At 41.6% G+C, this 57,671-nt stretch carries 55 protein-coding genes and 1 other annotated feature (2 of these 56 cut by a window edge); of the genes, 15 read left to right on the top strand and 40 right to left on the bottom strand.

What is annotated here, in order from left to right; all coding sequences use genetic code 11:
- The 6 genes from KUL10_RS16035 to KUL10_RS16010 all read left to right on the top strand — a co-directional run.
- Positions 1-424, top strand: partial view of a hypothetical protein gene (locus KUL10_RS16035; RefSeq protein WP_110429960.1) — the 3' portion only. 20 nt of this gene lie to the left of the window's left edge; the window shows 424 of its 444 coding nt (coding positions 21-444); its start codon lies beyond the left edge, outside the window; it ends in the stop codon at positions 422-424.
- 166 nt (positions 425-590) lie between these two features.
- Positions 591-1,265, top strand: coding sequence for a hypothetical protein (locus tag KUL10_RS16030; RefSeq protein WP_110429959.1), 675 nt, complete (start codon positions 591-593; stop codon positions 1,263-1,265).
- A gap of 116 nt (positions 1,266-1,381) precedes the next feature.
- The gene (gene recR / locus KUL10_RS16025) at positions 1,382-1,981 is read left to right on the top strand and encodes a recombination mediator RecR (RefSeq protein ID WP_110429958.1); all 600 of its coding nucleotides are present in this window, start codon (positions 1,382-1,384) and stop codon (positions 1,979-1,981) included.
- A gap of 130 nt (positions 1,982-2,111) precedes the next feature.
- Positions 2,112-4,034 carry a molecular chaperone HtpG gene (gene htpG / locus KUL10_RS16020; RefSeq protein ID WP_110429957.1) on the top strand — a complete coding sequence of 641 codons (1,923 nt, stop codon included), beginning with the start codon at positions 2,112-2,114 and terminating at the stop codon, positions 4,032-4,034.
- A 208-nt stretch (positions 4,035-4,242) separates the two neighbouring features.
- Positions 4,243-4,887 (top strand): adenylate kinase, encoded by a 645-nt coding sequence (gene adk / locus KUL10_RS16015; RefSeq protein WP_110429956.1) that lies wholly within the window; start codon positions 4,243-4,245, stop codon positions 4,885-4,887.
- Between the two features lie 227 nt (positions 4,888-5,114).
- The gene (locus KUL10_RS16010) at positions 5,115-5,606 is read left to right on the top strand and encodes a GAF domain-containing protein (RefSeq protein WP_110429955.1); all 492 of its coding nucleotides are present in this window, start codon (positions 5,115-5,117) and stop codon (positions 5,604-5,606) included.
- A 286-nt stretch (positions 5,607-5,892) separates the two neighbouring features.
- On the opposite strand, the gene KUL10_RS16005 is transcribed toward KUL10_RS16010, so the two are convergent.
- Positions 5,893-6,390 (bottom strand): DUF2244 domain-containing protein, encoded by a 498-nt coding sequence (locus KUL10_RS16005; protein ID WP_110429954.1) that lies wholly within the window; start codon positions 6,388-6,390, stop codon positions 5,893-5,895.
- A 116-nt stretch (positions 6,391-6,506) separates the two neighbouring features.
- Here KUL10_RS16005 and KUL10_RS16000 point away from each other — a divergent pair, with 116 nt between their 5' ends.
- Genes KUL10_RS16000 through KUL10_RS15990 form a run of 3 tightly spaced genes read left to right on the top strand, consistent with a single transcriptional unit; the run spans position 6,507 to position 9,944 of the window.
- Positions 6,507-7,403: a sulfite exporter TauE/SafE family protein gene (locus KUL10_RS16000; protein ID WP_110429953.1), complete on the top strand. Its 897-nt coding sequence runs from the start codon at positions 6,507-6,509 to the stop codon at positions 7,401-7,403.
- 50 nt (positions 7,404-7,453) lie between these two features.
- Complete coding sequence (locus KUL10_RS15995; RefSeq protein WP_110429952.1) at positions 7,454-8,764, top strand: alpha-amylase family glycosyl hydrolase; 1,311 nt, start codon at positions 7,454-7,456, stop codon at positions 8,762-8,764.
- A gap of 31 nt (positions 8,765-8,795) precedes the next feature.
- A complete protein-coding gene (locus tag KUL10_RS15990) occupies positions 8,796-9,944 on the top strand; it encodes a DNA alkylation repair protein (RefSeq protein WP_110429951.1) in 1,149 nt (382 codons plus the stop codon).
- A 7-nt stretch (positions 9,945-9,951) separates the two neighbouring features.
- Here KUL10_RS15990 and KUL10_RS15985 read toward each other — a convergent pair whose 3' ends face one another.
- The 11 genes from KUL10_RS15985 to KUL10_RS15935 form a co-directional block, all read right to left on the bottom strand.
- Positions 9,952-13,911, bottom strand: a complete 3,960-nt coding sequence (locus tag KUL10_RS15985; RefSeq protein WP_158525412.1) for an EAL domain-containing protein — start codon at positions 13,909-13,911, stop codon at positions 9,952-9,954.
- Between the two features lie 230 nt (positions 13,912-14,141).
- On the bottom strand, positions 14,142-15,818 hold the full coding sequence (locus KUL10_RS15980; protein WP_110429949.1) for a Na(+)/H(+) antiporter subunit D: 1,677 nt from the start codon (positions 15,816-15,818) through the stop codon (positions 14,142-14,144).
- Positions 15,815-16,123 (bottom strand): hypothetical protein, encoded by a 309-nt coding sequence (locus KUL10_RS15975; protein WP_110429972.1) that lies wholly within the window; start codon positions 16,121-16,123, stop codon positions 15,815-15,817. The genes KUL10_RS15980 and KUL10_RS15975 overlap by 4 nt, the downstream gene beginning before the upstream one ends.
- Positions 16,124-16,128: 5 nt before the next feature.
- Complete coding sequence (locus KUL10_RS15970) at positions 16,129-17,622, bottom strand: proton-conducting transporter membrane subunit (protein WP_110429948.1); 1,494 nt, start codon at positions 17,620-17,622, stop codon at positions 16,129-16,131.
- An 11-nt stretch (positions 17,623-17,633) separates the two neighbouring features.
- Positions 17,634-19,127, bottom strand: coding sequence for a monovalent cation/H+ antiporter subunit D family protein (locus KUL10_RS15965; RefSeq protein WP_110429947.1), 1,494 nt, complete (start codon positions 19,125-19,127; stop codon positions 17,634-17,636).
- Positions 19,124-19,483: a cation:proton antiporter subunit C gene (locus tag KUL10_RS15960; protein WP_110429946.1), complete on the bottom strand. Its 360-nt coding sequence runs from the start codon at positions 19,481-19,483 to the stop codon at positions 19,124-19,126. Before KUL10_RS15960 ends, KUL10_RS15965 begins: the two co-directional genes overlap by 4 nt.
- Positions 19,480-19,902, bottom strand: coding sequence for a Na(+)/H(+) antiporter subunit B (locus KUL10_RS15955; protein ID WP_110429945.1), 423 nt, complete (start codon positions 19,900-19,902; stop codon positions 19,480-19,482). The genes KUL10_RS15960 and KUL10_RS15955 overlap by 4 nt, the downstream gene beginning before the upstream one ends.
- Positions 19,895-20,452, bottom strand: coding sequence for a DUF4040 domain-containing protein (locus KUL10_RS15950; RefSeq protein WP_110429944.1), 558 nt, complete (start codon positions 20,450-20,452; stop codon positions 19,895-19,897). The genes KUL10_RS15955 and KUL10_RS15950 overlap by 8 nt, the downstream gene beginning before the upstream one ends.
- Positions 20,449-20,775 carry a monovalent cation/H(+) antiporter subunit G gene (gene mnhG / locus KUL10_RS15945; RefSeq protein WP_110429943.1) on the bottom strand — a complete coding sequence of 109 codons (327 nt, stop codon included), beginning with the start codon at positions 20,773-20,775 and terminating at the stop codon, positions 20,449-20,451. Before mnhG ends, KUL10_RS15950 begins: the two co-directional genes overlap by 4 nt.
- The gene (locus KUL10_RS15940) at positions 20,768-21,109 is read right to left on the bottom strand and encodes a monovalent cation/H+ antiporter complex subunit F (RefSeq protein WP_233499859.1); all 342 of its coding nucleotides are present in this window, start codon (positions 21,107-21,109) and stop codon (positions 20,768-20,770) included. Before KUL10_RS15940 ends, mnhG begins: the two co-directional genes overlap by 8 nt.
- Positions 21,106-21,600 carry a Na+/H+ antiporter subunit E gene (locus KUL10_RS15935; protein ID WP_146216794.1) on the bottom strand — a complete coding sequence of 165 codons (495 nt, stop codon included), beginning with the start codon at positions 21,598-21,600 and terminating at the stop codon, positions 21,106-21,108. Before KUL10_RS15935 ends, KUL10_RS15940 begins: the two co-directional genes overlap by 4 nt.
- A 259-nt stretch (positions 21,601-21,859) precedes the next feature.
- Between KUL10_RS15935 and KUL10_RS15930 the strand changes: the two genes are divergently transcribed.
- Entirely contained in the window at positions 21,860-22,264 is a 405-nt protein-coding gene (locus KUL10_RS15930; protein WP_110429941.1) for an MAPEG family protein, read from the top strand.
- Between the two features lie 127 nt (positions 22,265-22,391).
- On the opposite strand, the gene KUL10_RS15925 is transcribed toward KUL10_RS15930, so the two are convergent.
- Positions 22,392-22,835, bottom strand: coding sequence for an Hsp20 family protein (locus KUL10_RS15925; protein WP_110429940.1), 444 nt, complete (start codon positions 22,833-22,835; stop codon positions 22,392-22,394).
- An 85-nt stretch (positions 22,836-22,920) separates the two neighbouring features.
- The gene (gene hisIE, locus KUL10_RS15920) at positions 22,921-23,604 is read right to left on the bottom strand and encodes a bifunctional phosphoribosyl-AMP cyclohydrolase/phosphoribosyl-ATP diphosphatase HisIE (RefSeq protein ID WP_110429939.1); all 684 of its coding nucleotides are present in this window, start codon (positions 23,602-23,604) and stop codon (positions 22,921-22,923) included.
- 427 nt (positions 23,605-24,031) lie between these two features.
- Here hisIE and KUL10_RS18685 point away from each other — a divergent pair, with 427 nt between their 5' ends.
- Positions 24,032-24,175 carry a hypothetical protein gene (locus KUL10_RS18685; RefSeq protein ID WP_158525411.1) on the top strand — a complete coding sequence of 48 codons (144 nt, stop codon included), beginning with the start codon at positions 24,032-24,034 and terminating at the stop codon, positions 24,173-24,175.
- Here KUL10_RS18685 and hisF read toward each other — a convergent pair.
- The 11 genes from hisF to KUL10_RS15860 all read right to left on the bottom strand — a co-directional run bounded on the left by hisF (position 24,156) and on the right by KUL10_RS15860 (position 34,815).
- Positions 24,156-24,935: an imidazole glycerol phosphate synthase subunit HisF gene (hisF, locus tag KUL10_RS15910; protein ID WP_110429937.1), complete on the bottom strand. Its 780-nt coding sequence runs from the start codon at positions 24,933-24,935 to the stop codon at positions 24,156-24,158. The genes KUL10_RS18685 and hisF overlap by 20 nt on opposite strands.
- Positions 24,936-24,963: 28 nt before the next feature.
- On the bottom strand, positions 24,964-25,962 hold the full coding sequence (locus tag KUL10_RS15905; RefSeq protein WP_110429936.1) for a branched-chain amino acid aminotransferase: 999 nt from the start codon (positions 25,960-25,962) through the stop codon (positions 24,964-24,966).
- A 287-nt stretch (positions 25,963-26,249) separates the two neighbouring features.
- The gene (gene hisA / locus KUL10_RS15900) at positions 26,250-26,984 is read right to left on the bottom strand and encodes a 1-(5-phosphoribosyl)-5-[(5-phosphoribosylamino)methylideneamino]imidazole-4-carboxamide isomerase (protein WP_110429935.1); all 735 of its coding nucleotides are present in this window, start codon (positions 26,982-26,984) and stop codon (positions 26,250-26,252) included.
- A gap of 12 nt (positions 26,985-26,996) precedes the next feature.
- Entirely contained in the window at positions 26,997-27,608 is a 612-nt protein-coding gene (gene hisH / locus KUL10_RS15895) for an imidazole glycerol phosphate synthase subunit HisH (RefSeq protein WP_110429934.1), read from the bottom strand.
- Positions 27,609-28,679, bottom strand: a complete 1,071-nt coding sequence (gene hisB, locus KUL10_RS15890) for a bifunctional histidinol-phosphatase/imidazoleglycerol-phosphate dehydratase HisB (RefSeq protein WP_110429933.1) — start codon at positions 28,677-28,679, stop codon at positions 27,609-27,611.
- Positions 28,680-28,706: 27 nt separating this feature from the next.
- The gene (gene hisC / locus KUL10_RS15885; RefSeq protein ID WP_110429932.1) at positions 28,707-29,795 is read right to left on the bottom strand and encodes a histidinol-phosphate transaminase; all 1,089 of its coding nucleotides are present in this window, start codon (positions 29,793-29,795) and stop codon (positions 28,707-28,709) included.
- Positions 29,795-31,093: a histidinol dehydrogenase gene (hisD, locus tag KUL10_RS15880; protein ID WP_146216795.1), complete on the bottom strand. Its 1,299-nt coding sequence runs from the start codon at positions 31,091-31,093 to the stop codon at positions 29,795-29,797. Before hisD ends, hisC begins: the two co-directional genes overlap by 1 nt.
- Before the next feature lie 20 nt (positions 31,094-31,113).
- Positions 31,114-32,013 (bottom strand): ATP phosphoribosyltransferase, encoded by a 900-nt coding sequence (gene hisG / locus KUL10_RS15875; RefSeq protein ID WP_110429930.1) that lies wholly within the window; start codon positions 32,011-32,013, stop codon positions 31,114-31,116.
- Positions 32,014-32,144: 131 nt separating this feature from the next.
- Positions 32,145-32,264: a sequence feature (His leader region), on the bottom strand.
- Between the two features lie 189 nt (positions 32,265-32,453).
- Positions 32,454-33,284 carry a thioredoxin family protein gene (locus tag KUL10_RS15870; RefSeq protein ID WP_110429929.1) on the bottom strand — a complete coding sequence of 277 codons (831 nt, stop codon included), beginning with the start codon at positions 33,282-33,284 and terminating at the stop codon, positions 32,454-32,456.
- Positions 33,285-33,370: 86 nt separating this feature from the next.
- Positions 33,371-33,961, bottom strand: coding sequence for a CIA30 family protein (locus tag KUL10_RS15865; protein WP_110429928.1), 591 nt, complete (start codon positions 33,959-33,961; stop codon positions 33,371-33,373).
- 86 nt (positions 33,962-34,047) lie between these two features.
- Positions 34,048-34,815, bottom strand: a complete 768-nt coding sequence (locus KUL10_RS15860; protein ID WP_233499858.1) for a hypothetical protein — start codon at positions 34,813-34,815, stop codon at positions 34,048-34,050.
- 241 nt (positions 34,816-35,056) lie between these two features.
- Here KUL10_RS15860 and KUL10_RS15855 point away from each other — a divergent pair, with 241 nt between their 5' ends.
- Together KUL10_RS15855 and KUL10_RS15850 are read left to right on the top strand one after the other, a co-directional pair.
- A complete protein-coding gene (locus tag KUL10_RS15855) occupies positions 35,057-35,284 on the top strand; it encodes a hypothetical protein (RefSeq protein ID WP_110429926.1) in 228 nt (75 codons plus the stop codon).
- Positions 35,285-35,740, top strand: coding sequence for a hypothetical protein (locus tag KUL10_RS15850; protein WP_110429925.1), 456 nt, complete (start codon positions 35,285-35,287; stop codon positions 35,738-35,740).
- Between the two features lie 6 nt (positions 35,741-35,746).
- Here KUL10_RS15850 and hrpB read toward each other — a convergent pair whose 3' ends face one another.
- The 11 genes from hrpB to KUL10_RS15795 all read right to left on the bottom strand — a co-directional run bounded on the left by hrpB (position 35,747) and on the right by KUL10_RS15795 (position 48,986).
- The gene (hrpB, locus tag KUL10_RS15845; RefSeq protein WP_110429924.1) at positions 35,747-38,173 is read right to left on the bottom strand and encodes an ATP-dependent helicase HrpB; all 2,427 of its coding nucleotides are present in this window, start codon (positions 38,171-38,173) and stop codon (positions 35,747-35,749) included.
- Positions 38,174-38,242: 69 nt separating this feature from the next.
- Positions 38,243-38,725, bottom strand: a complete 483-nt coding sequence (locus tag KUL10_RS15840; RefSeq protein ID WP_110429923.1) for a hypothetical protein — start codon at positions 38,723-38,725, stop codon at positions 38,243-38,245.
- A gap of 219 nt (positions 38,726-38,944) precedes the next feature.
- Positions 38,945-40,669: an SLC13 family permease gene (locus tag KUL10_RS15835; protein WP_110429922.1), complete on the bottom strand. Its 1,725-nt coding sequence runs from the start codon at positions 40,667-40,669 to the stop codon at positions 38,945-38,947.
- A gap of 202 nt (positions 40,670-40,871) precedes the next feature.
- On the bottom strand, positions 40,872-42,284 hold the full coding sequence (gene cysN / locus KUL10_RS15830) for a sulfate adenylyltransferase subunit CysN (protein WP_110429921.1): 1,413 nt from the start codon (positions 42,282-42,284) through the stop codon (positions 40,872-40,874).
- A 1-nt stretch (position 42,285) separates the two neighbouring features.
- On the bottom strand, positions 42,286-43,083 hold the full coding sequence (gene cysQ, locus KUL10_RS15825) for a 3'(2'),5'-bisphosphate nucleotidase CysQ (protein WP_110429920.1): 798 nt from the start codon (positions 43,081-43,083) through the stop codon (positions 42,286-42,288).
- A complete protein-coding gene (gene cysC / locus KUL10_RS15820) occupies positions 43,083-43,676 on the bottom strand; it encodes an adenylyl-sulfate kinase (RefSeq protein WP_110429919.1) in 594 nt (197 codons plus the stop codon). The genes cysQ and cysC overlap by 1 nt, the downstream gene beginning before the upstream one ends.
- Before the next feature lies 1 nt (position 43,677).
- Positions 43,678-44,589: a sulfate adenylyltransferase subunit CysD gene (gene cysD, locus KUL10_RS15815; RefSeq protein ID WP_110429918.1), complete on the bottom strand. Its 912-nt coding sequence runs from the start codon at positions 44,587-44,589 to the stop codon at positions 43,678-43,680.
- Positions 44,590-44,777: 188 nt separating this feature from the next.
- The gene (locus KUL10_RS15810) at positions 44,778-45,998 is read right to left on the bottom strand and encodes an EAL and HDOD domain-containing protein (protein WP_110429917.1); all 1,221 of its coding nucleotides are present in this window, start codon (positions 45,996-45,998) and stop codon (positions 44,778-44,780) included.
- Positions 45,999-46,018: 20 nt separating this feature from the next.
- On the bottom strand, positions 46,019-47,536 hold the full coding sequence (putP, locus tag KUL10_RS15805) for a sodium/proline symporter PutP (RefSeq protein WP_110429916.1): 1,518 nt from the start codon (positions 47,534-47,536) through the stop codon (positions 46,019-46,021).
- Between the two features lie 186 nt (positions 47,537-47,722).
- Positions 47,723-48,436 (bottom strand): DUF3379 family protein, encoded by a 714-nt coding sequence (locus KUL10_RS15800; protein WP_110429915.1) that lies wholly within the window; start codon positions 48,434-48,436, stop codon positions 47,723-47,725.
- Positions 48,429-48,986, bottom strand: a complete 558-nt coding sequence (locus tag KUL10_RS15795) for a sigma-70 family RNA polymerase sigma factor (protein WP_110429914.1) — start codon at positions 48,984-48,986, stop codon at positions 48,429-48,431. Before KUL10_RS15795 ends, KUL10_RS15800 begins: the two co-directional genes overlap by 8 nt.
- 81 nt (positions 48,987-49,067) lie before the next feature.
- On the opposite strand from KUL10_RS15795, the gene KUL10_RS15790 reads away from it, so the two are divergent.
- A complete protein-coding gene (locus KUL10_RS15790; protein ID WP_233499857.1) occupies positions 49,068-49,592 on the top strand; it encodes a thioesterase family protein in 525 nt (174 codons plus the stop codon).
- A gap of 244 nt (positions 49,593-49,836) precedes the next feature.
- Positions 49,837-51,168: a diguanylate cyclase gene (locus tag KUL10_RS15785; protein WP_110429913.1), complete on the top strand. Its 1,332-nt coding sequence runs from the start codon at positions 49,837-49,839 to the stop codon at positions 51,166-51,168.
- Positions 51,169-51,240: 72 nt separating this feature from the next.
- Here KUL10_RS15785 and KUL10_RS15780 read toward each other — a convergent pair whose 3' ends face one another.
- The 4 genes in view from KUL10_RS15780 to KUL10_RS15765 are tightly spaced (at most 42 nt apart) and all read right to left on the bottom strand, a layout consistent with a single transcriptional unit that may run on beyond the window.
- Positions 51,241-53,127 carry a DUF885 family protein gene (locus KUL10_RS15780; protein ID WP_110429912.1) on the bottom strand — a complete coding sequence of 629 codons (1,887 nt, stop codon included), beginning with the start codon at positions 53,125-53,127 and terminating at the stop codon, positions 51,241-51,243.
- A 42-nt stretch (positions 53,128-53,169) separates the two neighbouring features.
- Positions 53,170-54,897, bottom strand: coding sequence for a BatD family protein (locus KUL10_RS15775; protein WP_110429911.1), 1,728 nt, complete (start codon positions 54,895-54,897; stop codon positions 53,170-53,172).
- Positions 54,897-56,873 carry a VWA domain-containing protein gene (locus KUL10_RS15770; protein WP_110429910.1) on the bottom strand — a complete coding sequence of 659 codons (1,977 nt, stop codon included), beginning with the start codon at positions 56,871-56,873 and terminating at the stop codon, positions 54,897-54,899. The genes KUL10_RS15775 and KUL10_RS15770 overlap by 1 nt, the downstream gene beginning before the upstream one ends.
- Positions 56,873-57,671: the 3' portion of a VWA domain-containing protein gene (locus KUL10_RS15765; RefSeq protein ID WP_110429909.1), read on the bottom strand. Its footprint extends 239 nt past the window's final position; only the last 799 of its 1,038 coding nucleotides appear in the window; its start codon lies beyond the right edge, outside the window; its stop codon occupies positions 56,873-56,875. The genes KUL10_RS15770 and KUL10_RS15765 overlap by 1 nt, the downstream gene beginning before the upstream one ends.

The raw sequence follows: 57,671 nt of genomic DNA, 5'->3' as shown, positions 1-57,671 counted from the left end.
TGCCGCGTCAATGCGTCCGCCACCTCCACCAAAAATGAATGAAAATGCTGAGATCACTGACGATCAAAAAGCACTCATTGAGCAAACCCTAGCTGAATATGAGGCTGACAATTTAAGTCAAAGCGATGCAAAGGATATTGCCAATACCTTTAAAGAGGCTGGAATTGAGCCCAATAAGGCGTTTAGTGAAGCCTTATCAGAAGTGGGTTTCGATGCGAAAGAAATTCGTGATCTCGCTAGAGGGGAAAGAGGACAACGTCCACCCAAGCAAGAGGGAAGTTCTACTGGACTTGACTTGTCATCGGTAACTAGCTTTTTAGACTCAGTATCCACAAGTAACAGCAACGGTGCGAGCTTATCAGCGAGTATCGCTCAAAAATTCGGTATATCTGAAGGTCAGTCTTTGATCAACGTGACCGCTTAGTTCTCTTACTATTAATAACAGCCAAAAGTGCTTACTATTGGCTGTTATTTTTTAATTTCGGTTTCCTGCTTTTGCACCCAAACCTATTCAACAATCAACAAAAAAATGGACTTTGTTCTTAAATAAGTCGTAACCACACTAAGGTCCGTTAGTAACGACACTTCTTGTGAAAAAAATCTACCTGTCAACGCCGATTCGAGTTTGCTTTTATGCATTGCTATTAATGCTATGCGGATGTGCACCACAATCAACTAGTGACATGATTAAACTGTCTGCAGAGCAAACAATTAAACTTAAGACTTTATCTAATTTTCTATTAACAGCAGATAATCCAAACAACGATCTACTAGCATTTGCACAGTCAGTGGAAACTGTTTTGGTTGAAATTCAACTGGATTACCCTAGTGAATCAACACACGCCAATATTACGCAAGTAAATCACTTCCATAATAGCGGTATGACGGACATAAGGGACGAGTTAATCGAACTACAAGCAATCTTTAACTTTTGCTTATTTGGTGCAGAAACAGGGCTAAACAACAGACTTGAAAACCTAGCTCTGTTAATAAATCAAAGCACTCGAGACAACATTAATGATATTACGTTTTATTACGCCGATAATGACACTCGCTTGTTAGCGTTTTCAATAGAAAGTAGCGATGCTCGATACTATGTTGGCTTCAACTATTCTTGGGAAATCCACGAAATGCCGCTTCCCTTCGGATTTATGGCTTCCACAAAAGTCACCACCTGGGAATCTGACATTGGTCGCCTAAACACTTTTGTGACTCAACAACCCATCATTATTAGGCCTTTTACGGCCATCATTATTGCGGTTTAATCAGGTTTATAAGTGAATACTGATTTTGAATGTTACTATTATGCAATCTAGTGCGTATACTCATATGCTTTCAAAAAGTAACTTACCAATAACCACTAATAACAAAGAGATTTTGCGTGTCATTCAGTCCATTAATTAGCGAACTTATCAATAGCTTAAAGTGTTTACCTGGCGTAGGTGCCAAAAGCGCTCAGCGTATGGCGTTTACGCTGTTAGAGCGCAATCGCGACGGCGCAATGCAATTGAGCGCAGCCTTGCATAACGCAATGGAGCATGTGACTCATTGTGAACAGTGCCGAACATTTACCGAATCAAAGCTCTGTAAAATTTGTGATAATCCATTGCGCTCAGAATCAGGTCAGCTTTGCATTGTTGAATCCCCTCAAGATGTGTTGGCCGTAGAATCAACCTCAGAGTACAAAGGCAAATATTTTGTATTAATGGGACATTTGTCGCCGATTGACGGGATAGGGCCCAAAGAAATTGGTTTGGATAAATTAGACGATTTGTTAGTCAAAGCATCGATTAAAGAAGTGATTCTTGCGACCAATCCAACGATTGAAGGCGAAGCCACTGCTCACTACATTGGACAGATGTGCAAAGCCAAAGAAATCGCGGCGACTCGAATCGCGCATGGTGTGCCGGTTGGCGGTGAATTGGAATATATTGACGGCAATACGCTAACACATGCATTCACAGGCAGACGCAGTCTGTAGTGTTTTGCTAAAAACACGTTAATTTAAAAAAAACTCATCAAAGAGCATTGAAAAAATCAATGCTCAACCCTACTTACTCTTCAATTAGTAATTCCCCTTAATTGAACAAAGCAGTAGGAGATACTTGGCTATGGCTGAGACAGTCCAACAAGAAACCCATGGGTTTCAAACCGAAGTAAAACAACTATTACAACTTATGATCCACTCTTTGTACTCAAACAAAGAGATTTTCTTGCGCGAGCTAGTGTCTAACGCTGCCGATGCAGCGGACAAGTTGCGCTTTAAAGGCCTATCAGATGATAGCCTTTACGAGGGCGACAGCGATTTACACGTCAAAGTGAGCGTAGACAAAGACGCAGGTACCTTAACCATTTCTGACAATGGCATTGGTATGACGAAAGAAGAAGCCATCGCTAACCTTGGAACCATTGCTAAGTCAGGTACGGCAGACTTCTTTAGTAAGTTATCGGGTGACCAAACCAAAGACTCACAATTGATCGGTCAATTTGGTGTTGGTTTCTACTCTGCATTTATCGTTGCTAACCGAGTCGTTGTGAAAAGCCGTGCGGCTGGTGCTGATAAATCAGCTGGCGTGCGCTGGGAATCAGAAGGTGAAGGTGAGTTTTCTGTTGCAGACATTGAAAAAGAAACGCGTGGCACCGAGATTACGCTTTTCCTACGCGACGATGAAAAAGAATTTGCCGATGATTGGAAAGTCAGGTCGATTATCACTAAGTATTCTGATCACATCAGTATTCCTGTTCAAATGTACAAGGAAGAAGTGCCCGAGCGCGATGGCCCTGACGGCGAGAAGATTCCAGCTGAACCCGCGAAGTGGGAACCTATAAACAAAGCGACCGCTCTTTGGACGCGTGAAAAATCTGATATTTCTAAAGAAGAGTACAACGAGTTTTACAAGCACGTTTCCCATGATTTTGCGGACCCATTAACGTATTCACACAACCGTGTTGAAGGTAAAACTGAGTACACTAGCTTGTTATATATTCCGTCAAAAGCACCTTTTGATATGTGGAATCGCGATCAGGCTCACGGCCTTAAGTTATATGTGCAACGCGTTTTCATCATGGATGACGCAGAGCAGTTTATGCCAACGTACTTGCGCTTTGTTAAAGGTTTGCTCGACTCAAACGATTTACCATTAAACGTGTCGCGCGAAATCCTTCAAGATAACAAAGTCACCCAAGCGATTCGCCAAGGTTGTACTAAGCGCGTATTGGGTATGCTTGAAAAAATGGCGAAAAACGATGCTGAAAAGTATCAAGCGTTTTGGGCTGAATTCGGCAACGTATTGAAAGAAGGCCCAGCTGAAGACTTCGCAAATAAAGACAAAGTTGCTGGACTATTGCGTTTTGCTTCAACTCACGACGAATCAGGCGCTCAAAGCGTATCTTTGGCTGATTACATTTCTCGCATGCAAGAAGGCCAAGACAAGATTTACTTTGTGACAGCAGATAGCTATCAAGCTGCGAAAACTAGCCCACACTTAGAAATCTTCCGCAAGAAAGGTATCGAAGTATTATTAATGGGTGAGCGCATTGATGAGTGGTTAATGTCACACTTAACAGAATTTGAAGAAAAGCAATTCCAGTCTATTGCTCGCGCTGATTTAGACTTAAGCGATCTTGATGATGATGAAAGCAAGAAAGCTAAAGAAGAAGCCGAGAAGCAGGTAGAGGGAGTGCTTGATCGCGCGAAAGCCGCACTTGGTGAAAAAGTTGAATCAGTCAAATTTACACATCGCCTTACCGATTCTCCTGCTTGTATTGTGGCAGATGAAAACGGGATGACAACGCAAATGGCTAAGTTAATGGCGTCTGCGGGTCAGCCAGTACCTGAGCCTAAGTATCACTTTGAACTTAACCCAGAGCACAATTTAGTTAAGCTGATGTCCGACGTACAAGACGAAGACCAGTTTAAGCAATGGGCAGAAGTTTTGTTTGATCAAGCGGCCTTGTCTGAGCAGGGTAGCCTTAAAGATCCGGCGACCTTTGTGAACAACCTTAATGGCCTATTGGCAAGCTTAGCCAAATAGCGATAAATGGTAAGACCATATAAGGTTCATGAAAAAACTTGAAAGGCGGGCTTAGCAAGCTCGCTTTTTTATTGAATAGAAATCAAACTGCTCAATTTATTCGCTATTAGTCTTAGCAGTCGGCATTTAAACCGAATTAGACTTGTGAAGATAAAGCCTAAGCGGTACAGTTTGCCTGATAAAATTTTAACTTTTTGGAGGACGCTTAATGCGCATCATTCTTCTTGGCGCACCTGGTGCGGGAAAAGGGACTCAAGCCCAATTTTTAATGAAAAAATTTGGCATTCCACAAATATCGACCGGTGACATGTTGAGAGCTGCGATTAAGGCCGGCACTGAAATGGGCTTAGCGGCAAAAAAAGTAATGGATGCAGGGCAACTAGTTTCTGATGATATTATTATTGGTTTAGTAAAAGAACGAATTGCACAAGACGATTGTGAGACTGGTTTTCTTTTAGACGGTTTTCCTCGCACTATTCCTCAAGCCGATGCGATGAAAGAAGCGGGTGTTAAAGTTGACCATTGTCTTGAGTTTGATGTACCCGATGACGTAATCGTTGATAGGATGAGTGGTCGGCGTGTTCATCCTGCATCAGGGCGTGTTTACCATGTTGTCTACAACCCACCTAAAGTAGAAGGTAAAGACGACGAAACTGGTGAAGACCTAATTATTCGTGATGATGACAAAGAAGCTACAGTGCGCGACCGATTAGGCGTTTACCATACACAAACAAAGCCGTTAGTAGACTATTATCAAGCTGCAGCAAAAGAGGGATTATGTGAATATCACCGTCTTGATGGCACGCAAGCTGTAGAAAAAGTCAGTGAAAAGCTGGCGAACATATTAGCCTAGGCTTTTTGACTCATTGCTTTAAGGCTGCTTAATCGAGTTAAGCAGCCTACTATTCAACGTTTTTCACCTTTCACCTATCAACTTCTTTTATCATTTTTCATTCTCTTTCTTCACTACTCTCTTTTTTATAGTTTATTTAGACGAAAGTTTGATACAAAACTAGTACTAAGACTAATTTCCTACTAATCTATAGTTTGGAATATAAAAACAAACAAAAAATGGAACTTATGAAAGAGCCCATACTGCCTCGTGATGAGGCTGACAGATTAGCCAAACTAAACTCATTAAGCATCTTAGATTCTGCTGCAGAAGAGCGCTTTGACCGTATTACTCGTATCGCAAAGAGACTTTTTAATGTGCCTATCGTTTTGGTAAGTTTAATTGACGAAGACAGGCAATGGTTTAAATCCTGCATAGGGCTTGATGTGCTGCAAACTGGTCGAGATATATCTTTTTGTGGTCATGCTATTCATGATTCACGCTTGTTTGTGGTCGAAGATACCGCACTAGATCCTCGGTTTAGCGATAACCCTTTAGTATTAAATGAACCCTTTATAAGGTTTTACGCAGGTTGCCCTTTGCAAATGGGAGACGGTAGTGCATTGGGTACACTTTGTTTGATTGATAATCGTGTGCGTAGCTTTTCAAAACAAGACCTTGAGTTGTTCAAGGATTTGGGGAAAATTACGGAGATGGAGTTGTCGCTAACTTCACTGTAATTTAGGGTTTTGTATTTAATATGAATTTAGGACTGGTTGTTTTTGCAAACAGTCCTAGTCAGGGTATCAGTAGAATACCGTTTAGCGCCAATCTAACTCTATAAACAAAGGCTCATTTTCCCCTTGTAAACCACACATTTCGTCGTAAGGCGTGTTTTGCTTTAGCTATATCTTGTCAAACCTTTGTCCAGCAACCTGCTGTTTAATAGTATTGATGCATTGGAATTGCATCGAGTCATTGTGTTTATTTTTTAAACGTCGGTGTTGAGCGAAAGATCAACAGGCACTAGTCTTTCCACCAATGATTATTGCAAACGATATACCCCAGCGTCTCAAAACTCTCTTTCAAGACTTTTATATCGTTTACGTTTAAAAACTCACCTAGCTTAATTTCTAGCCCTTGATTTTGAAGTGTGAAGATAGGTGCACGCCAGTTAAGTTCACTTTTCTCAATGTGTACTTCTAAGCCTTGTTTGCTAATCGACTCTCGAGAGATTCGTTTGTTTATACCAGTTTCGATAAGAATTTCTTCATCATGAAAGGTGATTACTTGCGTCAGGTAGGTCCAATGTGTAACGCGATATAACAAATAAGCGAATAAGCCCACTTCTAAACCCGCGAACGGTAGCACTAACCATGCCCCAACAAAAAACCATGCCAAGGCGATGACCATGACAAAAAATATCATGATACTCATCACCCATTTAGCCTCTCGCCAACTAAGTGAACGGTTTGGCCTTAGAATGATTTGTGCAGGCTGTTGTTGATGTTTGAGTTCAACCATTTTGTTACCCTAAACACTGTACTTTTACTAAAACTCTGGCAAAGTTGGCTCAGATTTTTATTATAGCCTTACGTGTGCTGGCATGCTTGCGTAAGTAGAAACGGGAGACGTTCTTCTTGAATGCTTTTATAAGACTAGTTATCAATCATCGCATAAAATTTGCTTTGCTTTGCGTTTGGTTAGTAGTGCTTTTTATTCAGCAAGACACGCTAAGGATCATAAGTGAATATTTTGCGTTTTTCTTCTTAGGCATAACCGGTGCTATTTTTGCGAATACCACGGGTGCTGGTGGTGGTGTTGTTTTCGTTCCGTTTTTTAACCAATTATCCATGTCTACACAATCTATAGTGGCAACTAGTTTCGCTATTCAATGCTGCGGCATGACGGCTGGAGCGTTGACTTGGTTTAGGCATTACAAGGCAGTCGAAATATTCAACCCAGACTGGAAAATGTTACCAAAAGCGCTACTGTTAACGACGATTTTTTCGGTAACAGGGATTGTATTAACACAGTATCTCTTGTCTGGTTTTGCATTGGGGTTACAGGATTCGCTTCATATTGGTTTTGGGGTGTTTTCAATACTTCTCGCACTGGCTATCTATGCATCGATACCTTTGCTAAATAAAACAATTTTCAATAATACCTTAACTCGCTATGACCTGATTATGCTTGCGTTGGTTGCCCTAGCGGGTGGAATAGTGACAGCGTGGCTGTCTGTTGGAGTAGGCGAATTAGTCGCTGTGTATCTAATACTCAGAGGGTTTAGTATTACATTTGCCATCGCTTTGGCAGTAATTTTGAGTGCTTTTACTGTTTGGTCAGCGATTCCTTATCATATATTTATCAGCGAAGCAGTGTATTACCAGATCCTACTTTTCGCAGGAGCGGGCGCCATCATTGGAGGATTGGTGGCGAAGACTATTGTGATGCGATTCTCTATCGTTAAACTAAAAATATTTTTCGCAACATGGGTAATGATTATGGGCATTGCAGGACTGCCATTATTCTCATAGGCTAGTTAACCGTATTATGCTTATGCAAAATAAACTCTGAGAGGAACGACATGAGTGTCAAATATCCTGTTGAAGAAATGGTGAAATTTAAATCCCCTGATTGGACCAAAAATGCGTCGATTTATCAGGTAAATACTCGCCAGTATAGCGCTAAAGGAGACTTTGCATCTGTCACTCTAGACTTGGCGCGCATCAAACGGCTGGGGTGTGACATCGTTTGGATAATGCCAATTCATGAAATCGGCCTTAAAAACCGTAAGGGAAAATTAGGGAGTCCTTACGCGGTCAAAGACTACTATTCAATTAACCCCGAATTCGGAACTGAATCTGATCTAAAAGCATTAGTGGCAACAGCGCACAGTCTCGACCTAAAGGTTATTCTAGACTGGGTTCCTAACCATAGCGCTTGGGATAACCCTATTGTTGAAAGTCATCCAGATTGGTATGCCAAGGACCACAAGGGAGATTTTAGGCCCTCACCCTGGTGGGATTGGGACGATATAATCGAGTTTGATTATGATCAGGTTGATTTGCGTGAATACATGATAAATGCACTGTGTTATTGGGTTCGTGAATTTGATATTGATGGCTACAGATGCGATGTGGCGGGGTATGTTCCTAATGACTTTTGGAAGCAAGCGAGACAAGCCTTGGATCGAATTAAACCTGTGTTTATGTTAGCAGAATGGGAAAACAGAGATCTGCATATGTACGCTTTTGATATGAGCTATGCGTGGTCTTGGAATGAAACGTTGTTTGCAATCGTAAAAGGCGATGCTTGTTTGGATAAGTTGAGAAAATACTACTCATGGAATGAACGTGCTTGGCCCAAAAAAGCGTTCAGAATGACGTTTATTAGTAATCACGACGAAAATGCATGGGAGGGCACGCCAAATGAGAAATTCGGCAATGCACAAAAAGTATGTATCGTTCTTTCGTGTCTAGGGGAAGGTATGCCGCTTATTCACAATGGTCAAGAAGCTGGAGAGAGCAAGCGCCTCGCTTTCTTTGAACGAGATCCTATTGAATGGCAACCACACGAAATTGGCGATTTTTATCAACGTCTATTAACGATAAAAAAAGCGCATTCGGCATTGTGGAATGGTGAATATGGTGCCACGATGATTCAAGTGCCTAATTCTAATCAGAGTAATATTTTCAGCTTTATTCGACAAGATACGCACAGTAAATGGTTCATCGTTTTAAATTTTAATGCCCAAGAACAGGCCGTCGACTTTGGTGAATCACTGTTTTTAGGTGAATATGAAGATGCGCTTACAAACGAATCAATACACCTCGAAAGTAGCACTATATTAAACCTTGCATCATGGGGTTATAAGGTGTTTAAAGCTAAAAGGTAGACGACTTTAGTCAATAGTGGGAGCGGCCTCAATGGCAGACGCGTTTAAACATGTTTTTTCTTTAAGCAGTATTACAAATATGGCGAATCACCTAGAGAAATCGTTCGGTGAGGTGGACAGCCTGAAAGATTTACATTTTAACAAACAAGCGTTTATTGAGGCTGCCACCAAAAGCATAGACCAACTTGAAATGAAGCAACGCTCAGATCAAATTGTCAGTGCGTTGGTCGAATTTATGCCAGAGGATTTTGAAGAGTGTGCAAAGGTATTCATGGGTGCTCTGTCTAAAGAGCAGGATGGAGGTGGACTCGGTAATACGCTAGCAAGGAAAAATAGTGGTATTGAAGGTTGGTTAATTTCACCTATGGCTGATTATGTTGGCAAGTATGGACGGGGTAATTTCGAAACTAGCATGAGGTTGTTTAAAGCGTTTACAACACGTTTCTCTTCAGAGTTTGGTATTCGATATTTTCTTATGAACAAGCCTGAGCAAACGCTTGAGCATTTGCGTACTTGGTTAAATGATGACAACCATCATGTTCGTCGATTAATTTCGGAGGGAACAAGGCCCAGATTACCGTGGGGTATGCGTTTAGACGGTTTTGTTAACGAGCCGGAGCCTGTTATCAAGTTAATTTCTATGCTGAAAGACGATGAATCTGAATATGTGCGTCGCTCAGTCGCCAATAATCTAAATGATATCGCTAAAGACCATCCACAGACAATATCTAAACTAGCAGCTACTTGGTTAATAGGAGCATCGAAAGACAGAGTTCGCTTGGTTAAGCATGCTTGTCGAACACTCTTAAAAAATGGCCATCCAGCTACCTTGAGGGTGTTTGGGTTTGAATCACCTGAAATAGAGAAAGTATCATTTGCTCTGGCACCTAAAGTAGTAGAAGTAGGAGAAACCCTTAGTATTGAGTTTACATCTCGAGCTAAATCCAACCAAACTTGGATGATTGATTATGCGATACATCATCGCAAAGCGAATGGAACAACTCGGCCTAAAGTGTTTAAGGGAAAGCAAGTAAAGGTTGAGGAGGGCAAGCTAGTTCACTTTAACAAGCTACACTCATTTAAACCGGTCACAACAAGAGTCTATTATGAGGGCGAACATGCGGTTGAAATTTTTATTAATGGACAATCAGTGTGTAAAGCTTACTTTGAGTTGATTTAGCGCGTTATTAATTCTTATTGGTTCGACTGATACAAAAAGAGTCATGTTGCAACACTAACTGATTTGCATCTTTTTCACTCAGTGGCTTAGCTAGATAAAAACCCTGTGCCAGATCGCACTCAAACTCTTTCAAATATGTTAATTGAATTTCAGTTTCAATACCTTCTGCGGTGACTTGCTTACCTAACCCTTTCCCAAGTGAGACTATCGCTTTTAGGATTTTTAAAGCGCTTGGATTGGTAATTTCATTAGTATTATTGTCGATTGCAGCAACAAAAGAACGATCTATTTTCAAATATTGGACAGGAATCTCATTTAGGTATGCTAGTGATGAATAACCTGTGCCGAAATCATCAAGGGCTAAATCAATTTGTCTTTGTTTCAGCTTTGAATAGAGTTGGCTCAGTTGATGACTATTTTCGATAAGTAAAGATTCGGTTAGTTCGAGCTTCACATATTTTGAGTCTATACCAACATCATCCATAATATCGTCGAGTAAATCCAAAAAGTGAGTATTGCGAAGTTGGTTACTTGATAAGTTGATCGAAATTGTGGGCGCTAACTCACTAGTGGATTGATGCCAGCGCATTGCCTGACGACACGACTCAGCCAATACCCATTCACCTATTTCCCAAATCAACCCCGTTTCTTCAGCAATAGGTATGAAGTCTAGTGGAGATATAAAGCCTTTTTTGGGATGATACCAACGAATAAGTGCCTCAAAGCCAGTTAATATATTTGTTTTTAAATCAAAAATAGGTTGATAGGCAAGCTGAAAGCCTCTTTTTTCAACTGTTTCTCTAAGATCCTGTTCTATTTCACTCGTTTTAAGTGTTTGCGCTTGCATACTTAAATCAAAGGTTTTAAACGTGCTTTTTCCTGCTTCTTTTGCATGATACATGGCAATATCAGCATTCTTCAGCACTGTAGGCACTTTGTCATAAGCTAGATCGCACAGCACAAGTCCTACGCTAACATTAAAATATACGGTCGCTTCATTTATCTTAAAGGGTCTTTCAAATGCTTTCACGATTGTTTCGGCGAGGGCTTCTGCTTCATCTTTTGTACAGTCCTCAAGTACGACTGTGAATTCGTCACCGCCTAATCTACCCGCGTGCCCTTTGTTCGGTATTTGATTTAATAAGCGGCGGGCACATGAAATAAGCAATTTATCACCAAATAAGTGCCCAAGCGTATCGTTGATTTGTTTAAACCGATCACCATCCAAAAACATCACTGCGTAGTTAAAGCTTCTTTCCGTTTTTGTTCGATTAATCAAGGTTTCGATATGCTGTGTTATCCATTGGCGATTTGGAAGGTCTGTTAATGAATCATGAAACGCCATATGTAAGAGCTTCTCTTCTGCTTGTTTACGCTCGTTAACCTCACATTGTAGCTCTTGAGTTCGTTGAAGAACTCGGTCTTCCAATTCTTGATTTAGCGCCGAAAGTGATTCACTGGCTCGCTCCAACTCTGCTGTGTATTGCGCTAGCTGTTTGGTTTTTTCATTTACTTTTTGGCTCAGGTATCTTTCCCTTCTGATATTGACTGATAGCCTGACTCGAGTAATTGAGTATGTAGTTAATGCTAGCAAAATGATAACGAGTGCGGAAAACCACCATGTAGACCACCAAGGAGGTAATACCGTAAATACGAGTCGATTGGGTTCGCTGCTCCATACACCACTACTGTTGGCCGCAAATACTTCGAAGGTATACTCGCCAGCCGGTAGGTTGGTGTAATTGGCAAACCTCTCATTTGCATCTACCTCTACGTAGTCATTCTGCCAACCTTTCAATCGGTATCGGAATCGATTGTGCTCTGGAAATATGTAATTAGGGGAAGTAAAGGCAAACCTCAGACTGTTGCTTGTGTAGGGTAGTTGATATTTACCAGCGTCATTTACAAACTCAGTTAATCTTTTAGTAGACTCCCCTAACGTGTTTTTACTAAATATATCTACTTGACTAATTCGGGCTTTAGAAACGACATCATTGGTGGGAAGTTGTCCATTTTCAATCACGGTGATACCGTATTTTCCAGGCATAAATAAACGATTTTCACTGATCAAAAACTCGCCGTGAGTGCTTTGTTCGTTCCCAGTGAGGCCATCTCGTTGGTAATATCGGCTAATTATTTGAGTATCGAGATCAATAATCGAAAGTCCATTGCTAGTAGCGACCCAAAGTTGACCGTTGTAGGGGGCGAGATAACCCACTTCGTTGGCCGATAAGCCATTAGTAACATCATATATTTGATAGTCGCCGGTGATCGAGTTAAGGTTTATTACACCTCTAAATGAACCGAGCCAGATGCTTTTCTCTGATTCAACATGCACGTATGTTAATCCGCCATATTTTTCATCAAATAAAGTCGTAAATTCACCACTATTTATATCCAACACTTCTAGCCCGTGCTGACCAACCACATAAAGCTTGTCGTTAATTATTTGAAGGTCATAAATCTCTATATTATTAATATTCGAGTTGCCGCCGGCATCTTTATGAATATAGTTGCGAAAAGTCTTTGTCTTTAAATCGAAGTGTTGTAAGCCCATGCCCCAGATAGAGAGCCAAATACCATTATTATGATCACTTTCAACAGAAAAAATATTGTTCCCTGCAAGGCTCTGATTTGACGGTAGTTTAATATCCTTTTGAAAAGTTTCTATTTCCATTGTTTCGGGATTTATCTTTGATAATCCTCCTGACCAAGTTCCTGCCCAAATATTGTTATGCTCATCTTGTGCGATAGTGATAACTGAGTTTGAACTCAAACTATTGGCTTTGTTACGAACACTTTTGAGGTTTCTAAACTCTCCCGATTTTGGATTCAAGATGTTGATTCCCCCGCCATCTGTAGCAAACCATATTTCACCATTAGGTCTTTCAATACCGTCAAAAGAGTGTGGAAAGTAATTGTCTATTGGCTCATTGGCAAGGTCTCTAAAACGGCGCATTTTTTCTAACTTAGGGGAGACTCTGATCAAGCCATATTGATTCATCGCTAACCAAAGAGAGCCATCTTTGTCTTCAAAAATATCTTCAATTGTCGCAAATGGCAGTCGATTTTTTTCATTAAAAGAGGCGCTTAGACAAATAAATTTATCACCAGCGGGTTTATAGAGACACAAGCCCGCTTTTTCTAAACCCACCCACAGTCTGTTGTTTGAATCAATAAATGTCGTCGTCACATCTTGTGTAGCTAACCCTGAAGACTGATAACTATTGCCATAAAGGTGCGTTTCAAAAGTAGACGTGTTTACTCTAAGAAGGCCTTTTTGAGTGCCTAACCAAAGACTTCTGTTTTGTTCATCAATCGACATATTGCGTAGGATGAAGCTATTAAAATACCCGTCTAACGGCGTTGTTACTTTTTCCAGCGTCTTTGAATCAATACTAAACCGGTAAAGTCCTTGGTATGAAGTAAACCAAATGACGTGTTCGCTTTTCTCATAAACCATTGAGATGACATCTTTTGGACGAGTATCCCCGTTCTTAAAATCAAAGTGTTGGACTATTTCTTCTGTTGCCAAATCAAACATAGTAAGTCCACTGCCTAGGCCCCCGAACCAAAGAAAGCCATTTTTATCTTCTATCATTCCATAAACAATCCATTCTTTTGTGTTTTCGATTAGTACAAATTTATCGAGTGTATCATCGTAATAATTGATGCCGGATTGGCCGGCCCATAGCTTTCCACTTTGGTCTACGATAAAAGAGGGGTTGTTAACTTGTGAGCCGTCTCCGGCATATGGGAGTGGGTAGCGCTTGAGTTTATAGCCGTCAAAAAGGCTGATTCCTCCTTCTCCTGATAACCACAAAAAGCCACTTCTATCTTGAATTGTTTGGCGAATAAACGGCACAGACTGTTCGTTATCGGTGATTATTGGAAACGCACGAAAATGCTCGATAGACTCGAGTTCTTGCAAATAATCCTCAGAAAAACTGGAAAATGAAAACATCATTACCAGTATCATCAGTAATAACTGTAACCTTAATTTGAAAATTTTTAAGTCCTAAACACTCACCGACTAATATGTATAGGTTATCGGAGTTTAGCGATAAAGTATTAATGTTTTGGTGAGTAGGGGGCTAGGCAGAAAGGCGTGAAGTTTATATGACTTTTTTGAAAACTAGCCTAGAGTGTTATCTTATAGGATACCGTCTAAAAACGTGAAAAGTATATCACGCAGTTTTAAACAAACTGCGTGATAAAAGCCAAGACAACTAATACTACAAACCCGATTGCCATTCTAAAGGTCATAGTTGCTGCATTAGCATCACTATCTCGTTTCATTACAGGGATGGATGCAATTATAGCGTTACCTAACGAAATGAATGAGGTTTTCAGTTGACTCAGTTTCGCTAAAATATAAAGCCCAGATGTAGGCATGGCAGTTCTATAAATCCATTCAACATCCAAATTGACCGATTTTAACTCTGGTGGATAAAGCCCTTTCTTGTTTAGCCATACAAACGCTAACGCCGAGAAGAACAACAACTGCAATTGAGTCAATGTGTGCGTAACGTCATATGGAACATAGGTGTTATCCCAAGGTAACAATGAATAAAGCATTGTTGGATAGCTTCCGATTGCGATACACAGAACTGATGCAATACCCATCGCTATTAGCATGTTATTAGGAGCCTCTTTGGGACGCATACCTGAATCATGTGCAAAAAATGCAAAGAATGGAATCTTAATACCTGCGTGATGGAATACGCCAGCGGAGGCAAATAACAACATTAGCCAAAGGTATTCGTGACCCGCTTCAATCATGGCAGCCATCACCATACTCTTACTGACGAAACCACTAAACAAAGGAAAAGCTGAAATAGAGGCGGCACCTACGATACAAAATATCGTGGTTTTCGGCATTGTCTTATAAAGTCCCCCCAAATGTGAGCCCTTAACATGTCCTACACGCGTCAATACTGCGCCCATCGTCATAAACAATAGACCTTTAAATATAACATCGTTAAATGCGTGAGCAACGGTGCCATTTAGTGCTAGTGCTGTTCCTATTCCAATTCCACACACCATAAAACCCAATTGGTTTATTAAGCTGTATGCCAACACTTTGCGAAGATCGTTTTCTATGACTGCGTAGAATATAGGGAAACATGTCATTGCGGCGCCAATATAGACCAATAAATCCTCGCCTGGAAATGTTCTAGCAAGCATATAAATTGCACATTTAGTGGTAAACGCGGATAAAAAAACAGTGCCAACTGGCGTAGCTTCAGGATAGGCATCAGTCAGCCACGTGTGTAGAAAAGGAAAAGCTGCTTTAATTCCGAAGGCAATCAGTAAAAACCACGAAGCGACAGACCCCAAACCGATATATTCGATATTTAGTGAACCAGTATCGCGATAGTACATGAGTGCGCCAAATAGAAGTAATACGCCCGAAAGTACTTGAATAATTAAGTAACGAATACCTGCTTCTCTGGCTGCCTGCGTGCGTCTCGCGAAAACGAGGTATGCCGAGGTGAGGGCAAGTAACTCCCAGAATATAAACAAAGTGACAAAATCCCCAGCAAACACAGCGCCGATCGCTGAGCCCGCGTACGCTAGTCCTGCCACGAGTTGGACTTTGTCTTTGATGTGTAATGCATAAATAACACATATAAAACAAGCAAGGTGGAACAAATAGCCAAACAGCAAGCTTAGCTTATCTACTTCCATCAACTCTAAGGTAAATGTATGAACGCTGACGTCGTATGATTGTGTATTTGTTCCGCTCAGGAATAGTAAAATGCCGTTAACTAGAGGAATCAGTACAACAAAATATTTAAACCTATTAGGTAGCACTGCAAGAAGTGCTGCACCAATAAAAAAGGGTAAAAATGCGGGGATGCTATATATCATTTGGGCATCTCCTCACTTTCATCTTTTCGTTCATCGTAATAACTTTCGTCCTTCATAAATATCTTACGCATCTCTTTTGCTATGACGACAAGAACAACGCAGGCGACAAAACCATAAAGTGCATAAAAGGTCGGAATTTCTTCAAAACTGACATAAATATGCCGGTGGACAACAAAATCCGCGATGACTAAGAGGGCACAAAGGACGTAAAAAACCTTTAGGATAAGCGCTACATTTGCTGGCTTATCAAAAAAATCTTCAGCTTCACCTTCAGGTTTTTTGTGTGAGTGATTATCAGTGCTCATGCTCATTACGCCTTTGTTAAAGTAGCTGACAACTCATAAAAGAGCGACGGATCGAAAAACAGATAAATAGTGATGGCAGTGGGTATTGCCATTCCGATTAAGCAAGGGATTGGGGCTTCTTTTATACCTACATCTTCATTATCAGCAGGCATGAAAAATGCCTTTACAGGTATGCTTAAAAGATAATAGATGTTTAACATTGAACTGATTGCTAACGCCGTGAGAACAGCCCAAAAGGTAAGCTCAGCCCCGCTGAATTCAAGTCCGCCAGATACCAAGTACCATTTACTCCAAACACCACCAAATATAGGTAAGCCAATAATACTTAATGTACCAATAGTAAATACTGCAAAGGTAAATGGCATTTGTCGACCAAGGCCAGATAATTGGCTTACGTTCTTTTTATGTGTAGTAACAAGAATCGCCCCCGCAGCGAAAAACAAAGATATCTTAGCAAACGCATGCATGGCGATATGCATAGAGCCGCCAAGGACACCAAGTTTATTTGCCAATAGGGCGCCTAACACGATGTAACTGAGTTGGCTAACGGTGGAGTATGCAAGTCTCTCTTTTAAATTATCTTTCTGAAGCGCGATTAAGCTAGCAGCAACAATTGTGAACAAGGGAACAAAGAGCAACCAGTCGTTTGCCTGTGTTTGTGTAATAAAGTCAGTGCCAAAGATAAACACAATCACTTTTAGAATTGAAAACACACCGGCTTTAACTACGGCTACTGCGTGTAACAGAGCACTTACTGGTGTTGGTGCAACCATGGCAGAAGGGAGCCAGCGGTGCAAAGGCATTAGGCCCGCCTTACTGATACCAAAAAGAAATAGAAGCAACAAAGGGGCTGTCCAAACAGCGTCTAAGTTCCCTTCAAGCACCCCGCCTTGTGTAAAGGTTAGGTCTCCAGCCACAAACCACACGATAATCATCGCGGGCAAAAAGAACAAAATGGACGATCCCATCAAAATTCTAATGTAATTGCGCCCACCTCTACGCGCATTTCTTGAACCGGCATGCGTAACTAGAGGGTAGGTAGAGACGGTTAATACTTCATAAAACAAGAATAAAGTGAATAAGTTATCCGAGTATGCAACAGCCATTACGCCAGCAATTGCTAGCGCAAACAACAAGTAAAAGCGTGTCTGATGCTTTTCGTGATGTGCACGCATGTATCCAATGGCATATGTGGATGTTGCGATCCAAAGGCCGCTTGCAATAAGTGCAAACATACTTCCAAATGGAGTCGCAGAGAAAGTGACTGAAAGTCCTTCGATCGGCTCGGCAATAGAAAACTTGGAATTTACAACTGCGTCTGCTTGAGACCAATCTAAACCTTGATAGATGAGGATATTGATCACAAACACAACTATCGCGGTGACTAATGTCACGGCCTCTCGCAGGTTGGGCTTGTTGTCGAAGCGAGTCAGTATTAAACCACCAAAAACAGGTACTAACATACTGGCGATAATTAGGTGAGACATCGAAAAGTCCATTAATTTCTCTCCTATTGCTTAAGTAATGAAAGTGCTGCAGTGGTTGCTGCATCAAATGACAAGTCAGTATTTAAACCAAAGAAAATACACAAACCTGCGCCAATCCATAGTGCTACTGCCATGCCAATCGGTGTTTTACCAACACTATCATCGCCACTCTCCACGGCATGGATATGAACCTTACGACTGCTTCTAAAGTACAGTGACTCGACTATTTTCCATACATACCCGATTGCAAGTACAGAACCAATAACGATTGTAACTACTACGATCCACTGACCAGTTTCAATTGCGGATTCTAACAAGTACCATTTAGTGATGAAGCCAACAGTGCCAGGTACGCCGATAAGGCTGAGACCAGCAATAACCATGGCGGCAAACGACCAAGGGATATCTCTTCCCATACCTCTTAAACTGCCAAGGTCAGTAGTATTAGCCCTATAAAGTAAGATACCCGCGCCCATAAACAATGTTGCTTTTATGACTGCATGGTTGAATAAATGCATAATTGAGGCGGTTAAGCCATTTTGATTAAGCAGTGCCAAGCCAATAATCATATAGCCAATTTGAGCGACACTTGAAAATGCTAAAAGGCGTTTCATTTCGACTTGTTGCCACGCTCTGTAACTGCCGTAAATAACAGCGACACAGCCCAATGAAAGTAAGATTTGTGGCATTAGCATATCGACCCAATATTGGACGGGGTAGAGGTCAAATAAAACACGATATAATGCGTAAATAGATACTTTTGTGGCGGTTGCTGATAGGAATACACTGACTGCAGACGGCGCCTGACTATATGCATTTGGAAGCCAACTGTGTAAAGGGAAAACTGCTGCTTTGAGCGCAATGCCTAACACCATGAAAATAAGAGCTGTTTCAACAAGCTGCATGTGCGCAAACGTTTCGAAACGTTGTGCAATATCGGCTGTGTTTAAGCTCCCAGAGGCTGCGAATAAAAAGCCAACGCCAATTAAGAAAAATGTTGCCCCTACTGTCCCCAGAATTAGATACGAAAATGCCGCTGTCAGCGCTTTCCTGTGTTTTCCCATACTAATGAGCGCATATGTGGATAAAGACGAAATTTCGAGGAAAACAAATAGATTAAAAACGTCACCAGTTAAAGCGATTCCCAGTAAACCCAGTAAACATAATTGAAAAGCTGCATAAAACAGGGGGATAGTTGAATCATCAATTTCGTGCTCAACACTGGACTTAGCATAAATACTAGAGATTGTTGCGATACCACTCACTATCAATGCGATAAAAGCATTTAACGCATCAATCTTATACTCTATTCCCCAAGGAGGTCGCCAACCACCTAGTTCGTAAATAACATGTTTGCCATCAATTACGTCAAGCATAATGATAACTGACAATACAAAACATGCAGTGCTTACCAATAGTGTTATCGCCCATGCAATGTCTTTGTTTTTAAACAATGCTGTAATCGGTGCTGCAATCAGCGGGATAACAACTAAAAGAATGGTTAATTGTTCGTTCATTCTTTTTCATCCATTTGTGAAATCTCGTGTTCTTCTACCGATTCATAAGCTTCTTTAATTCGAATAACGAGTGCAAAACCAAGTGCTGTCGTCGCAACACCAACTACGATAGCAGTCAACATCAATACTTGTGGAAGAGGGTTTGAATACAAAGTATATCCCTCGGCTACGATTGGAACTGTTCCGCCATCTACCTTACCAAGGCTTACATAGAATAAAATAACCGCTGTTTGAAACATCGCTAAACCAGCTAGTTTTTTTATTAAGTTTGAACGACTCATAAGGGTGTATAGACCTACCATCATGACTGCGATAATCAACCAGTAATTGATGTGCCCAACTATATAATCAATCATTCCGGAGCCACCCTTCTAGCAAATGTAAAAAAGAGCAGAACCATCACCGATGCAACGGTCAACCCAACGCCTAGCTCTATGATAATGATACCAATGTGTTGACCCGCGACAGGCTCTTCTGCAAGTACGCTATAATTTAAGAAGTTTCCACCTTTGAGCATTGCCACGACCCCAACACCGGCATATAGCAAAACACCCAAACTAGCTCCTAAGCGCAGAACCCATTCTGGTATTAATTGCAATGCGGCTTGCATACCATAGGTTAACGCGTAGAGCAAAATTGCAGAACTGAATATCACGCCAGCTTGAAACCCACCACCAGGACTGTAGTCACCATGGAATTGCACATATAAAGCAAAGAGGATGATGACTGGAGAGAGCCATTTTGTTGCTGCGCGTAGGACAAGGTCATTATTCATTGGCAGACTCCTTTACTCTTAGTTTTCTGCGATTGCCGAGCAACATCAAAACACCTATGCCCGCTGTAAGCACTACTGTTACCTCACCTAATGTGTCGAAGCCTCGGTAGCTTGCGAGTACGGCAGTTACGAGATTAGGTACTCCGGTGTCCTTTTGTCCATCTTTTATATATCGAGCCGCAACTTGTTGATGTGGGGCGCTGTCAATTTTTCCAAGTTCAGCGATATCGTGAGTGCCGTAGATTAATACTCCCCCCATCACAAAACACATGATGAGTGGTGCAACTCTTGTCTTTGCTGTTGACACTAGTTCATGGCCGCTCTTGGTCGATGCTAGTGTCACCAGCATTAGAACCGTAGAAATGCCTGTGCCTACAGCAGCCTCAGTAAATGCAACATCAGGCGCATCTAAAACAACAAAAAGTCCTGCAACAAGAAGACTATAAAGCCCAAACAACATTGCCATTGCAAAAAGGTGACGGGTTTTAAGCACCGCCAACGCCATTACAAGTAGAAATACAAGTAAGACCAAATTAACAATTAAGCTCATGTATCCGCCTTGTCTTTGCTAATGATGTGAATTTTTTGATTGTGTGTTAAGCCCCAGCGCCACGCATTATTTGCAAGTGCATAAGAAGATACTGGACTCGTGAATAGCAGGAATAGGAAGATTAATATGCATTTGACGACAATAATGTAGTGATCAGCTTGAAACGCAAGCCCAGTGAGTATTAAGAATGAGCAAAGGGTATCAGTGACCCCAACAGCATGTAATCTAGCATATAAATCAGGTAATCGAATTACGCCAATACCGCCAATCAATCCAAGTAAGCACCCAATTCCTATCAGTATGAAACCAATGATTTCAAGCATTTTTATCTCCTGAATCACTTTTATTATTGGACTCTTCAATTAACTTTTTTTTGGCTTGCTCATCTTCATTTGCAAAAAACTTACCTCTTTCAACAAGTCTTAAGGCTGCAATAACACCAACGAAGTTCAAAAGAGAATACAGCAGTGAAATATCGAGTAAGTCATGTCTACCCGAGTAAAAGGCAAACAAGGCAACGAGTAAAACAGCTTTTGTACCAAACATATTGACGGCAAGAATGCGGTCGAAGACATTTGGGCCGAGTAGTGCTCGCGCTAATCCAAGGGCCATTGTGATACAAATAGCCAAGCCTGCAGCTAGATAGTACATGCTCATTTAGTTGAGGCCTCCAAAGGTTTGATTTCATATTGGCTCGGCATTATGTCGAGAATGTCGTTATCAGCCAACGCTTGCGCACCTTCGGCGCTAATGGTGTGTACAAGAAGGGTATGGTCGTGCAAAGCAATGCTTGCAGAACCTGGTGTTAATGTTATGGCATTTGCATAAAGTACTTTAGCGACATCATTATCGTAGGGTACATCAATAGTGATAAATGTAGATTCAACCTTTTTGAATCCGAGTACGCGCAAACTGACATCGATATTAGAAACAACGATTTTTACAAAGAGTTTACCGAGAAAGTTAAGCAAACTACCAGTGACGAAAAAGGTGTAACTTTCTTTATCTATCCGAAGCATTCGCTTGGTAAGCCATAAAGAAACAGCAACGGAAAATACACCAAAGGCAAGCATTAACGGTTCGTACATACCAGAAAGTAACAACCAGACGATGACAAGCATCACCCCTAGTCTAAATAGATGGCTCAATTGTTCACTCCTGAATAAAATGTGTCGCGCGATACTGTTTGACTATCGGCATACCTAGCGTGGTAATTAGAAATAAATTCGATGTTTTTCACTTAGGTGCTTAAAACTAAAAGCATTTATTTAATCTAACAATCGATTTACTTTAAAACAAGTTTATTGGCGCGATTATGTGCTTCAAAGTTGTTATATTAACTAAGTTGTTTATATATAACGCCTTTTACTTTACATGAATCTAACTTAATCACAAAGAGAATTAATAATGAACTTTCCGTTAACCGCTTTATTTACCGGTATCTTAGGCTTGGTATTTTTATACCTTTCGTTTGCCGTTGTTGGTGCTCGACGAGCAAATGCTGTGGGGATCGGCGACGGTGGAGTGGCTAAACTTCAGCAAGCAATCCGCGCGCATGGCAATTTTGCTGAATACACGCCAATATGTCTGATTTTGTTTTTTATTGCAGAATTAAATGCCGCCCCGTCTTGGATTTTATACGTTTTCGGTGCATTACTCGTTTATGGAAGAATATTTCACGGCATTGGATTGCTAAAGAATCCAGGGGTTAGTTGGCAGCGTTTTTCTGGCATGATTGCAACTTTTTTAGTCTTGTTGGGGTTAAGCGTGTTTAATTTAGGAGTGTTTGCAGCAAGTTATTTTAATTTTTAAGGGCGTCAAAGCACACTGATTTTATAGCTTTGATTGATGCTTTATTATTGCCATAATTCTACGAGTTATTAGTGCAAAAAGGCGCCCGATTGGGCGCCTCATCTAGGGAATATGTTTACTTTAAGGCTTATTGGTTTTCAATTAATTGGCTACCAATTTCGATACGTCTTGGCTTTTTAGCTTCGGGTACAACCCTTTCTAGGTCGATGTGCAATAAGCCGTTATCCATATCTGCTGCAAGCACTTTTACATTGTCGCCGAGTTGGAATTTTCGTTCAAAGTTCCGCGCTGAAATGCCTTTGTGTAGGAATTTACGTTCCTCTTCTGTCTTGTTAGCTTCTTTGTTTCCGCTGACTTTCAGTGTGTTCTCTTGAACTTCAATAACCACATCGTCTTTTGCAAATCCTGCAACAGCCATCGTGATTCTGTATTTGTCTTCACCCAGTAATTCGATATTGTATGGCGGGTAAGATGCTTGTTTTTCATTGCGAGCAGCAGCATCAATCATAGATGCAAGATGGTCTGAGCCAATGAATGAACGGTAAAGTGGAGATAGATCGATAGTACGCATAGTCATATCCTTTTTAAATTTAAGCAATATGTATTAATTAAGTGTCCCGATTATTCGGCGACGGTTTTTGTGACCCTTTCGGCGTCTACAATATCAATATGTGAACACATGCTATTTTTTCAAGGAAATATTTTAAAAAATTTAAATTATTTTTTTGATGACGTTTTTGCAACACTTCAATCGAGTCTTGAAGTGATAAATCACTGGCCTGAAGCAATACAATCAAGTGGTAGAGTAGGTCAGCAGATTCATTTTTTAATTCATCTAAATCCTTTACTGTTGCCGCTAAGGCTGTTTCGACACCTTCTTCACCGACCTTTTGTGCGATGCGCTTAATTCCCTTTGAGTATAATTCTGCTGTATAGCTAGAACTCGGATCAGCCGACTTTCTAGCAGACAAAACCTGCTCTAATTCGGCAACGAAGCTCATGGTAGGCAATTCGCCATCGAACCAACAGCTTGTTGTGCCTGTATGACAAGTAGGGCCATTTGGCTTGACTAAAACTAACAGTGAATCTTCATCACAATCGGCGCTAATGCTTTTTAACTCAAGGGTGTTACCGCTAGTTTCACCTTTTGTCCATAGACGCTGTTTAGAGCGGCTGAAAAAGGTCACTAGTTGAGTATCGAACGTTTTCTCTAACGCTGCTTTGTCCATGTAACCTTGCATCAACACTTGTGCTGAAAATGCGTCCTGAACGATACATGGAAGTAAGCCGTCCATTTTTTCCCAAGCGAGTTGATTTAAATTGTCTTTTGTTACTTTCATATTAATTTCCTTTGCTTGGTTTTATATTTTTTAAAGCGATTTGTTACACACGCGTCATACCTACGCACAGACGTTATTCCTACGCAGAACGTCATTCCCGCGCATGCGGGAACCTCCTTGGAACATAGCAAAACTAACATCCACCACTGTGCTCCGTAAGCTATATTCAGCTTTTGCCAGATAAGCCCACTCCCTTTCATAAAACCGCACGAGGGCATCCATGCCGCTTTGGTGCCGCGTCCTTGCGGCACAAATTTTATGAAAGGGAGTGGGCTTATCTGGCGCGCTGAATGTTCTCTGGTAATGTTTGCTCATTAGTTTTGTTAGCACGAAACTAAAGAAACATCATTTCCATACCCATCATTCCCGCTTACGCGAGAACCTCCTTGGAACACAGCAAACTCGAAAATCATCAGATTTGCATGTAATGTACGAGATTCCCGCATGCGCGGGAATGACGAGTAAGTTCCCAGGAATGACGAGTAAGTTCCCAGGAATGACGAGAAAGTTCGCGGGAATGACGGATTACGCAGGTGACAGATATTCACCCGCTACTTATTCACCCGCATGACAACACCTTGCTCACTAAGCCACGCCTTAAGCTCTGGTATATCAATTATCGATTTATGAAAAACAGAAGCTGCCAATGCTCCGTCAACATCTGCTTGTTTAAACACATCAGCAAAGTGTTGCATTTCGCCGGCACCGCCTGATGCAATCAGCGGCACATGGCAGGCATTGCGCACTGCGCTAAGTTGCTCAAGGTCATAACCTTTACGAACTCCGTCTTGGTTCATGCAATTAAGCACGATTTCACCCGCGCCATGGGTTTGCACTTCTTTAATCCAGTCGATGGTTTGCCACGCTGTTTTTTGTGTGCGGCTTTCGTCGCCTGTGAACTGATAAACTTCGTATTTTTGTGTTTCTTCGTTATAAAAACTGTCGATACCAATTACGACACACTGTTGACCAAATGTGTCGTGAAGCTCTTTAATTAAACTCGGATTAGCAAGGGCAGGGCTGTTAATGGATATCTTGTCAGCACCCATTTCTAAGATTTTGCCAGCATCTTCTACAGACTTGATTCCGCCTGCGACACAAAATGGTATGTCGATGACTTGCGCTATTTTGCTGACCCAGCTTTTATCAACGACGCGCTGATCGCTAGAAGCGGTAATATCATAAAACACAAGTTCGTCTGCGCCAGCTTTCGCATAGCGTTCCGCCAAGGGGACGATGTCGCCTATAATTTCGTGATTTCTAAACTTAACGCCTTTGACAACCACGCCGTCTCTGACATCTAAGCAAGGAATAATACGTCTTGCTAACATAAATATTTGGCCTTTATAAAATGTACGATTAAGCTATTTTGACTAACCAATTGTGTTTGTCTTGTGCTTTACCCCATTGAATATCATTTAAACGCTGTCTGAGTTTCATGGTGGTTTCGCCAGGCTCGCCATTGCCAACTTGATATTCTTTACCGTTGTGAATAAACGTACCTACGGGAGTTAATACTGCCGCAGTTCCTGATAAAGCTGCTTCGGTGCCCGGTTTTTGAGCGCGTTCTAGTAATTCTTCAACAGTAATATCTCGTTCGCTAACTGTCATGCCCATATCAGCAGCAAGCGTTAAAACTGAGCTACGTGTGACACCGTGTAGGAAGCTTGAGTCGAGCGCTTTGGTGATGATTTCATTGCCATCAATAAGCACAAAGTTAGCCGCGCCAGTTTCTTGAACATCGCCATTTGGGCAAAATAAGATTTGGTCTGCTTGTACTTCGCTGCGCGCTTCTAAGATTGGGCCTAAGGCACTTGCGTAGTTACCACCGCTTTTGATCATACCCATGTGAGGTGCGCAGCGCATGCCTGTCTCATCTAGTAGCAAACGTAAAGGCTTAGCACCGCCAGCAAAGTAATCACCTACTGGAGAAAGCAATACGTACATCATCGAGGTAGCAGAAGGTGCTGCAGCTTTGCCAATTGATGCTTCCATACCGATGTGCGTAGGGCGAATATACATCGAGCCAGGAGGCTCGGGTACTTCGTCTGCATACATTGCGACAATGTCTAAAATCATCTTCGATATTTGTGCATCGTCCACTGGTGGTAAATTAAGCAATTGCGAACTTTGCTTAAAGCGAGCGACGTTTTGGTCCATTCTAAACACATAAATACCGCCATCTTCGTGACGAAATGCTTTTAAACCCTCAAAACAAGTACTTGAATAGTGAAGCACATGTGCGCCTGGGTGCATACTAATGGCATCTGATGAGACCACTTGTGTCTCACTCCACTTTTGATTTTCAAAGGTCGCCATTGCCATTTTAGGCATAAATACGGTACCAAACACTGCCATGTTATCTTCCTACTTGTATGAATATTCATTGTCTACTTATTCTACATTGTAATTGAATAAGTAGGGCTAACAAAGTTATTTGATCAAGGCTTTAGGTGGACTTATCACCTTATTTCACTCATTTTTGAGGATAAGCCACTTAAGTTGGTCTAAACTTTTCTTATCAATGTGAACAACTTGTTAAATTAAGCGCCTAATTGAATCGATTTATTGCTTTTTACGTGATTACTAATTGAAGCTATCGCTCGTAAAAAAGTCCACTAATGTGCATTTTTTAGCAAGTAAGCCTATGCTTCCCAGCATTCAATTGCTTGTTTAACCGTAAATTTGCCCTCTAACAGGGCGCGACCTAAAATAACACCGGCCACATTAGTTGGCTTAAGTACTTCAATGTCATTCAAACTGCCGATACCGCCAGAAGCTTGCCATTCGATCTCGGGAAATTGCTTTGCAACCTCTGTGTAAAGTACATCATTAGCGCCTTGTAATGTGCCATCTCGACTGATATCCGTGCACAGTACATGCTTAAGGCCCACTTTTTTATAGCGCTCAATTAAGCTTTCAATCGACACGCCAGAATCTTTTTGCCAACCGTGTGTTGCTACAAATTTGTTGCCGCTTTCATCAATGTTAATATCCAGTGCTAACACAATATGCTCAGCACCAAACTCTTGCATCCACTGCTCTACAACTTCTGGCTGTGTGACTGCAAGTGAACCTATGACTACGCGTTCAACGCCCGCGTTTAACAAGCCTTCCACATCGGCTTTTGTGCGCACGCCGCCGCCACTTTGAAACTTCATGCGTTTGGTCGCAACCATAGACGCTATCAACTCAAGTTGGCGTTTATTTGTATCTTTTGCACCTGTTAAATCAACGATATGAAGCCACTGCGCGCCATCATCAGCATATTGATGCACAACATCAACGGGGTCGAGTTTATATTCAGTCGTCTGATTGTAATCACCTTGGTAAAGTCTAACGACTTTGCCTTCAATAAGGTCAATGGCTGGGATGATCATGAATAAGTGTCCTTACATCTTTAAAAAGTTTTCGAGCAAGTGCGCACCCGCATCACTTGAGCGTTCTGGGTGAAATTGAACACCGTAGAAATTGTCTTTGTGAATGGCGGCAGAGAAAACACCGCCGTACTCACAGCTTGCAAGCGTGTGCTGATAATCCTCAATCGCGAAACTGTGAACAAAATAGAAAAACTCGCCATCGCCAATGCCTTTAAACAAGTCATTGTTGTATTTGTTGACAACTTTGTTCCAACCCATATGCGGCAGACGAAGCTCGCCAACTTGCATACGCTTTACCTGTCCGGGTATTAAATTGAGACAGTCAGTGGTTTTTGTTGAACCAAATTCGCCTTCTTGCGAATCTGACACCATCAGTTGCATACCTAAACAAACACCTAAGACGGGTTGAGTCAGCCCTTGAAGGCATGCCTCTAACTGTTTTGCTTTGATGCTTTTCATCGCGGCAGGCGCAGAACCAACCCCAGGTAACAGGACCTTATCTGCAGCACTAATCACTGCTGTATCGTCACTTACGGTGACTTGTGCACCTATGCGTTCAAAAGCGAACTTAACAGAAGAAATATTAGCGCAGCCAGTATTCACAATGACCAGATTACTTGCCATTTACAACGCTCCTTTGGTGCTAGGTAGTGCATCACCTTGTTTGCTGATCGCTTGTCTTAACGCACGTCCGAAGACTTTGAACAGACTTTCAACTTGGTGGTGTGCGTTGCCCTCGGTCGTCGAGAGATGCAAAGATAAACCCATTGACTGAGCGATTGAATAGAAGAAGTGAGGCACCATCTCGGTAGCCATTTCACCTACTGACTCGCGTGTAAATTCAGCTTCAAATTTAAGGTGCGGTCGGTTTGAAATATCCATAATGCACTCTGCGCGACATTCATCCATTGGCAAAGCAAAGCCAAACCGGCCGATCCCACGTTTATCGCCTAGCGCTTTTTTCAAGCATTCACCCAGTGCTAATGCTGTATCTTCGACACTGTGGTGATCATCAATATGTAAATCCCCGTCAACTTTTACATCTAGATAAAAGCCAGCATGGGTGGCGATTTGGTCAAGCATGTGGTCAAAAAAGCCCAGACCTGTGTGGATCTCAGGTTTATCAGCTTTATCTAAATTTACTGTGACGTGAATGTCAGTTTCAGAGGTGGTGCGAATAACGGTTGCCGTGCGTTCTGTAACTAGTATCTGCCTTGAGATAGCTGGCCAGTTGTTAGTTTTGGGATCATATTTAATGCCTTTGATACCCATGTTTTCAGCGAGTTGAATGTCGGTATCGCGATCGCCAATTACAAACGAACGGGTAAAGTCGACTTTGCCTTGTTGCAAATACTCTTTTACCAACCCTAGTTTAGGCTTGCGGCATGAGCAATTGTCTTCGTCAAAGTGAGGGCATATCAGTACATCATCAAACTTGACACCTTGGCTAGTGAATATTTGCATCATCAAATCATGAGGTGCATCAAAGTCGGCTTGCGGGAAGCTATCGGTGCCCAAACCATCTTGGTTAGATACCATGACCAACTTAAAACCAGCATGCTGAAGTTTGAGTAATTCAGGAATGACTTGTGGCTCGAAGACCAACTTTTCAAGTTTATCTAACTGCTTGTCGACAGGCGGCTCTTCTACTAGCGTGCCGTCTCTATCAATAAAAAGAATAGCTTGTTGACTCATTTCTATATTCCTATGCTTCGTCACGCTTTATGCGTAAAATGCCCTGATTAATTCGATAAGCTGTTGGTTTTGTTGTTCGTCACCAATACTAATCCGCAAACAGTTTTCGAGCATAACTTGCTTCGATTGGTCGCGAATAAGCATTGAATTTGCAACTAAGTAGTCCATCAGTGCTTGTTTTTGTTGCGTGCGAAACAGCACAAAGTTGCCATAGGTTGCGCCCACGACTTCAATGTCACCAATAGTATTTAATTGTGCCGCCATCTCGCTTAAGTATTCATTCAAAGTGTTAACTTGCGATTGCATGTATTGCAATCCAATAGGGCTTAAAGCTTGAGTGGCGATTTGAGCAACTGGCGCTGCGATTGGGTACGGCGCGATGACTTTAAGCAAGGTTTGAATAATCTGCGCTGATGAAAGGGTAAATCCACAACGCAAACCTGCCAGAGCAAAGGCTTTTGATAAAGTACGCAAAACAACTAGATTGTCGTAAGTATCAAGCAAAGCTGTTTGCGTGCTTTCTTGATCAAACTCTATGTAGGCCTCGTCAACCACAACGATGGCTTGGTCTTTAAATGCTTCTAATACCTCAATTATATCAGCGCGTTTAACGCTTGTACCTGTCGGGTTATTTGGCGAACAGATAAATACCACTTTGACTTTACCGACATAGCGCTTGATATCTTCAAGATTTAGTGAGAAATCAGCGTTTAATAGCGATTTTTCAACACCCACATTAAAGGTCTGTGCACTGATCGCATACATCCCATAGGTGGGCGGGCAAATCAGCACACTGTCTTTTTCAGCTTCACAAAACGCGCGGATGACCAACTCGATACCTTCGTCTGCGCCACGTGTTACCAAGGTTTGTGGCTTTACTAAACCCGCATATTCAGCATAAGCACTGATTAACTCATCGGGTTGGCAGTCTGGATAACGATTATAAAACTCGCTGTTGATCTCGTAGTCTTTGCTAAAAGGTGATTCGTTTGCATTCATCCAAACGCGTTTCACGTCATCTGATGAATCTGCGGCTGAGAACAAGCGTCGAGCAGATTCATATGGTGTAAGTTGATTGACGTGATCAACTGTGAGGTTTTCTAGCCACTTACTCATTATGTTATACCTGTATCATTGAGCCTTATGGCAACTGCGTGTTTGTGAGCATCTAAACCTTCAGCTTCAGCTAAGTCCATAATGGCATCGCCGATATTTTGTAAGCCTTCTTTGCTGAGTTCTTGAATTGTATAGCGGCGCATAAAGTCAAGTAAACCGAGGCTGTTGTAGTTTCGTGCATAACCATAGGTGGGCAATACGTGATTAGTACCACTTGCGTAATCGCCCGCTGATTCAGGTGAATACGCACCCACAAAAATTGAACCTGCGTGACGTAGTTTTGCCACTAACTCACGGGCATTTTCGGTTTGTACGATTAAGTGTTCAGGCGCATATGCATTAGATACTGCAACAGATTCATCAAGATCTTTGGTCAAAATATAGCGACTGTGCTCAACTGCTTTTCCTGCGATGTCTTTTCTCGATAATTGTGCAAGTTGCAACACAACTTGTTGGCGTGTCAGTTCGATCAATGATTCGCTATCACTTACCAATACAGCTTGTGAATCTGCACCGTGCTCTGCTTGGCTGAGCAAATCTGCGGCGACATAAGCTGGATTAGCATCTGCGTCGGCAATGACTAGTACTTCAGATGGACCGGCGGGCATATCAATTGCCGCGCCGCCAATTGCTTGGCTAACTTGTTGTTTAGCTTCTGTTACAAAACTATTACCAGGGCCAAAGATTTTATCTACTTTGGGAATGGTTTCTGTGCCAAAGGCCATAGCCGCCACCGCTTGTGCGCCGCCACACAAGTAAATGTGCTTGATACCACAAATTTTTGCAGCGTATCTTATTTCAGCAGCGATAGTGCCCTGAATCGATGGAGGGGTGCACAATATGGGTAATTCACATCCTGCTACTTGTGCGGACACACCTAACATTAAGACCGTTGATGGCAATGGAGCGCTTCCGCCGGGAATATATAATCCTACCGCTTCAAGGGCGGCATGTTTTTGTTCGCAAATGACGCCGGGCGCTGTTTCAATGCGAATATCTTGAGGACGCTGTGCTTCGTGAAAGGTTTTTATATTTTGATAAGCAGTATCAATCGCTAGTTTAACCTTTGTGCTTAACTCTGCTTCTGCATTGTCTATCAATGCTTCATCAAGGCGCAGTGAACTTAATTCGGCACCATCAAACTCTTTAGTGTAAGACAGTACAGCTGCGTCTTTATTTTCACGCACTTGGCTGACAATTTTGGTAACAGTATCTTTTAGCAACGCACTGTCTTTTAGGGCAGGCCGAGACAAAGCTTGAGCTTGTTCGTCTGTAGAAAGCGCACTCCAAACAATAATTGTTGACGCATCCATCGGCATTACCCCATCATTTTCTCAATTGGCATGACTAGGATGGAACTACAGCCAAGGGCTTTTAGTTTTTCCATCGTTTCCCAAAACAGCGTTTCTGAACTCACAACGTGTATCGCTACTGTGTCTTGGTTGCCAGCAAGTGGCAATACGGTTGGGTTTTCAGCACCAGGAAGTAAACTTTTAACTTGCTCAAGATAAGCTGAGGGCGCGTGCAGCATGATATATTTGCTTTCTTTAGCCTGCATCACACCATCGATGCGTGGCAGTAAACGATTGACGAGTGCTTGCTTGTCTTCGCTTAGCGCTTGTTCTTTTTGAATTAATACCGCTTTTGATTGAAAAATAACTTCTTGTTCTTTCAGGCCATTCGCTTCGAGTGTTGCTCCTGTTGAGACCAGGTCACAAATTGCATCAGCAACACCCGCTCTCGGGGCGACTTCAACAGAGCCCGTTAGCATGACCGCTTTGGCATCGATACCTTCATTTTTGAAGTATCGTTCAAGTAGGTAAGGGTAGGTGGTCGCGACTTTAGTGCCGTTTAGAGAGCTTGTGTCTTTGTAGTTCATTTCATTTGGGATCGCAATTGATAAACGGCAACCTCCGTAGTCTAGGCGACGAAGTGTTTCAAAGCCGGCAGGGCGATTCGACGCTTGACGTTCAAGCATTTTTTCTTCTAATTCGTTTTCGCCGATAAAGCCCAAGTCAACAACGCCATCCATGACTAACCCCGGGATGTCATCATCGCGCACAAGCAGCAAGTCGATCGGCTGATTAGTTGAATGGGCAATAAGCAAGCGATCTCTAATTTGAAGCTTTATGCCAATCGCTTTTAAAAGTGCAATACTGTCATCACTCAAACGGCCTTTCTTTTGAACCGCTATCTTTAGTCTTTTAGTGTCGCTCATTGCTTATTTTCCTTGTTTACTCTTATGTGTAATGGATAACTTATTACTCAGTATCTTATGATTACCATCAAAGAGGGTGTTGAAACGTTTGTCTTTATTACAGCTAGCATGAATAACGCGAGCGATTGAAAAAGAAAAACCCTCAAAAGTTTCCTTTCGAGGGTTTGAGATTTATCTTCTTACCACTGGAAAGGAAACACGACCCTTCCAGCACCAACCTGAAAGGTTATGCTTGCAAATGATGATGGTGGCAAAAAGTTGTTTTATTCATTTATAAACGTCTTCGTTTAAGATGGCACGCATGTTAGCCAAAGCGCACACAATAATCAACTGTGATTATCGATATTTGTGTGTGTTTTGAGCGCTTTATTCATGGTTTTTTGTTCTAAGTAATGTCATCAATATGATTTATACCTTGAGCCTTATATTTAGGCTTTCTTTTACTCAGTTTCCCAACTCTGTTTAGCTTGTACTTCTTGTTCAATCATCTGAATGGTCAATGCCGATGGATGTATCTTACGGAGCTTGTGAATACTTTTTTGAAGTTGTCCTCTAAACTGACGTGCTTCATTCCACAAGGCATAGAAGCCTTTGCTGTCTTCCAACGTCTTGTTTACATCTTTTAATAAGTCAGGTCCCATTTTTTTATAAGCTAATGAGAGTCTTTCTGCTTGTGATTTTTCAAAGGCTTTTAATTCAGGAGTCAGTGCTTGAACACCAGTGCTACCAAGTAAAGAAGTGGGGTTGGCAAAGTCTTTTAAATACTCTTCGTAAGGCACGCTTGCGCCACTAGACCACTTAGGAAGTGAGTCAAAATTGACAATTTGACCTGAAATGGGCTCGATAATCATCACGGTTGGCGTTGCAAAATAAGTAGGGTAACCAAAGTGTTCAGTTATTGCTCGACGGTCTTCTAGATATCCCACATCAATAAATGCAAGTTCATATTCACGATTTAAAATCTTTTGCATCTCTGGCTTTGAAAATTGAGCTGCAACTGCGCGGCTGTCGTGACACCATTGTGCACCCAGTACAACCATCGCTAGTTTATGATTTGTCTTCGCAGATTGAATAGCATCTAGGGCCGTTTGCATCGGATTGTCTGTAGGATTAAATTTATACGCTGCTAAGGTCTTTGAGTCATCAATGTTTCCCGCAGAGTGAGCAAAATGAGTTAAGCAAATCAAAACTATAAACACGAAACTGCGTTTTATCATCAGCTGTAGTTGACGAGGCTTGCTCAAATGTATGCGATTGAAAATTAACGGCATGTTCAGTCCCTGATATGTTGTTGCAGTGTGTTGAGACAAGCCTGCGTGAATAAATAGAGTTGGTCAAGTATCATTATCATAAAATCTTAAGCTTGCTCAAACCACGTAATGGAGTCGACAAGTAATTTAAACTTACCTTCCTGTTTTTCAGAAATCATCAATGCGACTTGTCTTACACTGGGCCAACTTAAAGCTGGAGCATCAATGACCTGTCGCCCTCTGAAACTCGCTTTAAAATCTGTTAGTGAAAATATATGTTCGCTTACTTCACCTTGTAGAGTGGTAAATGAGGCTGAGTATGAGACGCCATCGTAATAACCGTCCATTCGAAAACGAAGTTGATAGGTTTTACCATCTCCTACTACTCGGACTCTAACCAGCGCTTTATTGCTCAATGATGTTAATCGAAGAGGACGCCTTACCGACGCAAACCCACCGTTATTGCGCAGCGATAGTATGCCATAAAAAAACGCGCTACCATCAATGATGTCCAAACCCGCTCGCGAGAGTCCGCCCATGACTGTATCATTAACTACTCGCCACTCTTGAATTTCTGTTTTTTCTTCAAAGTTTATCATAGGAATAGAGGATGCGTTGGCATGGTAGCTTGCGGTTGCTATCAGCAGGTTGATCCAAATTAGCTTCGCAAGCAATGCACCTCGCCTTGTTAAAAGCATGCTTAATGTTCTCGTTAACTCATTTATTGCATTAATACGCTTCGTCGATTATTGAAGTTCAACTGCGCCTTAAAAGCCTTGTTTAATTAGCGGTATGTATCGCAGCGCCTTTCCCAACCTTTTATCCATTTGGCCTCAATTTCTCTTTGTGGAGAATTGTATACTCGTCTATTCAGTACATACTTGCATGCTTGGCTAAATGCTACATTAATGTTTTGTTGGTCATCTTGAATATTAAGTAACACCTGTAGCAGTCCCCAACCCTTGTCAGCATATCGCTCTGACTTGGAAACACCCTCACCCTTAAAATTAACGTAATCTATCAATGAGTATAGGCCTAGAGAGGTATTGGCTAGTTTGTAGAATCGTTCTCTCACGTGTTTTTGTTGCGCTAAACTTAAATTTTCATTCAGCATCAGTGGTAATGCACGTTGCATTCTATTAAAAATGAAATTTATTTGATGAGAGAACGTGTTCAGCATGAGCCTTTTCAAGGCCAACATTTTTTCACTATTGATTGCGTTTGTGTATTTCTCTTTTGAATGGAAAGGGAAATCTCGATTATTGAGCATCCACTCGGGAACAGCCACATCGTGTACTAACAGATATTCAATAAAATCAGGAAACGTTTCTGTAAAAGGGCTATTTAAGCCTTTGGGAAACCAAATGAAATGCCCAAGCCCAAGGCTCGCAAAGTTTTCACCTTCATTCCATGCAATCAAATAATTAGGGTTTGAACCTGTTTCGTTTTGATAAATCTTCTTCGCAATTGAATCTAGCTGACTTTGGGTGATGCTAATATCGTCATGAGTGTGATGTGACTCAGTTGCTACCAGTGTGCTTTGCGGTAACATTAAAAAACACAAGCATAACAAAGCACAACTTGTTCGGTAACTTAGGGTGTGATTCGTGGACATTAATTTCTTATTTTCCTTTTCGAAGATTCTATTTCACTCACTAACATAAGAATTTCAAACCTATTAACCACGCTAAAAATATCACGTCGACAAGAATATTTACATTTAAGAACGTGGCTATTTTAGGCTTTTAGTCTGCTTATAATGTAAACTAGGCGCTAGACTAGAGAGGTTTTCAGTGAATCCAGTTCGAAAAACAAAAGATAAATTTAAACAAGCAATACGCGATAAAGCGATTAAAAGAGCTTACACAAGAATCGTATTGGCTAAAGCTAAACCAGACGACTTTGCTACTGAAGAGCTTGAAGTGATTGTTCAAGAAGAAGAAGCAAAAATCTATTCTGCGATTAAAGAAAAGGGACTTTTAGCAGTGCTAGCATTGCTAGGCATTGGAGTATTTGGTTAAATGAATAAACTCATTAATATTGTATTGTCTGGTTTGTTGTGGCGGCGATACAAATTTTTGTTAGTTAGCTTAGTGATTACTGTTATTAGTATGGTCATCGTTGGGCAAATTCATCAAGACTATTTAAGTTACAATGCACTTCTGGAAGAGCCAAAACACGTAGGGCTATCATTTGCACTTAAGTGGTTAATATGGATAGGCAGCGTGATTTTGTTTTTGGGTGTAAATCATTGGTATAACCAAAAGAAACAAGCAGAAAAAGAGCTCGATTCAGGTGGCACCAATACGGCACTAAAAAAATTGTTGGGTCGCTTACAGGTTACTTCAACGGATGAAAAGTCTGAGCAACCACAAAAGAAAGGCCAGCCCAAAGACCCTTTTGAGGCATTGCGCAGCAAAGACAAGCTGCGGTCCTATGCTGATGTGATTATCGAGAAAAAACAGTCTAATGACTAAGACTCGCTAACCCACGCTCGGGTCATCAGGCCATCTGTGTTTAGGGTAACGCCCCCGCATTTCTTTTTTTACCTCGCTGTAACTGCCTTTCCAGAATCTAGGCAAATCCATAGTAGTTTGAATAGGCCGTTGAGCGGGGGATAATATCTCACAAATGATAGGGATCTTTCCCCGCATAATATAAGGATGTTCTTTTAGTCCATACAATTCTTGCATACGGACTGATAACACCACTTTGCCATCTTCTTGATACTCTAGGTTAGCTGCCCGCCCATTAGGCAATTCAAGTTTTAATGGTAATAATGTATCTAACGTTTTTTGCTGCTGATACGTGAGCATAGACTTTAATAGCGTTTGAAAAGGTAACTTACTCAAGCTTTTAAATTCAATTGTTTTTTCTAAGGCTGGCAATAACCATTGGTCGGCATATTTAATTAGGTTGGCATCACTCAACAGTGGAAAGTCTGCTTCAATACTGGATAGCATGTTGACTCGTTGGATGAAATTTTTAGCATGCTTATCAAAAGGAATAAATCCTATGCCGCGCTCGGTCAACAGTCTTTGCCAAATGGTTACCATTGAGGTTGATGGGCTGATACTTTTATTTTGATGCGATACTTTGATTGCATTAAATTTCCGTTGTTCTATTGCACTTATTTTCTGTTTCTGTTCATCCCAATATAATGCTTCTTCGACTGAAAAGTGCTTTGAAAAATGCTTTTCGAGCTGTTCTATCGTAATCGGTTGTGCATATTTTATGACCGTGTTGTTTGCATTGCTGCCAATAACTTGTAATGAAGCAATACTTATCCATTTAGCAGAGGTGATAATGGCGCTCTCACTTACCTTTGAATGCATTGAAGCTCCACTACCATTGGCCATGGTGTAATTTTGGGCCACTCGCTTTTTTGCGATCCACAATGGAAAGCCTAAGCCAACGATGACCGCAAGTTCATCTAGTGGCCAAGTTTGCAAAGTAATATTAAACCTTTGATGCCATTGCGTAATTAACTTCCATATTTCATTTTGTTTATTTGCAAGTAAAAAATTGAATCTATCTTCGAGTAATGGGGTACTGGCGTGAATAAGTGGGTCTTTACTCTCTAATAAAGCACAAAGTGCACATGCCATGGATAAATGTGCAACACTGATTGCTTGGGCCTTAAGCAACATAACAGCAACGTCTGGATTTGTGCCTAATTGCTGTGCTTTGGTACCCAGTCCAGTCAGTTTTCCCGATTCATCAATAAGCCCCAGTTTTAGCAATTGTTTATTAGCATGCGCTTGCTGCGTCTGGCTAGGGAGATCAATCAAGCTTAATTGAGCAAGGTTCGACCCCCAAGCTTTTGCTTCAAGTGTAATTCCAGAGATATCGGTCGTTAAGATTTCTGCAGGGTGTTTTTTTGCTAGTCGAAAATGCAGTTCTTCATTCCATAAGCGATAACACGTGCCAGGCATGAGTCTACCAGCGCGACCAGAGCGTTGTTCTGCAGAAGCTTGCGAAATCCTTTGAGTTAACAATTGGGTCACACCCAAGCGCAAATCAAAGCGGCTGGACTTTTCTAAGCCACTGTCAATGACCACTTCGATTCCGTCAATTGTGAGGCTCGTTTCGGCAATATTCGTACTTAATATCAGTTTGCGCATACCCACCGGAGCCGCCTGTAATGCCTCAGCCTGAGCTTGCTTTTTTAGACTAGCGTGAAGGGGCAAGACCATTAAATCAGACCAGTAACCCTCAAATAGGTGTGACAATTTATTTATTTCATATGTACCCGGCAAGAATACCAATATATCTTTTATATGCTTTGAGTAGGCCTCTTTAATTATCTCTGATACCTGTTCCACTAATTTAATTTGTTTATTTATGCTCGGTCGATATTGGATATTAACTGGGTAGCTTCGCCCTTTTGAGCTAAATACGGTTGCCTTCGGCATTATCTTTTTTATGTCATCTATATCAAGGGTCGCAGACATGATTAATAACCGTAATTGTTCATTAAATGCCTCTTTGAGTTCCAGTGATAAAGCTAAAGAAAAGTCTGCATGCAGACTACGCTCATGGAATTCGTCAAAAATAATAATTCCAATATTGGATAACTCTGGATTGTCTTGGATCATTCTTGTCAAGACGCCTTCGGTTACTACTTCTAAGCGAGTATGCAGACTAACTTTCGACTCTCCTCGGATTCTATAGCCGATTGTCTTCCCTAAAGGTTCCTTGAGCTGTTTAGACAGGTATTCTGCAACTGTTTTTGCTGCAACCCTGCGAGGTTGTAACATGATGATTTTCTTTGATTTGAATTGTTGAAGCGCCAGAAGATGTAAGGGGATGCAGGTGGATTTGCCTGCGCCGGGTGGCGCAATGACAATTGCATCACCATCGTGTAGCTGATTTAATAAAGACGGGATTATTTCTTCGACAGGTAGCAAGGAGGAGGACACTTCATTAGGTTTATATATTTAAAGTGTAACGTACTAATGTTTTTGAGATAAGTCCTGTTATATACTTGAGTCGGGGTCAATCGTTATATTGTAATCAACCGCTATTGGGCCAAAGTTCGAACCAGCACTTGAAATAGTAATATCACCATACACCTCGACAGTAAAATCAATACCCGAGTTTTTACTGGTGACCGCTGCAGATTCGCCATCTCTTAGGATGAAAACCCCGCCTTTTGCCCCCTTAATTCTTACCTTGGGATTGAAGTATATTGCCCCATTGGTAGAACCAGAAACGTTGATGAGATAATTTGAATTTTTATCAATGTTGGTGATAATCAATTGACCAATTGACACATTGCCATTTATATCGCTACAGTCTTGTCTCACACCATTTAGACGCGTAAGTCGACATTTTGAAGCGTCTGAAAGATTAACCGAACCAAAGTGTACGTCCTGTACTTTATTAATCTCAGGTTCGGCCAAAATTTGGAAGGTGCAAAGCAAACAAAGTAAGCACGTTAATGTAGAATTCAATTTCATAACCGCTTCCCTATATCATCCGTGAAAGATTTCCGTTACTAACTACTAACCCATCATCAGTGCGCTTGTGTTTGCTTGCACGGGGACTTTAACGTTAATATTTTTGCTAACTTAAGCTCAAAAACGACAAATAATACTTGATGATGAGGAATTTCAGTATTTTGAATGATAATGGACTAATTATTATGAGCTAGGGGTTAGCGTTGGTTTACCTAAACCTTAAAGATATACCCAATACAAAAGGAAAATGACAATAGAAGAATAAGTAATCGAAATAGGCAGACCTAACTTAATAAAGTGCTTAAACTTATAATCAGTGGCACTAAAAACCAATAGGTTAGTTTGGTACCCATAAGGTGAAATAAAACTTGCACTTGCGGCGAATGCGACAGCGAGAGCGAAGGGCATAAGCGGAAAGTTTAACGCTTGGACCATTCCATAAGCAAACGGGAACATGAGCGCAGCTGCAGCGTTGTTCGTAACAAATTCAGTTAACAGTAAGGTCAGTAAGTAAATTGCGATTAACGCATACAGTGCGCCACCTGTGGTAACGTAAGGACTAATAAAGCTAGTTAATATGTCTAACACACCGCTGCTTTCAAGTGCTGTGGCTAAACTCAACGCGCCAACAATAACCAGTATTAAGTTAAGGGGGAGGTTTCGTTTTATTTCCGCAATTGAACTGATTTTTAGAACGACTAGACTCGCGGCGAAAAAAAGCAGGGCATTTGCCAATGGAACCACTGTAAACGCAGCGATTGCAATGGTCAGTATAAAGCCAAGAAGCGTAAAGTTTTCCTGTAGGCTACTAAGTTTTCTCGCGATTTTTTGTTCAGAAACTACAAAAAAGTTTTTGCTAATATTGTCTCGATTTTGGAAGTCACCGCCTGTGGCGAGTAGCAGAAAATCCCCAGCTCGTAGCTTAACGTCACCCATCTTGCCAGAGATTTGTTCTCCGTCTCTTCGAATGGCAACCACTGCGGCATCGAATAGCGCTCTGAACCCTATCTGCTTCATTGACTTTCCAATAATGGGAGCACGATTAGATATTATCACCTCAGTTAGATTTTCTCGCATTAATCCGTCTGTTTCGGCAAAGGTAGTGAGGCCTTTTATGTGCTCTAGGTTATCGATCTTTTGAATGTTGCCTGAAAAAATCAATTTGTCATTGGCCTCAATGATAAATTCGGGTGAAATGGGTGAGATTATTTGACCTTTTCTTACTACCTCGAGCAAAAATAGTTCAGGCAGATTACGCAAATGATTTTGTTCTACGGACTTACCAATTAATTCTGAATCAGACTCAACCTCAGCCTCTATTAGATAGCTCTGATACTTACTTTGGCTACCAGCAAATGTCGGAAGTAAAGGACTCAGGATGAAAAGTAAAAGACCACAAATCAAGCCAGCAGTCATACCAAACAAGGTAAAGTCGAAAAAGTTAAACCCTGGATGGCCATGTTCCTTTAGAAAGCTGTCAACTATCAGGTTTGTCGAAGTACCAACAAGCGTGACTGTTCCACCTAAGATTGCTGCATATGATAGAGGTATCAATAACTTAGAAGGTGCGTGAAGCTGATTTTGCTTTATAGGGCCAATTAGACTCGCCACGATTGCAGTATTATTTAACAGCGCTGAAGAAGAAAATGTCAGCGCAAACATTTTCCAAAAGCTCTTAGCAAACGACTTATTTATGATGGCGCGGCCAAGTCGTTTGATAAAAGCTGTTTTGTCGATAGAGCTGCTGACAAGCAGCAGTAATATAAGCGCTACAAGACCATTATTAGTCAGGTTGACAAGAATATCGTCAAAGCTAAGTTGTTGTGTCAGAAGTAATAAAAGTACGCTACCCGAAAAAATAGTCGATGGGCGTTTACTGGTAAAAATAAGCGCGAAAATGGTACAGGTAAAAATAGCCAGTACTAAAATTTGTTCGATAGTCATTTTCTATTTAAATCCTGACTATTTACAGTGAATGAATATTGATGATGAAAACAAAGGGGGCATTTGGTTTGCTCTAAATATTTTATTGTTATGTATTGTTTTTATACTTGGTTTATATTTTTAAACCAAAAATGCAACCTAGGTAGTTAGCATAATCACTAAGTGCCTAAGTTGCATTATTAACTTATCTTAATTATCGCGTTTAGCTAGTGCTTTTCGAGATATCTAATGCATTCCAATGAGGGAAGTGCTTTCTCACTAATTGGTTAAACTCAAGTTCAAACTCTGAATACTCGTGTTGACCTTGCTGATCTTGCGTTTCCGAAATTACCATTCCGGCTCCTACCGTTCCATTGGTCAATCTATCTATGATGATAAATGCACCGGTAGCACGATTTTCAGTGTAGGCATCACAAGCTACGTTTTGTGTTAGCTTGATGTCTGCCACAGCAATTTCGTTTAAGTTGAGATGCAGAGCTTCAGTGTGCTCTAGTGTGTTGACATCAATAAGATAATCGACACTTGAAACGCTACCAGAAACCAGTTTAGTCGCAAACTTAAAGCTATATTGCTTATTTGGGATCATGGCGTCTTCAGACATCCACACCATATGTGTTTTGTAGGTGTTGCTGTTAAGAGGCAGCGAGTCGCTTTTGACAATCATATCACCGCGAGAAATATCGATCTCATCATTCAGCGTAAGCGTTACAGCATTTGATGCTACCCCTTCTTCGAGGTCACCATCGAAGGTAGAGATAGTCTTCACAGTTGATGTTTTACCAGATGGCAGTGCCGTTATTGCGTCTCCAGGTTTGATTGAACCAGAAACAATCGTACCTGCAAAGCCTCTAAAGTTAAGGTGAGGACGGTTAACGTATTGCACTGGGAATCTAAACTCTTGGTGTGCTTGTGATGAAATCTCTACATTTTCGAGTAATTCCATCAACAAGTCGCCTTTGAACCAAGGTGTTTGCTCGCTGCGGTTAACAACATTATCGCCTTCTAATGCTGAAATCGGCACAAAGCGAATGTCAGGGATATCTAATTGCTTGGAAAACTCTAAATAATCTTTCTTGATTGATTCGTAAACGTCTTCGCGGTAGTCCATCAAGTCCATTTTGTTAACTGCAACGATAACGTGCTTAATACCTAACAATGAGACTAAGAAAGAGTGACGCTTAGACTGAGTTTTAACTCCCGCTCTTGCATCAATCAAAATGATAGCAAGGTCACACGTCGAAGCACCCGTTACCATATTGCGAGTGTATTGCTCGTGTCCCGGTGTATCAGCGATGATGAACTTACGCTTTTCAGTCGAGAAATAACGATAAGCTACATCAATAGTAATACCTTGTTCTCGTTCCGACTGAAGACCATCAACTAACAGTGCTAAGTCTACTTTTTCGCCTGTAGTACCTACTTTTTTACTGTCTTTAGTAATTGCAGCTAACTGATCTTCGTAGATCATTTTTGAATCGTGTAGCAAGCGGCCTATTAATGTGCTTTTACCGTCATCAACGCTTCCGCATGTTAAAAAACGCATGAGGTCTTTTTTCTCATGCTGCTCTAAGTACGACAATATGTCGCTTTTCAATAATTCGTTTTCGTTATTCATATTAACAACTTACCAAGAAATAGGGGTTCAAAAGGGAGTCTTTTTGGTTGTAGCGCAGTGGGTGTGCGTCAGGGTTTAGCGCGTTGTCGGCATCAAGTACCGTAACTTTTGCGCCAGCTGCCAAAGCAACCGCGTGTGCTGCTCCAGTATCCCACTCGCTAGTTGGACCAACGCGAGGATAGAGATGAGCTTCACCACTTGCTACTAGACAAAGTTTCAGGGAGCTACCCATTGCCACGAGCTCAGATTCTCCACCCAGTGCATCAAGAATTTTATTGATTTCTGGACTTTGGTGCGAGCGGCTTCCAACTATCTTCCACGTTTCACCTGCTCGATGCGGTTGAGCAGAAATCGCTGTTTTAACGCCATTGTCATTTAAGTAGGCAAATTCACCGACTTTACCCGCATAGGTTTTATTGATAGCGGGGGCATGCACCACACCAAAAGTCGGCTCACCATATTCGATTAGAGCGATATTTACAGTAAATTCACCGTTTTTCTTGATAAATTCCTTTGTTCCATCTAATGGGTCAACTAACCAATATCGCGTCCAAGATTTGCGCGTTGCCCAGTCGATATCTGCTGACTCCTCAGACAATATCGGTAAGTCGGAAACGGCTTTTAGTCCATCAACAATATGGTGGTGAGCAGCTAGATCAGCCTCGGTTAACGGGCTAGAATCAGACTTGTCGTAAACGGCGAAGTCTTTCTCATAAATTTCCATTATTTTACTGCCCGCTTCTATTGCGATTTGTGTCACTTTTTCAGCTAGGTCTTGTGATAACGTCCAATCTGTCATTACACTAATCCTTTCTCAATAAGCGCATTAAACAAACGCTCTGCGGTCACTTCAGGCGCTTCGTCTTTATACGCTAGATGAACTTCCGGTGAGTCTGGCGCTTCATATGCAGAGTCTATGCCTGTGAAGTTTTTGATGTCCCCACTACGCGCTTTTTTATAAAGACCTTTGGGATCTCGTTGTTCGCAAACTTCTAAAGGAGTATCCACGAATACTTCAATAAACTCATTCTCTTGAAGCAATGACCTACAAAAGTCTCTATCAGCCTTAAATGGCGAAATAAAAGCAGTAATTAATATCGTACCAGAGTCGACGAAAAGCTTAGCGACTTCGCTTATGCGTCTAATGTTTTCAACGCGCGCTTTGTCATCAAAACCCAAGTCGCCGCATAAGCCATGTCTGACGTTGTCACCGTCTAGCAAATAGGTTTTACGCTTTTGTTCAAATAGCTTCTTTTCTAACAGGTTGGCAACCGTTGATTTACCGGAGCCCGACAAACCTGTTAGCCAAATAACGCTAGGTTTTTGATTAAGGGCCTTAGCACGACTCGCTTTGTCGACTTCGTGCTCATGCCATACAATGTTGTTAGACATCTTAGAAGTATCCTTCCATTTTTTTCTTTTCCATTGAGCCAGAAGAATCATGGTCAATCACGCGACCCTGTCGTTCTGAAGTTTTGGTTAAGAGCATTTCTTGGATAACTTCGGGAAGCGTGTCTGCTTCAGATTCAACAGCACCGGTCAATGGGTAACATCCAAGTGTTCTGAAGCGCACTGAACGCATTTCTGGCTTTTCACCCGGCTCTAGTGGCATGCGGTCGTCGTCAACCATAAAGTATGTGCCATCGCGTTTTACAACCGGGCGAGGCTTAGCAAGATACAATGATGGAATTTCAATATTCTCAAGATAGATGTACTGCCAGATATCTAGCTCAGTCCAATTTGACATGGGGAAAACGCGAATTGACTCGCCTTTATTAATTTGTGAGTTGTAGATATTCCATAATTCAGGGCGTTGGTTTTTGGGGTCCCATCTGTGGTTTTCATCACGGAAGGAGTAAACGCGTTCTTTTGCACGTGACTTCTCTTCGTCACGACGCGCACCACCAAAGGCAGCATCAAACTTGTATTTGTCTAACGCTTGTTTAAGCGCGACTGTTTTCATGATGTCTGTGTGTTTCGCACTTCCATGCGTAAACGGACCTACACCTTGTTCGATCCCTTCTTGGTTTGTATGAACCAACAGGTTTAAGTTGTGCTTTTTAGCCATTTCATCGCGGAACTGAATCATTTCCTTAAATTTCCACGTGGTATCAACGTGTAATAATGGGAAAGGTATAGTACCAGGAGCAAATGCTTTGCGCGCTAGATGTAACAATACTGATGAGTCTTTACCAACGGAATAAAGCATGACTGGATTGTCAAATTCGGCGGCCACTTCTCGGAAAATCTGAATGCTTTCAGCTTCGAGTTGTTTAAGGTGAGTGATGTTAGGTTGAGCTGACATGGATGTTTAAAACTCCTGTATATGCAATTAATCTATATGCATAGAACTTTAGCATATTAAACGACCGGGCGTTTAAGAACATCTATTATATTTTGCTATTTATCATTCCTTTTATATGCCTAAAAGGTTGGACATGTTTCATTTATGTTATAAAGCAAGTTTAATCAGAGATATGTCTTATTATTCAACTAACTAATATCATCTAACCTGTCTTCGGACCATCTCAATGTTTGTTCATACTCTGAAAGCAATGCGTGATAATCAACGCCAAGTTTAGTGCAGCCTTGTTCCATTTCTTTCCAATTGGCTTTTTCAAAGTCAACACATACCTGTAAAAACTCTGCTAGCCAGCCTTCTTTTTCGAGCAAGGCTTTTTTGATGTTTTCACTTAACGGTAAACTTGAGATTATTTCATTTAGGTCTGCATCGAGCATTGCATCGATAAGTGAGAGCATGCCTGCAAGGAACGCACTGGACTCGTCGGGAATTTTTTTGGTAGCTGAGGCAAGCACCTCACAGAATTTAGCGCGATGCATAGACATTCTGATTAATTCGCCCGGTTTACCTTCACCGAATTGAGCGGCAAACAATAACATTATGAAGCGCTCAAGTTCTTTTTGGCCGAGTGCTACTACAGCTTGTCTTATATTTTCTATTGCTTTACGCCTCTTAAACATTGGCGACTGTGCATAGCGCAAAAGTTTAAAGGATAAGGTGACGTCAAGCTCAAATAATTGAGTGACTTTATTTGTGTTGACATCAGGTTTACTAATTTCATTAAGTAAAGTCGTCAAGGTCGTTTGAGAAGGTGTCAAAGCTACGCTTTTTATGACTTCAGGGCGGGCGAAAAAGTAACCTTGAAAGTATTTAAAACCAAGTTTTTTGGCCTCTTCAAACTCTTCGTGTGTTTCAACTTTTTCTGCTAATAGCTCAATATGCGGATATTTAGCGGCAGCTTTGATCGTTTGCTCAATTTCTTCGCGAGATGAAAGCATATAGTCGACTTTGATAATTTTGACTAGTGGGTAAAAAGCTTCCCATGTTATGTCATGGACAAAATCATCAAGTGCAACAATATATCCCTTGGCGTGAAGCGTACGAAGGCGAACATAAAGTTCTTTTGTGGGTTCTGCTGTTTCCAGTACTTCGACGACTATTTTTTCGTTCGGCAATAAAAGCGGATAACCGCCAAGTAAGGTTTTTTGGGTAAAGTTGATAAAGGCTAATTTACCTGACGCAATACGATCTAAGCCTAGATCGAGTTGTAAGCCCTCAATCATCTTTGATGTGGCTTTTTCTTCATCAACATCAGGAAATACGTTGTCTAGACTAGTGCGAAATAGCAACTCGTAACCGAACAAGTTGCGATTCGCATCTAATATTGGTTGTCTAGCGGCAAAAAAGCTCATTCTTTAGTTTTCTATTAACTTTATTGTTTTTCTCTTTGCAGTGTATCGGCAAACTCAGAAAAAAGTGCAGCCACTTTTGGGTCTTTTTCTGGAAAGAGCTTCGTCAGAACTATGATGACTGCACTAGAAATTATAAAACCGGGGATAATTTCGTAAATCACCGCTGATAAACTGCTGCCATCTGCACCAAGAGGTGCATAAATCCAAATTAAGACAGTCAATGCGCCTGATACGATACCGCCGATGGCTGCTTTTTTAGACATGTTTTTCCAGAGTAGCGAGAACAATATAAGTGGACCAAACGCAGCGCCAAAGCCAGCCCAAGCGTTACTAACTAAACTTAATATTGAGCTGTTTGAATCTGAAGCTAATAAAATGGCGGCAAATGCCACTGCGACAACTGAAAGTCTGCCGATTAACACTTGCTGTTTTTCAGAGGCCTGCTTATTGAGAAATGCAGCATACACGTCTCTAGTAAGTGAACTCGAAGTCACCAAGAGTTGAGATGAAATGGTACTCATTATCGCTGCTAAAATCGCTGCAAGTAAAAAGCCACCAATCAAAGGGTGAAACAGCAACTGAGACAAAGTAATGAAAATGGTTTCTGGATCATCTAAAGTTTGCCCGGTGGACGTGACGTAAGCGAGGCCAAATAAGCCAGTCGCTGCCGCACCAAATAAAGAAACAATCATCCAAGACATGCCAATTCGTCTCGCAGCCGGCAGCTGTTTTATACTGCTTATCGCCATAAACCTTACAATTATATGGGGCTGTCCAAAATAGCCCAATCCCCACGACATCAAAGATATTGTGCCAATTAGGGTAATAGTGGCTCCCGTGCTCGCATCAATAGAAAGAGATAACAAATTAGGGTTGATATCACTTAGTGTTTGCATCGTCGCACCAATGCCGCCTAGTTCAAAAACAACCACAGTTGGTACTAGGACAAGCGCGATAAACATGATCACACCTTGTACGAAGTCGGTTAAGCTGACCGCCATAAAACCACCAAACAAGGTATAACAGACCACGACGCTAGCAGTTAAATAGAGACCAACGGTGTAGTTTAAACCAAATGAAGTATCAAAGAGCTTTCCTCCTGCGGCCAAGCCAGAAGAAGTATATAGCGTAAAGAATATTATGATTACCACGGCTGAGATAATGCGAAGTGAACGCGAGCTATCAAAAAATCTATTTTCAAAGTAATCGGGCAGGGTAATCGCGTCGTTTGCAACTTGCGTAAATACGCGTAAACGCGGAGCAACAATCAAGTAGTTTAACCATGCGCCAAGGCATAAGCCAAACGCAATCCACAATGAAGAAGCCCCTGCTAGATACATGGCTCCGGGCACACCCATTAACATCCAACCACTCATATCGGACGCACCTGCTGATAAAGCTGTTACCGGTGCACTAAGCTTTCGCCCACCTAAAAGATAACCTGATGATGTTTCTTCGTTACTGCGAAATGCATATAAACCAATACCCAACATGGCTGCAAAATATAGGATCAACGATATTACGGTGCCTGTTTCCATATAGACAAATTACCTTAATTGCTTCAATCATTTACAAGGGTAACATCTATATACTTTAATCTAAACCGAAGTGCTTTATTCGGCGTCAACTATAAAACAAGTCATTGAAGAATATAACACCGAAGAAACGTCATTGGTTAATGACGTTTCTTCGTGGGAACGCGCCGTTATGACTGAAGTGGCGCGCTAAGCAGAAAATCTAAGCGTCTGCTGGGCACTTTCTTTCACACTTTTCACTTCTTCACCATCTTCACCAACGATAATAATCTTGGCTGATTCGAGTAAAAAGGATGTACCAAACATAGTCGCGCTGTTGAATGTTTCTTGCAGTGACTCGGTTAGGTCTTCAGGCATGACGAACATATTAATGAGTCCGTTTTCGCCCCTTATAATCAAGTGTAAGCTTTTGATTTTGTCTAAGTAACAGTAGTTAGCTGAGACTACTTCGCCTAAGTCACCATTGACACTGCCGTTAAAGGTTGCCATTTTTGAATTAACTTGTTCAAGGTCTACGTTACCATTGCTCATCATCATCTCTTTTGCCATATAGGCTTCGTCTACATGAGCAAACACATCATTCGCCAGCGCGTTACCGGATATGGGCTGCATGACGTTGAATGTTAAGACCGCTGCAACCGCAACAGAAGCAGCCATTGCAATGTACCAAGGGCGTTGATTACGCCCTTCTTGGCGTTCTTCAAAGGATTGCTTGAGAAGCAATTTGTCAGCAAGATTATCAGGTACTTTAACTTGGGTCGCCGCAAAAATTTGATTGTCTAGCGCTTTTACTTCATTCCAAAATGCTTGTTTAGCAGGGTTTGCTTTTGCAGCTTCGATTACGTCTGCGTCTTGGGTGTTTGGATCAGCATAAATAGTACGTCTAAATGTCAATTCATCCATTTACGGTCACTCCCATTTCTTCATTTGCTTTTAAAGCATCTTTAATTTGATTTCGAGCTCTAAATAATCGTGTCATAACAGTATTTTTGTTTAACCCTAGCTGCTTCGCAATTTCATCACCTGTAAAGCCCATGATAACTTGGAGCATCAAAGGCTCTCGATACTCTTCGTTCAAGCTCGACATAATATTGCGTAATTCGCGATGTTCAAGTGCCACATCATTAATATCATTTGGATCAGCTACCGAAACATCATCTATATCTACTAAGTCGAATTGTTTACGTTCGAATCTACGGGCGTTTTCGCGCCGAAGAATGGTAATCAACCATGACTTAGCGGCAGCTTCATCTTTTAGAGAATCAAGTGATTTCCAAGCCCTCAAAAATGTCTCTTGAACCACGTCTTCGGCTATTGCCTTGTCTTTTATTAGCCACAATGCATAGCGATACACATCTGCATGTAGGGCTTTGACTAGGGCTTCATATCGTTGTTGTTTTTTCATCATGTCAGAAGAGACCGTGGCCGTAGATTTTTTCTTTCCTGAAAACATAATTTTTTTCTTGTATAAACAAATCGTGACATAAGCCTAAGTGATAAATGGATTTTTATCGACTTCGGTTTGGAAAAATGAGTGAATTGTGATGAAGTTGTGATGTTTGGCATCAAATATTTTAGAGAGTTAATCGTTATGCATTCAATTGGTAAGCATGAAGTAAGTTTAAGAATTCGCGTTCGGTATTCTGAGTGTGATGCCCAGCAAGTGGTGTTTAACGCAAGATATGCGGATTATGCAGACTTGGCGGCCACTGAGTATATGCGAGCATTACTCGGGTCTTTTCAAGCATTACTAGAGAGTGGATACGACAACCAGGTCGTCAGTCTTCAACTTGATTGGAAAGCTTCAGCTGTATTCGATGACATATTGTTGTTAGCTTGCAAGCTGGATCATGTTGGGAATACCTCCTTTCGATTACAGACTGAAATGTTTGTAGACAAGCATAATGAGCGAAAACTTGTTGCAACAGCAAAAACAACATATGTTGTCGTTGATGCTAAGTCCTATACCAAAGCGTCGATTCCACCTTCAATGAGAGCGTTATTTAAGCATGATCTCGAGGCATTTATTGACCAATCTGGTGAGTGCGCAAAGACCTAAAACTGCTGATTAGTTTTGGGACCAAACCTATGGAATTGCAAGAACGTGGTGCAAACACTTAGATTGCTCAATGTAATGAGTTGGTACTAAATATTTCATTTGAAATTTATTCCAAAGTATAAAATTTAGCCAAAAATGAAATAAAAAATAGGCTAAATACTAATAAAGTGCTAATAATGTACGATATAACTTACAGGGTTATGCGCCATTCGCATTTTATTAGTTTAACTTGGAAACAGAAGTAATGAAAATAGCGTTATTTGAATCAAGTGGTACCATGAGAGAGATTACAAAGAAAGCATGTTCTCCTCGAGACACACAATGGGTTGAATTTGAATACTTTGGTGAAAGTGGAATCCAATCAATTCAAAAAGATAAATACGATGCGATAATTACTTCTAAAGAGTTTGCACAGGGCTCGTTGGCGGACATGGTTAAACATACTCGCACAAGTAAGCTCAACAAAGAAACCCCGCTCTTTTTATTCACCAGTGATCTCACGCAAGACGCAATGGATCAAGCATTTGACTTGGGCGTTACGGATGTGTTTTTCAAACAAGAATTACCTGCGCTTGCTGATACACTCTCGAAAATTGCGACATTCCCCAAAAGTGTTGAAGGTGCAAAAGTATTATTAGTTGAGGACAATCGCGCTGTCTCGGATTATTACTCCAAAATTCTAAAGTCAATCAATTGTGAGGTCATTCAAACTGATAACTGTGACGCCGCCGATGCAATTCTGAAGAATGAATCTATTGAACTAGTTGTGACCGATTTGAATCTAGAAGGCGGAGGGCAAGGACAACGAATTATTCACAGTATGCGCCATAACGAAACTATAATTTTTAACAAAATACCTATCATGGTGCTCTCTAGTATTAGCACCTTACAAGTTCAGACTGGCTTGTTCTTTCTTGGCATAGATGACTTTTTAATGAAGCCAGTTTTACCTCTTCAGTTTTCATTGAGAGCTGTAAACTTAATCAAGAAATTTAGAGTTTACAAACAAGCCGAACAGCACGCTTCTGAACTCAGAGACATTGCACACTACGATAAACTTACTAAAATTTATAACCGTCATGGCTTTGAGGATATTGCTTCATTTTGTGTCGCAAATTGTCAGCGCCAAGTTAACTCAGTCTTGGGTGTTATGTTTATAGATCTAGATGAGTTTAAACCGGTCAACGACAAACATGGCCATGAAGCTGGTGACGAGGTATTAATCAAAGTCGCAAAAGAATTAAAGATATTGTTGCGTGATCAAGACGTTTTAGCGCGGTGGGGTGGTGATGAGTTTGTCGTTTTGTTAAATCAATGCGATGTCAGATTTATTCAAGCCATCTGTAACCGTGTTAAAGAAGCGTTTGATCGAAAGGCGTCTGAATGGTTTGGGGTAACCGCTAGCATCGGTCTAGCCTATGGTGAGCCTAAAAATTATCAGGATATTTTGGATTATATTAAGCGAGCTGACACTAAGATGTATGACGAAAAAAAAGAAAAGGTTCGGCTTAACATGAAAAGATACATTGAAAAAAATCTTAAAAATGATGCAGCATTGCAGGCGAAAAGTATTTAAATTGAAACTGTTAAACATGGCGACTCTCGCAATGGATTGTACCTAAGCGAGAGTCGACTCCTTTTTTAAGCCTTAAGCCTTTTTGCTAGACTCAATCCACGCATCAATTTTTTGCTCCAGTAAAGTCATTGGAACGGGGCCATCTTTCAATATTTCATCATGAAAACCACGATAGTCAAATTTGTCACCCAATGCGTTTTTCGCTTTTTCCCTAAGCTCCATGATCTTTAGCTTTCCAATCATATAAGCGGTCGCTTGCCCCGGCATGGCAATATAGCGCTCAATTGCTTTTACCGAGTCAGCCTCAGGGTTAGGTGTATTATCAATCAGGTATTGAATGGCTTTTTCGCGCGACCATTTCATTTCGTGGATGCCGGTATCTACCACTAGACGGCATGCTCGCCATAACTCCATCGCTAAGCGGCCAAAATCAGAGTAGGGGTCTTCATAAAAGCCCATATCTTTGCCCAGTTCTTCGGTATATAAGCCCCAACCTTCTGTGTAAGCAGTAAATGAGACATATTTCTGGAATTCAGGAATGCCCTCAAGCTCTTGCGCGATGGCGCGTTGCATATGGTGCCCCGGAATGCCTTCGTGGTAGGCCAAAGCTTCCATTTGATAAGTGGGCATACTGCGCATGTCGTATAAATTGGCGTAGTAAATTCCCGGACGAGAACCGTCTTTTGATGGACTTTGATAAAAAGCTTTACCCGCTGATTGCTCTCTAAAGGCTTCTACGCGCTTGATAATCATGCGTGCTTTTGGTGTGATCCCAAAATATTCAGGGATTTTGGCTTCCATTTTATCAATGTATTCTTTGGCCTCGCGCATATAGCGCTCGCGACCCTCATCACTGTCGGCATAGTAAAATTGGTCGTCGTTGCGCATAAATTCGAAAAAGTCTTTCATGCTGCCGTCAAAGCCGACTTGTTGCATGATTTCTTTCATCGCATTGTGAATGCGCTCAACATTTTGCAAACCAATCCTATGTACTTCTTCTGCATTTAAATCGGTAGTGGTGAACCATTCTAAACGGTTTTTGTACCACTCACTGCCATCAGGTAAACGCCATACGCCGTCGCCTTCAGGGCTGAGTTGCCTTTGCTTTTCAAGTTCAGCCATCAGTTTTTGGTAAGCAGGCATGACTTGATTTACCAGTGCTGAACGGGCTTGCTCTACAAGCGCTGTTTTTTCTGCATTGGAAATCTCTAAAGCATCTACCTTGCTTTTGAAATCAATCCAAATAGTTGAGTCAGTACTACTTTCAGTAAATGGATTGCCTTTAATTACGTTAGCCGACGCTTGAATCATTTGGTCATAAGCCCACTTTGGTGGAAATACGCCTAACTCTTCTCTCAATCTAAGTTGCTCGACGACTTGATCAAACAAAGGTGATACTTTTTCTAAACGACTGACATAAGCTTGCGCATCGCTTTTATCGCTAACTCGGTGAATGTTAATTAAAAAGCTAGGGACAGTGGTATGCCATGCTCTAAACTGATGCATGATATAGGTATGAAGGCGGTATTCGTCATTCGCTAAGCGTCTTTCTAAATCGGCGATATAAATCGCAAGGCTCATTTTTTCTGAATCGTCTAATGCACTTTGGTCAAATGATTGAGCGGTCGCTAGGCGTTGCTTCATGATGGCGAGATCTTCATCGGATCGTGCGTTTGAGATATCTCCCCATTTGTCATAATCCCACTTATAGCCTAAATAGGATTGATACATGGGAGAGCGCTTTAAATCTTCATCAAAACTTTGTTCGAAAAACGAGGCCAATTTGGCGGATTCGCTTTGTACGCTCTGCTCTGTTGTTGCTTGAGCCTGCTGCGAAGCCGTATTTGTATTACTAGCTTCTTGGGCGGGTGAGCAGGCAGTAATTGCAGTAAATACTGCCGATAGAGCAAAGACTTTGAGGCCTTGTTTGTAAAACGTCGAAGTGGTATTTGTTTTCAAGTTGTTCTGTCCTTTTATCTTTCTTATTATTTTAATAGTATTTTAAGAATACAGTTTCTGCACGGCAGACGGCTTAGTTTGTTCGAGTAAAACTTGTCTCAACTCGCTCAACTTGTTTTTAAACTCGCTCATATCCACCTGACTGCTTGCGCCATTGGGCGCATATTGAGCCGCTTGCAGTTGATTAAACTGGTCAACTAAAGCTTGAGCATTCAAAGAAGATAAAATGCCGACCGCTGAATGCTGAGACTGACCACTTGCCAATTTTAACCACGAAAGGAGATCGCTTTGGATGCTGCTATTTCGTTTGGCAGCGATGCTAGCTTGCAGTGATTTCCACGCACTTGCTTCATTGTTAGCGCGGGTGTGTATCACTGGGCGTGGTTTGCTTGTGGTTTTTGCTGAAGCTCGCGTCAATATCAAAACAGCGATAACTGCCATTAGTAGCAGATTGACGCTGATTAATACCCAGTGCAGCCAATCTAGTTTTTCAGACTTGATAGCTTGAGTTTCAACACTTGGTCGATCAGCAGGATTAGTAGTTTCAAAGTCTTGCTGAGGACTTTGTGGAAGTGGTGTCGTTTGTGCGATATCACTGGCACTTGATGCCACTACCGTTACACTGCGCGCAGGTAATTTGGCTATTTCGGTTTGTTCTGTGAGTACGTTAAACCAAGGTACGGTGACTTCCGGTAACACAAATGTACCGGGTTCGTTTGGAATCACTGCGATGTTTTCGACACGTTGAGCAAATAAAATATTATTTTGGTCAACCGTTGCAGTGGAAGCTTGGTCAGGATAAGTTTTAAATTGTGGCGGATAATTAGCCGTGATTTCAGGAAGTTGTTCTTCAACCAATCCTGCTGCGGTAAGTGTTAGCGTGCGCGTGATCGGCTCGCCAACCACGAATGTATCTGCGTCACCTTGCCACTCTTCGTTTAGTTGCACAAATTCACTTGGTAGCCAATGTTCGGTGTAGTTTGCAGGTATGGGCTTAACGTTTATTTCTAGGCGAGGGCCACTTCGACTAACACTCTTTGTGCGATTAAAAAAACCAAAGCCTTGGCGGGAATCGGTTAATACTTCGCCTTGAAATAAAGGACCATTGATTGAAAACGTGCCGCTCGATTGCGGGATAATCGCAAAGGTCCTTTCAATCACACGATAGCGTACGCCATTTTGCAGGTCTTGATATTCTTTGTCTTCACCAAGCTGCTTGATCACCGCACCTGCTAATTCAGGAGACTGCAAACTGCCTCGCTGAATATCGCCGGCCATATGAATTTTAACGGTATATTTAATTTGTTGTTGTAAATAAACCTCTGATTTATCGACTTCAGCGGTAACATAAAACTGTCTAGCCTGTTGCCCTTGGCCGCTTGAAACAGGCACTACAAGTACATCAAATGCTTGTGTACTTTGCCCGTCAATCGTAAATGAGGGAATGGTAAAGCGTCCCGTTTCTCTGGGCAGTAGCTGCGTTGTCCACGTAGTGGTTTTGGTGGTGTTAAAATTAATCATTTGAGTTGAACGGCTGATGGATGTGCCGCGTCGATTAAAGTTTTTGTCCAAGGCACTTAAATCAAGATCTGTATTATCGACCTCGCCGGTGGCGGTTATGATTAACTGCAATGATTCATCCAGCATGATCGGGTTTTTATCAACCGATGCAACGATGTTCGTGACGGTTGCTTGCGCCGATAGCGCAAAAAACAAGATAAAATTGATGAAGAAAAAGTGACTAATTTTCACCATAGTACGACTTATCATTACCATTCCTTTTTATTGGCGCTAGGAACGCGCTCACGCTTGCGTTGTTGTGATTCGAGTAACATTTTTCTTTGCAGCAAAAATGCAGGATCGTCAGGTACTTTGTTTAAAAGGACTCGGTCGCGCTGAAGTTGCTCTAATTGTTCGGGAGTGAGCTCTTCTTCGCTTTGTTGAGCTTGGCTCATGCCTGTGGACTCTTCACCGTTTTCTTCTTGCGAGCCCTCTTGTTGACCTTGCTGCTCGTCTTGCTGTTCTTGCTCGGCACTTTGCTCGTTGTCTTGCTCGCCTTGCTGGTCGTTTTGTTGATCACTTTGGTTTTCGCTATTTTGATCTTGCTCTGCGTTTTGTTGCTCACCTTGCTGCTGATTTTGTTGTTCACTGTTATCTTGATCACCATTTTGTTGTTGATCACTCTGCTGTTGTTCGCCTTGGTCGCTATTTTGTGAACTGTCGTTTTGGTCTTGTTCGCCGTCCTGTTGTTCACCATCGCCTTGTTCGGAGTTTTGTTGGTCTTGCTGTTGTTGCTGCTGTTGTTGCTCAAGCAACTCTTCTACAATTTCTTTGTTTTGAAGCGCGTTTTCGTGGTCGCTGTTCTTTGATAACACGTCTTCATATAACTCAAGCGCTGATTGCAGATCGCCTAACTTTGCCAATGCATTGGCTTGATTGTATTGTGCTTCAAGACCTTCGGCTTTTTGGAATTGCTCGAGTGCTGCTTCAAAATTACCTTGTTCATAATACGCAGCACCTTGCCACATAGGATCTTCAAAAAGTTCTGCTGCCGCAGCGAAATCACCTTGTTCAAACGCTCGCTTACCAAGCTGATTTTTAGTTTGAAAAAATTCATTTGCAAAGGGTGCAGGGTTAATAGTCTGCGTGAGGCTCTGTTGGTTCTGCTCTTGAGCAAAAGCAGGCTGATTGGGTTGAATCATCACAACACCTAAAATCAGCGCTAAAATACCTCGTCTAAATGCATAGGCCGCGAGAGGTAAAAATAAAAGTACCACAAAAGCTCCCATATCTTGCCATTGGTCACCTTCACCTAGTATCTCGTCTTCAACTTGTTCTTGATCGAGCAGCATACTCTCGAGTTTCATTGATTGAACATCTGAATCATCCACTGTTAACCCGGTATAACGCACGTTTGGACTACCACTTAACTGTCGAAGATATCTTGATTCAAGCTTTGGAATAACAATATTGCCTCTGTTGTCTTTAAGTAAACTGCCGTCTACTTGCTTGATCGGAGCGCCTGAGTCGGTGCCGACGCCTAAAATAGACACTTGGTAATCGCTTTGTGCGATCAACTCCCTTAACTCATTAACCTCACCAAAGTCTATCCCATCTGTTAACCAATAGATTTCTCCTTTGGTGTAGCCTGCACTGCTCAGTAAACGCTTTGCTTCTTCAAAAGCTGCAATCGGATAGCTACCAGAAACTGGCATAATTTCAGGACGAAGACTGGGCACAAGTGCAGTAATGTTTGAAACATCGGAGGTCAGTGGGCTTACTGTAAATGCATCTCCGGCGTAAACCACCAGTCCGATTTCACCATCTTCAATGCTATTAAGTAGATCGATTACCTTAAACCTTGCGCGTGTCAAACGATCAGGTTTCACGTCAGTTGATCGCATTGATAAAGACATGTCCATGATCACTACTTTACCAGTGTTAACTTGGTAAACAGGTTGTGGCAGTTTTTGCCAAGTTGGTCCCGCTAAGGCAATACAAGCTAAAGTCCAACATAGCGCCAATAGTGTAAACGGTGGCGTGCTGGCTTTCTTATCTTTGCTAATCACCATGTGTTGATATAAATGACTTGCGACAATGCCTTGCCAACCGCTTTTTTTAGCCTCAATTTTCTTTAATAATACTGCAACTATAATTAGTGGCAGGATGGCGTATAACCACTCAGACCGAATAAAATGAAAAGCTTGCCAATCAAAATTCAACAAGTCAGCGCTAAATGAATCCATTACGCAACCTCTTTATTTTCATCGTTTTGTTTGCTTTTGAACATACTAAATCTATTGAATAAATGCCCTAACAGTGTAATCAAGGCGTAAAGGGCGCTTAAGCCTAGTGCGATAATAAGCGGTACATAAAATAAGGCTGTGAGCGGTCTTAATTTTTGACCCTCACCAGCAACAGGTTCTAGCTGGTCGAGTATTTTGTAGATGTTCTCTAATGATTGTGGGTCACGCGCTCTGAAGTATTCGCCGCCGGTGCTTTCGGCAATTCGAGTTAAAAGCGCTTCATCGAGGTCGGCTGAAGGATTCACTCGGCGTTGACCAAAAAAGCTGTTAATAACTTTCTCATCTGCGCCCAAACCAATTGTGTAAATTTTAACGTTGAAGTTCTTTGCAAGTTCGTTGGCTTCTTCTGGTGAGATTCGCCCAGCGGTATTTTGACCATCAGTCATTAACACCAGCACGCGATTGCTGTCTTCGCGGTCGTCAAAACGTTTTACGGCCAAGCCGATTGCATCGCCAATCGCGGTTTTTTCGCCAACCAGCCCAATCACGGTTTCATCCAATAGGGTGGCGACGGTTTCGCGGTCAAAGGTGAGCGGCGCTTGTAAATATGCAGTATCGGCAAATAATATAAGGCCAAGCCGATCACCCACGCGTCGTTTGATAAAGTCAGTCAGTACGCTTTTGGTCATAACCAATCGATCAACTAAGCGACCGTTGATTTCCATGTCTTCCATTTTCATACTGCCCGACAAATCAACCGCAATCATCAAGTCTCGGCCTTCATTGGGTATTGAAACT

It is taken from the genome of Glaciecola sp. KUL10, assembly GCF_003203515.1.
Taxonomy (GTDB): Bacteria; Pseudomonadota; Gammaproteobacteria; order Enterobacterales; family Alteromonadaceae; genus Glaciecola.
This window is presented reverse-complemented; position numbering and strand designations above follow the sequence as displayed.

What these genes read in the sequence shown, in the direction of transcription:
- KUL10_RS15860 (WP_233499858.1), bottom strand. Translation starts at nt 34,815, where the DNA reads ATGTTACCGCAAAGCACACTGGTAGCAACTGAGTCACATCACACTCAT.
- KUL10_RS15955 (WP_110429945.1), bottom strand. Translation starts at nt 19,902, where the DNA reads ATGAATAATGACCTTGTCCTACGCGCAGCAACAAAATGGCTCTCTCCA.
- KUL10_RS15800 (WP_110429915.1), bottom strand. Translation starts at nt 48,436, where the DNA reads ATGGATGAATTGACATTTAGACGTACTATTTATGCTGATCCAAACACC.
- htpG (WP_110429957.1), top strand. Translation starts at nt 2,112, where the DNA reads ATGGCTGAGACAGTCCAACAAGAAACCCATGGGTTTCAAACCGAAGTA.
- KUL10_RS15925 (WP_110429940.1), bottom strand. Translation starts at nt 22,835, where the DNA reads ATGCGTACTATCGATCTATCTCCACTTTACCGTTCATTCATTGGCTCA.
- KUL10_RS15770 (WP_110429910.1), bottom strand. Translation starts at nt 56,873, where the DNA reads ATGGATTCATTTAGCGCTGACTTGTTGAATTTTGATTGGCAAGCTTTT.
- KUL10_RS15985 (WP_158525412.1), bottom strand. Translation starts at nt 13,911, where the DNA reads ATGATGTTTTCATTTTCCAGTTTTTCTGAGGATTATTTGCAAGAACTC.
- KUL10_RS15970 (WP_110429948.1), bottom strand. Translation starts at nt 17,622, where the DNA reads ATGGACTTTTCGATGTCTCACCTAATTATCGCCAGTATGTTAGTACCT.
- putP (WP_110429916.1), bottom strand. Translation starts at nt 47,536, where the DNA reads ATGGAAACAGGCACCGTAATATCGTTGATCCTATATTTTGCAGCCATG.
- KUL10_RS15940 (WP_233499859.1), bottom strand. Translation starts at nt 21,109, where the DNA reads ATGAGCATGTACTATCTAGCTGCAGGCTTGGCTATTTGTATCACAATG.
- hisH (WP_110429934.1), bottom strand. Translation starts at nt 27,608, where the DNA reads ATGGCAAGTAATCTGGTCATTGTGAATACTGGCTGCGCTAATATTTCT.
- cysQ (WP_110429920.1), bottom strand. Translation starts at nt 43,083, where the DNA reads ATGACAGATTGGACGTTATCACAAGACCTAGCTGAAAAAGTGACACAA.
- KUL10_RS15965 (WP_110429947.1), bottom strand. Translation starts at nt 19,127, where the DNA reads ATGAACGAACAATTAACCATTCTTTTAGTTGTTATCCCGCTGATTGCA.
- hisF (WP_110429937.1), bottom strand. Translation starts at nt 24,935, where the DNA reads ATGTTAGCAAGACGTATTATTCCTTGCTTAGATGTCAGAGACGGCGTG.
- KUL10_RS15835 (WP_110429922.1), bottom strand. Translation starts at nt 40,669, where the DNA reads ATGACTATCGAACAAATTTTAGTACTGGCTATTTTTACCTGTACCATT.
- KUL10_RS15930 (WP_110429941.1), top strand. Translation starts at nt 21,860, where the DNA reads ATGAACTTTCCGTTAACCGCTTTATTTACCGGTATCTTAGGCTTGGTA.
- KUL10_RS15810 (WP_110429917.1), bottom strand. Translation starts at nt 45,998, where the DNA reads ATGAGCTTTTTTGCCGCTAGACAACCAATATTAGATGCGAATCGCAAC.
- KUL10_RS15795 (WP_110429914.1), bottom strand. Translation starts at nt 48,986, where the DNA reads ATGTTTTCAGGAAAGAAAAAATCTACGGCCACGGTCTCTTCTGACATG.
- KUL10_RS15905 (WP_110429936.1), bottom strand. Translation starts at nt 25,962, where the DNA reads ATGGCAGTGTTTGGTACCGTATTTATGCCTAAAATGGCAATGGCGACC.
- KUL10_RS18685 (WP_158525411.1), top strand. Translation starts at nt 24,032, where the DNA reads ATGTACGAGATTCCCGCATGCGCGGGAATGACGAGTAAGTTCCCAGGA.
- adk (WP_110429956.1), top strand. Translation starts at nt 4,243, where the DNA reads ATGCGCATCATTCTTCTTGGCGCACCTGGTGCGGGAAAAGGGACTCAA.
- KUL10_RS15870 (WP_110429929.1), bottom strand. Translation starts at nt 33,284, where the DNA reads ATGCCGTTAATTTTCAATCGCATACATTTGAGCAAGCCTCGTCAACTA.
- KUL10_RS15990 (WP_110429951.1), top strand. Translation starts at nt 8,796, where the DNA reads ATGGCAGACGCGTTTAAACATGTTTTTTCTTTAAGCAGTATTACAAAT.
- KUL10_RS15975 (WP_110429972.1), bottom strand. Translation starts at nt 16,123, where the DNA reads ATGAGCACTGATAATCACTCACACAAAAAACCTGAAGGTGAAGCTGAA.
- hisA (WP_110429935.1), bottom strand. Translation starts at nt 26,984, where the DNA reads ATGATCATCCCAGCCATTGACCTTATTGAAGGCAAAGTCGTTAGACTT.
- KUL10_RS15840 (WP_110429923.1), bottom strand. Translation starts at nt 38,725, where the DNA reads ATGAAATTGAATTCTACATTAACGTGCTTACTTTGTTTGCTTTGCACC.
- KUL10_RS15960 (WP_110429946.1), bottom strand. Translation starts at nt 19,483, where the DNA reads ATGATTGATTATATAGTTGGGCACATCAATTACTGGTTGATTATCGCA.
- KUL10_RS15980 (WP_110429949.1), bottom strand. Translation starts at nt 15,818, where the DNA reads ATGATATATAGCATCCCCGCATTTTTACCCTTTTTTATTGGTGCAGCA.
- cysN (WP_110429921.1), bottom strand. Translation starts at nt 42,284, where the DNA reads ATGAATAACGAAAACGAATTATTGAAAAGCGACATATTGTCGTACTTA.
- KUL10_RS15850 (WP_110429925.1), top strand. Translation starts at nt 35,285, where the DNA reads ATGAATAAACTCATTAATATTGTATTGTCTGGTTTGTTGTGGCGGCGA.
- cysD (WP_110429918.1), bottom strand. Translation starts at nt 44,589, where the DNA reads ATGTCAGCTCAACCTAACATCACTCACCTTAAACAACTCGAAGCTGAA.
- KUL10_RS15950 (WP_110429944.1), bottom strand. Translation starts at nt 20,452, where the DNA reads ATGAGCTTAATTGTTAATTTGGTCTTACTTGTATTTCTACTTGTAATG.
- hisC (WP_110429932.1), bottom strand. Translation starts at nt 29,795, where the DNA reads ATGAGTAAGTGGCTAGAAAACCTCACAGTTGATCACGTCAATCAACTT.
- hisB (WP_110429933.1), bottom strand. Translation starts at nt 28,679, where the DNA reads ATGAGTCAACAAGCTATTCTTTTTATTGATAGAGACGGCACGCTAGTA.
- KUL10_RS15785 (WP_110429913.1), top strand. Translation starts at nt 49,837, where the DNA reads ATGAAAATAGCGTTATTTGAATCAAGTGGTACCATGAGAGAGATTACA.
- KUL10_RS15995 (WP_110429952.1), top strand. Translation starts at nt 7,454, where the DNA reads ATGAGTGTCAAATATCCTGTTGAAGAAATGGTGAAATTTAAATCCCCT.
- KUL10_RS15775 (WP_110429911.1), bottom strand. Translation starts at nt 54,897, where the DNA reads ATGATAAGTCGTACTATGGTGAAAATTAGTCACTTTTTCTTCATCAAT.
- KUL10_RS16010 (WP_110429955.1), top strand. Translation starts at nt 5,115, where the DNA reads ATGAAAGAGCCCATACTGCCTCGTGATGAGGCTGACAGATTAGCCAAA.
- hisIE (WP_110429939.1), bottom strand. Translation starts at nt 23,604, where the DNA reads ATGAAAGTAACAAAAGACAATTTAAATCAACTCGCTTGGGAAAAAATG.
- KUL10_RS15865 (WP_110429928.1), bottom strand. Translation starts at nt 33,961, where the DNA reads ATGCTTTTAACAAGGCGAGGTGCATTGCTTGCGAAGCTAATTTGGATC.
- mnhG (WP_110429943.1), bottom strand. Translation starts at nt 20,775, where the DNA reads ATGCTTGAAATCATTGGTTTCATACTGATAGGAATTGGGTGCTTACTT.
- cysC (WP_110429919.1), bottom strand. Translation starts at nt 43,676, where the DNA reads ATGTCTAACAACATTGTATGGCATGAGCACGAAGTCGACAAAGCGAGT.
- KUL10_RS16005 (WP_110429954.1), bottom strand. Translation starts at nt 6,390, where the DNA reads ATGGTTGAACTCAAACATCAACAACAGCCTGCACAAATCATTCTAAGG.
- hisG (WP_110429930.1), bottom strand. Translation starts at nt 32,013, where the DNA reads ATGAGCGACACTAAAAGACTAAAGATAGCGGTTCAAAAGAAAGGCCGT.